At 64.7% G+C, this 55948-nt stretch carries 55 protein-coding genes and 1 other RNA gene (1 of these 56 cut by a window edge); 27 read left to right on the forward strand and 29 right to left on the reverse strand.

Going from position 1 to position 55948, the window contains the following annotated elements:
* Positions 1–548: 548 nt before the first annotated feature.
* Positions 549–1112 (forward strand): phosphoribosyltransferase family protein, encoded by a 564-nt coding sequence (locus ACTNBU_RS03960; RefSeq protein ID WP_441031195.1) that lies wholly within the window; start codon positions 549–551, stop codon positions 1110–1112.
* Between the two features lie 70 nt (positions 1113–1182).
* Here ACTNBU_RS03960 and ACTNBU_RS03965 read toward each other — a convergent pair whose 3' ends face one another.
* Positions 1183–1809, reverse strand: coding sequence for a flavin reductase (locus tag ACTNBU_RS03965; protein ID WP_441031011.1), 627 nt, complete (start codon positions 1807–1809; stop codon positions 1183–1185).
* A 244-nt stretch (positions 1810–2053) separates the two neighbouring features.
* Between ACTNBU_RS03965 and ade the strand changes: the two genes are divergently transcribed.
* The 3 genes from ade (at position 2054) to ACTNBU_RS03980 (ending at position 4519) form a co-directional block, all read left to right on the forward strand.
* Positions 2054–3775 (forward strand): adenine deaminase, encoded by a 1722-nt coding sequence (gene ade / locus ACTNBU_RS03970; RefSeq protein WP_441031014.1) that lies wholly within the window; start codon positions 2054–2056, stop codon positions 3773–3775.
* Between the two features lie 131 nt (positions 3776–3906).
* Entirely contained in the window at positions 3907–4206 is a 300-nt protein-coding gene (locus tag ACTNBU_RS03975) for a DUF2089 family protein (RefSeq protein ID WP_441031016.1), read from the forward strand.
* Between the two features lies 1 nt (position 4207).
* Positions 4208–4519, forward strand: coding sequence for a hypothetical protein (locus ACTNBU_RS03980; RefSeq protein ID WP_441031019.1), 312 nt, complete (start codon positions 4208–4210; stop codon positions 4517–4519).
* Positions 4520–4565: 46 nt separating this feature from the next.
* Here ACTNBU_RS03980 and ACTNBU_RS03985 read toward each other — a convergent pair whose 3' ends face one another.
* The 3 genes from ACTNBU_RS03985 to ACTNBU_RS03995 all read right to left on the reverse strand — a co-directional run bounded on the left by ACTNBU_RS03985 (position 4566) and on the right by ACTNBU_RS03995 (position 6938).
* On the reverse strand, positions 4566–5195 hold the full coding sequence (locus tag ACTNBU_RS03985) for a trimeric intracellular cation channel family protein (RefSeq protein ID WP_441031022.1): 630 nt from the start codon (positions 5193–5195) through the stop codon (positions 4566–4568).
* Positions 5196–5255: 60 nt separating this feature from the next.
* A complete protein-coding gene (locus ACTNBU_RS03990; protein ID WP_441031025.1) occupies positions 5256–6149 on the reverse strand; it encodes a LysR family transcriptional regulator in 894 nt (297 codons plus the stop codon).
* Positions 6150–6293: 144 nt separating this feature from the next.
* Entirely contained in the window at positions 6294–6938 is a 645-nt protein-coding gene (locus ACTNBU_RS03995) for a superoxide dismutase (protein ID WP_441031027.1), read from the reverse strand.
* A gap of 186 nt (positions 6939–7124) precedes the next feature.
* Here ACTNBU_RS03995 and ACTNBU_RS04000 point away from each other — a divergent pair, with 186 nt between their 5' ends.
* From ACTNBU_RS04000 to ACTNBU_RS04015, 4 genes are read left to right on the forward strand one after another with little or no spacing between them, the layout of a single operon-like run.
* Positions 7125–7640 carry an RNA polymerase sigma factor gene (locus tag ACTNBU_RS04000; RefSeq protein WP_441031030.1) on the forward strand — a complete coding sequence of 172 codons (516 nt, stop codon included), beginning with the start codon at positions 7125–7127 and terminating at the stop codon, positions 7638–7640.
* On the forward strand, positions 7637–8083 hold the full coding sequence (locus tag ACTNBU_RS04005; RefSeq protein WP_441031033.1) for a hypothetical protein: 447 nt from the start codon (positions 7637–7639) through the stop codon (positions 8081–8083). Before ACTNBU_RS04000 ends, ACTNBU_RS04005 begins: the two co-directional genes overlap by 4 nt.
* On the forward strand, positions 8080–8751 hold the full coding sequence (locus tag ACTNBU_RS04010) for a hypothetical protein (protein ID WP_441031036.1): 672 nt from the start codon (positions 8080–8082) through the stop codon (positions 8749–8751). The genes ACTNBU_RS04005 and ACTNBU_RS04010 overlap by 4 nt, the downstream gene beginning before the upstream one ends.
* On the forward strand, positions 8738–9049 hold the full coding sequence (locus tag ACTNBU_RS04015) for a hypothetical protein (protein WP_441031038.1): 312 nt from the start codon (positions 8738–8740) through the stop codon (positions 9047–9049). Before ACTNBU_RS04010 ends, ACTNBU_RS04015 begins: the two co-directional genes overlap by 14 nt.
* Before the next feature lie 204 nt (positions 9050–9253).
* On the opposite strand, the gene ACTNBU_RS04020 is transcribed toward ACTNBU_RS04015, so the two are convergent.
* The 10 genes from ACTNBU_RS04020 to ACTNBU_RS04065 form a co-directional block, all read right to left on the reverse strand.
* Entirely contained in the window at positions 9254–10981 is a 1728-nt protein-coding gene (locus tag ACTNBU_RS04020; protein WP_441031041.1) for a phospho-sugar mutase, read from the reverse strand.
* 94 nt (positions 10982–11075) lie between these two features.
* Positions 11076–11378 (reverse strand): hypothetical protein, encoded by a 303-nt coding sequence (locus ACTNBU_RS04025; RefSeq protein WP_441031043.1) that lies wholly within the window; start codon positions 11376–11378, stop codon positions 11076–11078.
* A gap of 13 nt (positions 11379–11391) precedes the next feature.
* Entirely contained in the window at positions 11392–11874 is a 483-nt protein-coding gene (rlmH, locus tag ACTNBU_RS04030) for a 23S rRNA (pseudouridine(1915)-N(3))-methyltransferase RlmH (RefSeq protein ID WP_441031046.1), read from the reverse strand.
* A gap of 203 nt (positions 11875–12077) precedes the next feature.
* Positions 12078–12851 carry an MBL fold metallo-hydrolase gene (locus tag ACTNBU_RS04035; protein WP_441031049.1) on the reverse strand — a complete coding sequence of 258 codons (774 nt, stop codon included), beginning with the start codon at positions 12849–12851 and terminating at the stop codon, positions 12078–12080.
* 473 nt (positions 12852–13324) lie between these two features.
* Positions 13325–14623 (reverse strand): UDP-N-acetylglucosamine 1-carboxyvinyltransferase, encoded by a 1299-nt coding sequence (locus tag ACTNBU_RS04040; protein ID WP_441031051.1) that lies wholly within the window; start codon positions 14621–14623, stop codon positions 13325–13327.
* Between the two features lie 330 nt (positions 14624–14953).
* A complete protein-coding gene (locus tag ACTNBU_RS04045; protein ID WP_441031054.1) occupies positions 14954–15748 on the reverse strand; it encodes a hypothetical protein in 795 nt (264 codons plus the stop codon).
* Between the two features lie 39 nt (positions 15749–15787).
* Positions 15788–17026: a hypothetical protein gene (locus tag ACTNBU_RS04050; protein ID WP_441031056.1), complete on the reverse strand. Its 1239-nt coding sequence runs from the start codon at positions 17024–17026 to the stop codon at positions 15788–15790.
* A gap of 42 nt (positions 17027–17068) precedes the next feature.
* On the reverse strand, positions 17069–18841 hold the full coding sequence (locus ACTNBU_RS04055) for an ATP-binding protein (RefSeq protein WP_441031058.1): 1773 nt from the start codon (positions 18839–18841) through the stop codon (positions 17069–17071).
* A gap of 767 nt (positions 18842–19608) precedes the next feature.
* A complete protein-coding gene (locus tag ACTNBU_RS04060; protein WP_441031061.1) occupies positions 19609–20310 on the reverse strand; it encodes a response regulator in 702 nt (233 codons plus the stop codon).
* A 27-nt stretch (positions 20311–20337) separates the two neighbouring features.
* Positions 20338–20886: an NUDIX domain-containing protein gene (locus tag ACTNBU_RS04065; RefSeq protein WP_441031063.1), complete on the reverse strand. Its 549-nt coding sequence runs from the start codon at positions 20884–20886 to the stop codon at positions 20338–20340.
* Positions 20887–21057: 171 nt separating this feature from the next.
* Between ACTNBU_RS04065 and smpB the strand changes: the two genes are divergently transcribed.
* From smpB to ssrA, 4 genes are all read left to right on the forward strand, one after another.
* Entirely contained in the window at positions 21058–21519 is a 462-nt protein-coding gene (smpB, locus tag ACTNBU_RS04070; protein ID WP_441031065.1) for an SsrA-binding protein SmpB, read from the forward strand.
* Positions 21519–22019, forward strand: coding sequence for a hypothetical protein (locus tag ACTNBU_RS04075; protein WP_441031068.1), 501 nt, complete (start codon positions 21519–21521; stop codon positions 22017–22019). The genes smpB and ACTNBU_RS04075 overlap by 1 nt, the downstream gene beginning before the upstream one ends.
* A 19-nt stretch (positions 22020–22038) precedes the next feature.
* Complete coding sequence (locus tag ACTNBU_RS04080) at positions 22039–22572, forward strand: peptidylprolyl isomerase (RefSeq protein WP_441031070.1); 534 nt, start codon at positions 22039–22041, stop codon at positions 22570–22572.
* Between the two features lie 713 nt (positions 22573–23285).
* Positions 23286–23650, forward strand: a transfer-messenger RNA (tmRNA) gene (ssrA, locus tag ACTNBU_RS04085).
* 54 nt (positions 23651–23704) lie between these two features.
* Here ssrA and ACTNBU_RS04090 read toward each other — a convergent pair.
* Complete coding sequence (locus tag ACTNBU_RS04090; protein WP_441031073.1) at positions 23705–24562, reverse strand: DegV family protein; 858 nt, start codon at positions 24560–24562, stop codon at positions 23705–23707.
* 168 nt (positions 24563–24730) lie between these two features.
* Here ACTNBU_RS04090 and ACTNBU_RS04095 point away from each other — a divergent pair, with 168 nt between their 5' ends.
* The gene (locus ACTNBU_RS04095) at positions 24731–25249 is read left to right on the forward strand and encodes a DUF1836 domain-containing protein (RefSeq protein WP_441031076.1); all 519 of its coding nucleotides are present in this window, start codon (positions 24731–24733) and stop codon (positions 25247–25249) included.
* A 142-nt stretch (positions 25250–25391) separates the two neighbouring features.
* On the opposite strand, the gene ACTNBU_RS04100 is transcribed toward ACTNBU_RS04095, so the two are convergent.
* A complete protein-coding gene (locus ACTNBU_RS04100) occupies positions 25392–26501 on the reverse strand; it encodes an SLC13 family permease (RefSeq protein ID WP_441031078.1) in 1110 nt (369 codons plus the stop codon).
* Positions 26502–26633: 132 nt separating this feature from the next.
* Here ACTNBU_RS04100 and ACTNBU_RS04105 point away from each other — a divergent pair, with 132 nt between their 5' ends.
* Positions 26634–26972 carry a hypothetical protein gene (locus ACTNBU_RS04105; RefSeq protein WP_441031081.1) on the forward strand — a complete coding sequence of 113 codons (339 nt, stop codon included), beginning with the start codon at positions 26634–26636 and terminating at the stop codon, positions 26970–26972.
* A 75-nt stretch (positions 26973–27047) separates the two neighbouring features.
* On the opposite strand, the gene trmD is transcribed toward ACTNBU_RS04105, so the two are convergent.
* The 5 genes from trmD to ACTNBU_RS04130 all read right to left on the reverse strand — a co-directional run bounded on the left by trmD (position 27048) and on the right by ACTNBU_RS04130 (position 31423).
* Complete coding sequence (trmD, locus tag ACTNBU_RS04110) at positions 27048–27833, reverse strand: tRNA (guanosine(37)-N1)-methyltransferase TrmD (protein ID WP_441031083.1); 786 nt, start codon at positions 27831–27833, stop codon at positions 27048–27050.
* On the reverse strand, positions 27823–28329 hold the full coding sequence (gene rimM, locus ACTNBU_RS04115; RefSeq protein ID WP_441031086.1) for a ribosome maturation factor RimM: 507 nt from the start codon (positions 28327–28329) through the stop codon (positions 27823–27825). The genes trmD and rimM overlap by 11 nt, the downstream gene beginning before the upstream one ends.
* A gap of 41 nt (positions 28330–28370) precedes the next feature.
* Complete coding sequence (locus ACTNBU_RS04120) at positions 28371–29066, reverse strand: DUF554 domain-containing protein (protein WP_441031088.1); 696 nt, start codon at positions 29064–29066, stop codon at positions 28371–28373.
* 3 nt (positions 29067–29069) lie between these two features.
* Positions 29070–29801: a tRNA threonylcarbamoyladenosine dehydratase gene (locus tag ACTNBU_RS04125; protein WP_441031091.1), complete on the reverse strand. Its 732-nt coding sequence runs from the start codon at positions 29799–29801 to the stop codon at positions 29070–29072.
* 68 nt (positions 29802–29869) lie between these two features.
* Complete coding sequence (locus ACTNBU_RS04130) at positions 29870–31423, reverse strand: peptidylprolyl isomerase (RefSeq protein WP_441031094.1); 1554 nt, start codon at positions 31421–31423, stop codon at positions 29870–29872.
* A gap of 246 nt (positions 31424–31669) precedes the next feature.
* On the opposite strand from ACTNBU_RS04130, the gene ACTNBU_RS04135 reads away from it, so the two are divergent.
* The 10 genes from ACTNBU_RS04135 (at position 31670) to ACTNBU_RS04180 (ending at position 42589) form a co-directional block, all read left to right on the forward strand.
* Positions 31670–32275 (forward strand): hypothetical protein, encoded by a 606-nt coding sequence (locus ACTNBU_RS04135; RefSeq protein WP_441031097.1) that lies wholly within the window; start codon positions 31670–31672, stop codon positions 32273–32275.
* Positions 32276–32600: 325 nt separating this feature from the next.
* Entirely contained in the window at positions 32601–32912 is a 312-nt protein-coding gene (locus ACTNBU_RS04140; protein ID WP_441031099.1) for a hypothetical protein, read from the forward strand.
* Between the two features lie 5 nt (positions 32913–32917).
* Positions 32918–34849, forward strand: a complete 1932-nt coding sequence (locus ACTNBU_RS04145) for a V-type ATP synthase subunit I (protein ID WP_441031101.1) — start codon at positions 32918–32920, stop codon at positions 34847–34849.
* A 13-nt stretch (positions 34850–34862) separates the two neighbouring features.
* Positions 34863–35348 (forward strand): V-type ATP synthase subunit K, encoded by a 486-nt coding sequence (locus tag ACTNBU_RS04150; protein WP_441031104.1) that lies wholly within the window; start codon positions 34863–34865, stop codon positions 35346–35348.
* 22 nt (positions 35349–35370) lie between these two features.
* Positions 35371–35967: a V-type ATP synthase subunit E gene (locus ACTNBU_RS04155; RefSeq protein WP_441031106.1), complete on the forward strand. Its 597-nt coding sequence runs from the start codon at positions 35371–35373 to the stop codon at positions 35965–35967.
* A 15-nt stretch (positions 35968–35982) separates the two neighbouring features.
* The gene (locus ACTNBU_RS04160; protein ID WP_441031109.1) at positions 35983–36987 is read left to right on the forward strand and encodes a V-type ATPase subunit; all 1005 of its coding nucleotides are present in this window, start codon (positions 35983–35985) and stop codon (positions 36985–36987) included.
* Positions 36988–36999: 12 nt separating this feature from the next.
* Positions 37000–37317, forward strand: coding sequence for a V-type ATP synthase subunit F (locus tag ACTNBU_RS04165; RefSeq protein ID WP_441031112.1), 318 nt, complete (start codon positions 37000–37002; stop codon positions 37315–37317).
* Positions 37318–38714: 1397 nt separating this feature from the next.
* A complete protein-coding gene (locus ACTNBU_RS04170) occupies positions 38715–40487 on the forward strand; it encodes a V-type ATP synthase subunit A (protein ID WP_441031114.1) in 1773 nt (590 codons plus the stop codon).
* Entirely contained in the window at positions 40487–41875 is a 1389-nt protein-coding gene (locus ACTNBU_RS04175) for a V-type ATP synthase subunit B (protein WP_441031117.1), read from the forward strand. Before ACTNBU_RS04170 ends, ACTNBU_RS04175 begins: the two co-directional genes overlap by 1 nt.
* Positions 41876–41890: 15 nt before the next feature.
* Positions 41891–42589 carry a V-type ATP synthase subunit D gene (locus ACTNBU_RS04180; protein ID WP_441031120.1) on the forward strand — a complete coding sequence of 233 codons (699 nt, stop codon included), beginning with the start codon at positions 41891–41893 and terminating at the stop codon, positions 42587–42589.
* Between the two features lie 149 nt (positions 42590–42738).
* On the opposite strand, the gene ACTNBU_RS04185 is transcribed toward ACTNBU_RS04180, so the two are convergent.
* The 3 genes from ACTNBU_RS04185 to ACTNBU_RS04195 form a co-directional block, all read right to left on the reverse strand.
* On the reverse strand, positions 42739–43566 hold the full coding sequence (locus ACTNBU_RS04185; protein ID WP_441031123.1) for a putative RNA methyltransferase: 828 nt from the start codon (positions 43564–43566) through the stop codon (positions 42739–42741).
* A complete protein-coding gene (locus ACTNBU_RS04190) occupies positions 43563–44951 on the reverse strand; it encodes an MATE family efflux transporter (RefSeq protein ID WP_441031126.1) in 1389 nt (462 codons plus the stop codon). Before ACTNBU_RS04190 ends, ACTNBU_RS04185 begins: the two co-directional genes overlap by 4 nt.
* 404 nt (positions 44952–45355) lie before the next feature.
* Positions 45356–46489: a cysteine desulfurase family protein gene (locus ACTNBU_RS04195; RefSeq protein ID WP_441031128.1), complete on the reverse strand. Its 1134-nt coding sequence runs from the start codon at positions 46487–46489 to the stop codon at positions 45356–45358.
* A gap of 199 nt (positions 46490–46688) precedes the next feature.
* Between ACTNBU_RS04195 and ACTNBU_RS04200 the strand changes: the two genes are divergently transcribed.
* The 3 genes from ACTNBU_RS04200 to yfbR are packed head-to-tail and all read left to right on the forward strand — an operon-like array spanning position 46689 to position 49072.
* Positions 46689–47174, forward strand: a complete 486-nt coding sequence (locus ACTNBU_RS04200; RefSeq protein ID WP_441031131.1) for a nucleotidyltransferase domain-containing protein — start codon at positions 46689–46691, stop codon at positions 47172–47174.
* 18 nt (positions 47175–47192) lie between these two features.
* Positions 47193–48500 carry a tRNA (N(6)-L-threonylcarbamoyladenosine(37)-C(2))-methylthiotransferase MtaB gene (gene mtaB, locus ACTNBU_RS04205; RefSeq protein ID WP_441031134.1) on the forward strand — a complete coding sequence of 436 codons (1308 nt, stop codon included), beginning with the start codon at positions 47193–47195 and terminating at the stop codon, positions 48498–48500.
* Positions 48497–49072, forward strand: coding sequence for a 5'-deoxynucleotidase (yfbR, locus tag ACTNBU_RS04210; protein WP_441031137.1), 576 nt, complete (start codon positions 48497–48499; stop codon positions 49070–49072). The genes mtaB and yfbR overlap by 4 nt, the downstream gene beginning before the upstream one ends.
* A 789-nt stretch (positions 49073–49861) precedes the next feature.
* Here yfbR and ACTNBU_RS04215 read toward each other — a convergent pair.
* The 5 genes from ACTNBU_RS04215 to ACTNBU_RS04235 form a co-directional block, all read right to left on the reverse strand.
* Positions 49862–51034 carry a YkvI family membrane protein gene (locus tag ACTNBU_RS04215; RefSeq protein WP_441031139.1) on the reverse strand — a complete coding sequence of 391 codons (1173 nt, stop codon included), beginning with the start codon at positions 51032–51034 and terminating at the stop codon, positions 49862–49864.
* 89 nt (positions 51035–51123) lie between these two features.
* Positions 51124–52542, reverse strand: coding sequence for an FAD-binding oxidoreductase (locus tag ACTNBU_RS04220; RefSeq protein ID WP_441031142.1), 1419 nt, complete (start codon positions 52540–52542; stop codon positions 51124–51126).
* Positions 52543–53745 (reverse strand): FAD-binding protein, encoded by a 1203-nt coding sequence (locus tag ACTNBU_RS04225; RefSeq protein WP_441031145.1) that lies wholly within the window; start codon positions 53743–53745, stop codon positions 52543–52545.
* Positions 53742–54548 (reverse strand): electron transfer flavoprotein subunit beta/FixA family protein, encoded by an 807-nt coding sequence (locus ACTNBU_RS04230; protein ID WP_441031148.1) that lies wholly within the window; start codon positions 54546–54548, stop codon positions 53742–53744. Before ACTNBU_RS04230 ends, ACTNBU_RS04225 begins: the two co-directional genes overlap by 4 nt.
* A gap of 218 nt (positions 54549–54766) precedes the next feature.
* On the reverse strand, positions 54767–55948 hold the 3' portion of the coding sequence (locus ACTNBU_RS04235; protein ID WP_441031150.1) for a phospholipase D-like domain-containing protein. 393 nt of this gene lie beyond the right edge of the window; only the last 1182 of its 1575 coding nucleotides appear in the window; the start codon falls outside the window, past its right edge; it ends in the stop codon at positions 54767–54769.

Consider the following 55948-nt stretch of genomic DNA (forward strand, 5'->3'; position numbering starts at 1 on the left):
GGCGTTGATGACGGGCTCCAGGGAGCTGAGGACTTCCTCAACAGTCTGCAGGAACTCGGGCTCGTTGGCGTTCTTGGCCTTGGTCTCAGCCAGAACTCTTTCCAGATAAGCGTTCATAATAATATCCTCCTCAACCAAATACATTTTGTTCATACTGAACAAGTTTTCCATTGCCTTGTTGTCTTCACTTTAGCATATCCCAATGATTCGTACAAGTGAAATTCTCGCATGTCAAACATTCCGTTTTGGTCCTGCAAAAATTGTCAGACCAAAAAGTGACGGGAATCCTGCACAAATAGAAAAATCGTGCAAGAAACGATTCGGAAAAGTGCGGGCTGGACGGGGTGTAAAAAAATGCTGTATAAAATTGTGCATAATGCAAAAATCCGCCGGAGGTGGAACATCGTCCGGCCATTGCGAAAATTCCGGCCGGAACGGGAGAAGAACGCCCCGTGATTGACATTTTTTCAGGAATTTGTATAATGGAAGAAAAGAGCATCACGGCGGTGATGCGTCATTCTGCGGCAAAAATCGAGGGAGGCAATCATATGCACACCTATTCCATGGATGTGGCGGGCCTGCGCCGGGAGCTGCCCATCTGCAAGATCACGGACGATCTGTACATCGGCGCGTTCATCATGTTCGGCGACGCGGAGCTGACCGTGGCCTGCGCCCGGGAGCTGCTGAAGCTGGTCCCGGCGGACAGCTACGACTACATGCTGACGGCGGAGGCCAAGAGCATCCCCCTGATCCATGAGATGGCCCGGCAGTCCGGGGCGGAGAAGTACTTCATCGCCCGGAAGGGCCCCAAGGCCTACATGCCGGACCCCCTCCACGTGGTGGACCAGTCCATCACCACCGCCGCCCAGCAGGAGCTGTATCTGGGCCGGGACGACGCGGAGCTGATCCGGGGCAAGCGCATCCTGCTGGTGGACGACGTCATCTCCACCGGCGGCTCCATGCACGCCATGGAGAGCCTGGTGGACCAGGCCGGGGGCATCATCGTGGGCCGTGCAGCTGTTCTGGCGGAGGGCGGCGCCGCTGACCGGAAGGACATCGTCTATCTGGAGAAGCTGCCGCTGTTCAACGCCGACGGCACGCTGAAGGGATAAACCGAAACCAAACATGGACAAGAAGGAAGCCCGTGCGTAACATACGCACGGGCTTCTCCTTTTATGACACTTACTTCTCGATCTTCTCGAATTTCTCCGCCGGAGCCTTGCACAGGGGGCAGCGGAAGTCCGCGGGCAGGGACTCGCCCTCGTAGACGTAGCCGCAGATGGAGCAGCGGTAGCCGTTGATCTCCACCGTGCGGTACACGGACGCTGCGGGCGGGGTGGCCTTGCCCCGGTTGGCGTAGGCCTTCAGGGTCAGCACGTCGCCGCCGGACAGCATCTCCGCCTCCGTGGCCTGGCCCACGTACAGCACGTACTTGCCGATCTCCATCCGGTCCACGATCTTGCAGGAGATGCGGGACACCATGTGCTCCGTCAGATAGGGGTTGCCGGCGCCGTCGGTCTGAACCTCCCGGCCCTCAAACTTGTCGCCCATCCGGCCGGACTTGTAGCCGAACTGGCTGACGATCTCCTGGGGGCAGTCGGCGTCCAGCAGGGTGACGGAGAAGCTGCCGGCGGTCTCCACCGCCTTGCAGGTCTCGTTGTCCCGGTTGACGGCCACCGTGAACAGGGGCGGATAGGAGGAAGTCACCTGATGGAAGGAGTTGACGATGCAGCCGTGACGCTTGCCGTCTGCCGCAGCGCTGAGGAGCGCGAGAGTGTAGTCCAGTTTGTCATAAGCCTTTTTGTTCATGGGGAAACCTCCTTAATGAGAATTGTTACTGTTAGTGTAAGTTCAGTATACACCGATTTGGTGCAAATGCAAGTGTTTTTTGCAACAATCTGGAAAATGAAAGAAAATTTTTTCCGCCGGGAAATTTCCCATGGACAACGGCGGAAAATCAGTGTATACTGCCATCAACCAGAAGTATAATCTGTGTTTATGATTAATATAAGTGAATCAAATAGCTATCAAGCTGCAAGAAGGAGTGGTACTGATGACTGAGAGCTATGCGGGAAAGATCAACCGGAAACTCATCAAGAAGCGCCGCATCATCGCCGCGGCGGCGGGCCGGGAGCCGGCGGACCTGGTGCTGAAGAACGCCACCTACGTCAACGTGTTCTCCGGCGAGCTGTGCACCGACGACATCGCCGTGGCCGAGGGCCTGATCGTGGGCATGGGAAAGTACCACGGCAAAACGGAGGCGGACATGACGGGGCGCATCGTCCTGCCCGGCTTCCTGGACGCCCACATCCATCTGGAGAGTTCCCTGGTGAGCCCCAAGGAATTCGTGAAGGCCGTCCTGCCCCACGGCACCACCACCGTGGTAACGGACCCCCATGAGATCGCCAACGTCATGGGCACCGACGGCATCGACTACATGCTCCAGGCCACGGAGGGCCTGCCGGTGGACGTGCGGTTCATGCTGTCCTCCTGCGTCCCCGCCACGCCCCTGGACGAGTCCGGCGCCAACCTGGACTACCGGGCCATCGACTCCTTCTACGACCACCCCAGAGTCCAGGGTCTGGCGGAGATGATGAACTACGTGGGCATCGTCAATGGCGACGACTCCGTGGTGGAGAAGATCGTGGCGGCCCAGGCCCACCACAAGAAGATCGACGGCCACGCCCCGGGCCTGTCCGGCAACGATCTCAACGCCTACATCGCCGCCGGCGTCTACTCCGACCACGAGTGCGCCGATCTGTCGGACGCCATGGCCAAGCTCCAGCGGGGCCAGTTCATCATGATCCGGGAGGGCACCGCCGCCCGGAATCTGGAGGCGCTGGTGCCCCTGCTGTGCAGCCAGTACGCCGACCGCTGCATGTTCTGCACCGACGACAAGCACCCCAGCGACCTGCTGGAAAAGGGCCACATCGACTACATCGTGAAAAAGGCCATCGCCCTGGGGGCGGACCCCATCACCACCATCAAGGTGGCCTGCCACAACGCCGCCCGGTACTTCCTGCTGAACAACCGGGGGGCCATCGCGCCGGGGTATCTGGCGGACTTCGTGGTCATCGACGACTTCAAGCGGTTCAACATCCAGGAGGTCTACAAGAAGGGCGTCCTGATGTACGACGGGGCGCTGCGGGACTTCCCGGAGCCGGTCATCGACCCCTATCTGGTGGAGCGGGCCCACAGCACCTTCCACGTGGCGGAGCTGACGGAGAAGGACTTCATGGAGGACCGTCCCCGGGGCGTCATCGGCCTGGTGCCCGGGGAGATCGTCTCCCGGGACGCGGGCTACGCCACCAAGATCGACCTGAAGAAGGACATTCTGAAGATCGCCGTCATCGAGCGCCACCGGGGCACCGGCCACATCGGCATCGGCTACATCCAGGGCTACGGCCTGAAGCACGGCGCCGTGGCCACCTCCGTGTCCCACGACTCCCACAACATCATCGTGGTGGGCGCCAGCGAAAAGGAGATGGCTGCCGCCGCCAACCGGGTGACGGAGCTGGACGGCGGCATCGTGGTCTGCCGGAAGGGCCAGGTGCTGGGAGAGGTGCGGCTGGAGATCGCCGGCATCATGAGCGAGGACTCCCTGGTGAACGTGAACCGGGATCTGGAGGCCGCCAAGGAGCAGGCCTTCGGCCTGGGCGTCTCCCGGGGTATCGACCCCTTCATGACCCTGAGCTTCATGTCCCTGCCCGTCATCCCCACCCTGCGGCTCACCACCCGGGGCGTCTTCGACGTGGGACAGCAGAAGTACGTGTGAACCATGCGCGAAAAGCGGTTTCCCCGGACCGAACGGTCCGGGGAATTCTTTTTTGTAAAATTACAGTTTCATATTGACTTTTATAAAATTAAATGATATCTTTAATTTTATAAAAGAAGGGGGGCGGCGGTATGGCTGTTGACGTAGTACCGGAGTGGATGGCGGAGCTGGACGACGAGGACGTGGCCTTCATCCGGAGATTCATTCTGGCCTCCGGGTCGCTGAAGGAGATGGCGAAGCAGTACGGCGTCACCTATCCCACGGTGCGCCTGCGGCTGGACCGGCTGATCCAGAAGATCCAACTGAGCCAGCAGGCGGCGGAGGAGCCGTATGTGGCGCTGATCAAGCGTCTGGCGGTGAACGACCGGCTGGACTTCGACACCGCCAAGCTGCTGATCACGGAATACCGGAAGACGAAAGGGGAGAATTGAGATGAGAAATGTGGCGATGCTGCTGGCGTTTCTGCTGGTGTTTGCGGTGGGGGGCGTCCTGCTCCAGATCTTTCTGTCCCGGCGGGAGAGCAAGTGGCCGGGGCTGGTGCTGCCGCTGCTGACGTTTCTGTACGCCCTGCTGATGGCGTGCAGCGCCGTGGCCTACAACGGCGGCTTCCCCTGGGGAGCGGTCCTAGCGTCGCTGGTGCTGGGGAACCTCCCCACGGCGGTGCTGCTGGCCATCTACTGCTCCTGCCGGGAGAGGCGGAAGCGCCGGGACGATGTGGAGAAGATGAATATTCAGGATTTATGAGAAACGAAACCGCCGCTCCTGGCCAGCAGGCCGGAGCGGCGGTTTTTCACTCATGGGCGTGGGGCAGGTTCCAGCGGAAGTGGGCGGACAGGCCCCGGATCAGGAACACGGCGGCGGTGCCGGCCAGCATGGACAGGCCCTCTCCGGCGTAGTGCCACAGCAGTCCGCAGATCACCGCCCCCACCAGGGAGGCGCAGGCGTAGATGTGCTTCACGAAGATGTAGGGCGTGTCTCCGGCCATGACGTCCCGCAGGACGCCGCCGCCCACGCCGGTGATGACGCCCACGAAGGCCAGCAGGAACAGCGTGGCCCGGGGTTCGTGGGCGTAGGCCACCCGGATGCCCACCACCGTGAAGATGCCCAGTCCCGCCGTGTCCATGAGGAACAGGCACAGGTCGTACAGCGCCGGGTCCCACATCAGCAGCCGCCGCACCCCGGGCAGGAACAGCACCAGGGAGGTGAGGATGGCCACCGTGGCGTAGATGGGGTCCTGAAAGGTGGCGGGGGGCGTGTTGCCCAGGATCAGGTCCCGGATGACGCCGCCGCCCACAGCGGTGGTGAGACCCAGAATGCACACGCCGAAGATGTCCATGTTCTTTTTGATGCCGGTCATGGCGCCGGAGGCGGCGAAGGCCATGGTGCCGATGAGTTCGACGATGAGAATGAAACGGTCCATAAGCGGGAAGGTCTCCTTTGTCGGTTACAGATCAGACGGACACGGAAACACGGAGGGGCGTCATGTCCGGGTGCCGTTCCGGACCATCTCCATGAAGGCCGCCGCCGCGGCGGTGGGGGACACGTCCCGGAGGGTGCACATGTCCACGCTGCGGGCGGGGATGCTGAAATCCGTCCGCAGCAATCGGATGTCCCCGGCGTGCAGGGCATCCTGGACGAACTCCAGCGTCACCCCCGCCACGCCCAGGCCGATCTTCGCCAGGGACACCAGCAGCGACCGGGAGGACAGCTCGATCTCCGGCGTCAGGGTGATGCCCCACCGTAGGAAGGTCTGCTCCAGGAAGACCCGGCTGCTGGCCTTCCGCTCCAGCAGGATCAGGGGGAACGCCGCGATCTCCCGGGCGGTGTACACGTGGTCGAAGTCGCAGTCGTAGCCGCTGCCCGCCACGAAGGCGGTGTGGGTCTGGAAGCAGGGCCAGTCCGTCAGGCTGGACTTGTCGGCGGGAGAGGAGGCGAAGGCGATGTCCACCACGCCGGATTTCAGCAGGGACAGCACCTTGGCGCTGCGTCCGCTGACGATCTTCAGCCGGATGCCGGGATGCTCCCGGTGGAACCGCTCCAGATAGGGCGTCAGGAACATGGCGGTCACGGTGTCGCTGGCGCCGATGGTCAGGGTGCCCAGCAGCAGCTGCTGGGCCTGGGACAGCTTGTCCTCTCCCGTGGACAGTAGGCTCAGGGCGCTGCGGACGTACTGGTACAGCATCTGGCCCTCCCCCGTCAGGGTGACGCCCCGGGGCGACCGGGCGAACAGACGGGCCTGCAAAGCCGTCTCCAGCTGCTTGATGGACTGGCTCACCGCCGACTGGGAGATATACAGATTCTTCGCCGCCACGGAGATATTGCCGGTCTCCGCCACCTCCCGGAACACCCGGTACAGCTCCAGCTTCACCGCCATGCCGCGGCCCCCTTTCGTTTCCGTTATCAATTCTGCTGCACAATGCCGTATTCAGTATAAGCACCGCTGTGGAAAAAAGCAACGGAAAATTTTGTGCCCCGGCGTCTCCTGGGCGGGAGACGCCGGGGCGTGTTGGGAAAAGGGTCACTGGCCGGGGTCCGGGATGCGGCGGGACATCCAGATCTCGTAGGCCCGGGAGATGCGGGGCCAGTCCGCCAGAAGCCACCAGGCGTCGAAGTAGTCCCCCCGGCGGTTCTGGTAGTCCAGATAGTAGGCGTGTTCCCACACGTCGCAGCACAGCAGGGGCTTCAGGGGCAGGGGCGTGTCCTGATTGGCGGTCTTTACCACCGACAGCGTCCCGTCGGGACCGGCGCAGAGACAGGCCCAGCCGGAGCCGAACTGGCCCAGAGCCGCCGTCTTCATGGCGGATTTCAGGCCCGGCAGGTCCCCGAAGTACCGGGCGATGGCCCCATCCAGAGGCGGGACCGGGGAGGACACCGGCGTGGGGTGCAGGTTGGCGAAGTAGAGGTCGTGGAGGTACACGCCGCCAGCGTTGTTCCGGACGCCCTGGCGGATGTCCTCCGGCAGCTGACACCAGTCCTGGCACAGCTGCTCCAGGGTCCAGGTCTGGTACTCCGGATGGCCCTTCAACAGGGCGTTGAGGTTGTCGATATAGGCGGCGAAGTGCTTGTCGTGGTGGAAGTGCATGGTCTTGGCGCTGAGCTCCGGCTCCAGGGCGTCGTAGGGGAAGGCCAGCGGCGGCAGGGTGTAGGGGTAGTGTTGATCCATAGGGCAGCATCCTCTCCTTTTTGTTCCGTGGTATCAGCAGGTCCACGATATCTGTGATAGAATATGTCCGGAAGGCGGCTTTCATACGGCGGGGCGGGACGGCGCCGGGCGGAAAAGTTTTTTCCGGGTTGAAGAAATCCGGCCCGCCGTCCCGTTTTATGAGACAGAAGAGAGGTGAGGCGTCCCGTGGACCGGCGGAGAGAACCATCCTTTGAGCGGCTGGTGGATCAGTACCAGCGGCTGGTATACACCGTCTGTTATCAGATGGTCCGGGACGTCCAGACGGCGGAGGACCTGACCCAGGAGACCTTCCTGTCCGCCTACCTCCATCTGGCGGACTGTCCGGCGGGCTACGAGCGCCAGTGGCTGGCCCGCATCGCCGTCAACAAGGCCAAGGACCATCTCCTCAGCGCCTACAGCCGCCGGACGGTGCTGCCGGGAGACGAGGAGATGCCCCCCGGCCCGCCGGAGCCGTCCACCGAGGAGACGGCCCTGAGCCGCTGCGGCGAGGCGGAGCTGCGGCGGCAGATCCTGGCCCTGCGGGAGCCATACGGCAGCGTCCTGCGGCTCCATCTGCTGGAGGAGTGGACACCGGAGGAGACGGCGCTGACCCTGGGCCGTCCGGTGAAGACGGTACATACCCAGATCGCCCGGGGAAAACGGCTCCTGCAGGAGCAGCTGAAAGGGGGAGCGAACCCATGAACGCCTTTGACAAACACGGACATCTGACGGAGGAGGCCCTCCGGGTCCTGACGGACGGCGGGCCCCTGACGGAACTGGAGCGGCTGGAGCTGGCGGAGCATCTCAGCTACTGCGACGGCTGTCTGGAGCGGTATGCCGCCCTGCTGGCGGAGACGCCGCTGATGGAGCCGCCGCCCCGGTGCAAAGAGAACATCCGGCGGCGCATCCGCCGCCGGGCGGCGGGGCTGCTGCTGAACCGCTGCACCGCGGCGGCGGCCGCCGTGGCGGTGGTGGTGACGGCGGTCTGGACGGCCCCGGCGGTCTCCGTGCCCCACAGCGGTGGGGAGCGCCCCGTCATCGGAGAGGTTTTGCGGTCCTGGCCGGAGCGGCTGGACCGGCGGCTGGAACAGATCACCGGCCTGTGGGCGGGCCGGGACAACATACAAGGAGGTCACACATCATGAGGAAAAATCGAATCCTGCTGTTCATCTGCGCCTGCATCCCCGGCTGCGGCCAGATGTACCTGGGCTATATGAAGCGGGGCATCTCCATGACGGCGGCGGTGTGTCTGGACATCGGCGCGGCGTCGTTCCTGAACTTCGGGGAGCTGGCCATCGTGCTGCCGGTGCTGTGGCTGTACGCCTTCTTCGACACCTGGAACCTGCGGGCCGGGCTGGACGGCGGCACCGCCCAGCCGGATGGGTATTTGTTCGGCCTGTCCGGCGCCGACGCGGAGCAGTTGACCAGACTGGCACAGCGGCGTCACAGCCTGGTGGGCTGGTGTCTGGTGGTCCTGGGCCTGTACGCCCTGTTGCAGTCCTGCGCTGGAGCGCTCCTGCGCTTCGACGGCTTCGTCTGGGAGATGTTCGGCTGGGTGTACTACTTCATCCGGGACGACCTGCCCAGACTGGCCGCCACCGTGGGCGTCATCGCCCTGGGCGTGTGGTTCATCCGGGGGCCGAAGACGGTGCCGCCGGAGGAGGGCTATCAGCCCTACGCCCCGCCCCGGGAGGACAGCTCCGCAGCGGCGGAGCCGGTGACGGCGTCCCCGGCGGAGAGCGGCGCGGCGTCCGGCGATTCCGGTCCGGAGGACGGAGCCGCGGAACAGGAGGACGGCCATGGAGCGGAGTGATCAGCGGCCCGTCCGCCGGGTGGGGACTTTCACCACCGGCGTGACCCTCATCGGGGCGGGCCTTGCCATGCTGGCCACGCTGTGGCTGCCCTGGGAGGACTTCCTGTGGGCCATGGGACTGTCGCCGCTGCTGCTGGTGAGCCTGGGCGTGGAGACGCTGCTGGCGGCCCGGAAGGACGGCCGCGTCCGGTACGACTGGGTGGGGATGCTCCTGTGCGTGCTGGTGACCCTGGCGGCACTGTGCCTCACCGCCGCCGCGTGGTGGCTGCGCCACGCCCCGGAGGGCTGGTGCCTTTGATCCCGGCGGTGATATGGGGAAGCATGACGGCCCTGCTGTTCTGGCTGGCGCGGCTGCTGTGGATGGCCCTCCCGGCCCTCCGTCTGCTGACGGAAGTCCTGGGCTGGTAACGGAAAACAGAACAGCCCCGCCGTGAGACCGTCGGGGCGAAGAAACAGAACAGCGCCGCCGGTTTCCCGGCGGCGCTGGTGCGTTTTGGGGGATTTACTTCTTCAGGCTGGCCACCCACTGGGCGTACTTCTCCAGATTGGCGTCGCAGTCGGCCTTGGTGTCGCCCTTGGTCAGGACGTAGACCTTGATCTTGGGCTCGGTGCCGGAGGGACGGACGATGACGGAGGTGCCGTCGGCCATCTCGAAGCGCAGCACGTTGGAGCCGGACAGCTCCATGGTGCTCTTCTCGCCGGTGGCCAGATCGGTGACGGAGCCGTCCTTGTAGTCCTTGAACTGGGCCACCTTCACGCCGGAGATCTCGGCGGGCGGGGTCTCCCGCAGGGACTTCATCAGCGCGGCCATGTCCTTCAGGCCGTCCAGGCCGGGCATCACTAGGTTGTGGGTCTTCTCGGCGTAGTAGCCGTACTTCTCGTACAGCTTCTCCAGGGCGTCGAACAGGGTCAGGCCCTGACCGGCGTACCAGGCGGCCATCTCCGTCAGCATCATGGAGGCGGTGACGGCGTCCTTGTCACGGACGTAGTCGCCCAGCATGTAGCCGTAGCTCTCCTCGTAGGAGAAGATGACCTTGCCCTCGCCGGAGTTCTCCAGCTTGTCCTTCTTCTCCGCCAGGAACTTGAAGCCGGTGAAGGTGTCGTAGCACTGGAGGCCGTTGACCTCGGCCACCTTCCGGGCCATCTCCGTGGTGACGATGGTCTTCAGGGCCACGGGCTTCTCCGGCATCTTGCCGGTGCGGCGCATGGCGCCGATGAGGTAGTCCAGCAGCAGCACGCCGGTCTGGTTGCCGGTGACGGGGCGGAACTCGCCGCTGTGATCCCGGACCATGATGCCCACGCGGTCGCTGTCAGGGTCGGTGCCCAGGATGAAGTCGATGTCGTTCGCCTTGGCCAGATCAACGGCCAGATAGAAGCCCTCGGGGTTCTCCGGGTTGGGGGAGACCACGGTGGGGAAGTCGCCGTCGATGACCATCTGCTTGGGCTCGCACAGCAGGTGCTTGATGCCCAGGGTCTTCAGGGCCTCGGGGACCAGCTTGTAGCCGCAGCCGTGGAAGGGGGTGTACACCAGCTTGAAGGTGTCGGCCACCTTCTCCACCGCCTCCTTGTCCAGGATCTGGGCGGTGACGTTGGCCATGAACTTCCGGTCCGTCTCATCGCCGATGACCTCGATGAGACCGGCCTTCACGCCCTCGTCATAGGGCATGGTCTTCACGCCGTCGAAGATGTCGATCTTGGACAGCTCCTCGGCGATGGCGTCGGCGTGATGGGGCGGCAGCTGGGCGCCGTCCTCCCAGTAGACCTTGTAGCCGTTGTACTCCTTGGGGTTGTGGGAGGCGGTGACGTTGATTCCCGCCTGGCAGTGGTACTCCCGGACGGTGAAGCTCAGCTCGGGAGTGGGACGCAGGGCGTCGAAGATGCGGACGTGGATACCGTTGGCGGCGCAGACCTCGGCGGCGGCCCGGGCGAACTCCAGGGAGTGGTTGCGGCAGTCATTGGCGATGGCCACGCCCCGCTTTTTGGACTCCTCGCCGCCCTCGGCGATGACCTTGCAGAAGCCCTGGGTGGCCCAGCGGATGACATGGATGTTCATATTGTGCAGGCCGGTGCACATGGTGCCCCGCAGACCGGCGGTGCCGAACTCCAGCGGGCCGTAGAACCGGCCCTCGATCTCCTTGGGGTCGTTCCGGATGGCCTCCAACTCCGCGTGCTCCTCGGCCGAGAGGGCGGGGCTTGCCAGCCACTTTTCATATTCCTTCATGAAATCCATATGTACTTCCTCCTATAACAAATTTGAGAATCTGCCTGTCAAAGGGTCCCGGCGCGCATCCAGCAAGACGCCCCGGGCCCATGGGGGACCACACTTATTCCGCTGTCTCCGGCTGCTGCTCCAGCAGGGCCCGGGCCTCCTCCGCACGGGAGGCGGGGACGCAGATGTCCACGCCCTGGGCTGCGAAGCCGCCCAGCACCTTGCCCAGCGTGCCGTTCTTGAAGGCGGGGATGCCGCAGCTCTCCAGCATGGACACGGTGATGTCCGCCATGCTGTCCAGCTCCCACTGGATGCCCAGGCTCACCGCCTGCTCCGGATGGCCCTCCGCGTCCTTGGGCCAGCGCTTCAGCAGATCGCGGTCTGCTCTGGCCCAGAAATCCTTGGCCGGTTCCGTCATACGCTCACGTCCTTTACTTGTGATATCGGGTGCCCGCGTTGATCTGGTACGCCCGGTAGATCTGCTCCAGCAGCATCACCCGGGCCAGATGGTGGGGAAATGTCATGGGGGACATGGACAGCCGCGCCCCGGCGGCGTCCTTGACGGAGGGGTGCAGGCCGAAGGACCCGCCGATGAGAAACACCAACTGCTTCTCTCCCCGGCTGGCCCAGTCCGCCATCTGGCGGGCCAACTCCTCGCTGGACCGCTCCTTCCCCTCGATGCACAGGGCGATGAGAAAGGCGGAGGGCGGCAGCTTGGCCCGGATGGCGGCTGCCTCCTTTGCCAGAGCCGCCTCGATCTGGGCGGGGGAGGGATTCTCCGGCAGACGCTCCTCCGGCAGCTCCGTGACGATCAGGTCACAGTACCGGCTCAGCCGCTTGACGTACTCCGCGGCGGCGTCGGCGTAGAATTTCTCCTTCAGCTTGCCCACGCAGAGCAAAGTCACCTTCTGCATACGGTCTCCTCCGAAGACGTCTGATCCTGATTCTTGATGAAAAAGTTTCATCAAGAATCCCGCGTGCTGCGCACGCTCGAATTGTGCAGGGGCACCATTCGGCGTCTGCTGTGCATCAGTTCGACGGGCCAAATCAGAGATTTGGAGTCTCACTGATCATCAAAACGGAACGCGCGACCCGCTATCAAACGGTTTGAACCATTTTAATCAGTTTTAGTATGATACCCCTGGCTCACCGTGTCCCTGGGGGCCACGGACAGGGGCACCGGGACGTCCAGCGTCTCCAGCGCCCGTCCCACGGCGTTCAGGGCCATGGCGGGGGTGTTGTTCTCCCGGCTGAGATGGGCCAGCACGATCTCCCGGGTCCCGGCCCGGGCGGAGACCAGGGCGAAGGCCGCGGCGTCCTCGTTGCTGAGATGGCCCTCCGGGCCGAGAATGCGCTGCTTGAGATAGTAGGGATAGGGGCCGGAGCGGAGGGCGTCCACGTCGTGGTTGGCCTCCAGTACCAGAAGGGGCACGCCGGTGAGGACCTCCGCCGCCTCCTCCGTCACGTAGCCGGAGTCCGTCAGCACGCCGGCGTCCCCGAACCGGTAGCCGCAGGCGCCGGGGGCGTCGTGGCAGGTGGGGAAGGGGGTGACGGTGAGGCCGTCCAGTGAGATGGTCTCCCCGTCGGCGAAGGGGCGGAGCAGCGGCTCAATACCGGCGATGCGGTAAGCCAGACCCGCGCAGGTGCGGCGGCTGGCGTAAACGGGAACGGCGTACTTCTTCACGAAGGTCTGAAGTCCGCCGATGTGATCGGTGTGGGTATGGGTGATGAACACGGCGGCCAGCTCCTCCGGCTCCACGCCCAGCGTCCGAAGGGCGACGACGATGCGGCGGCAGGAGATACCGGCGTCCAGCAGAACATGGACGCCGCAGCAGCTCACCAGGGCGGCGTTCCCGGAGGAGCCGCTGGCCAGGGTATGTATGGTGGTCAAGATGATAAACCTCGCAGAAGGAATGATACGTGAAAGCGTACAAAAAAGCAGAACACCGCCGGAGAGAACCTTGCCCGGGGGGCGACATCCTCCACGGCGGCGCGAACAATTAGGAATTAGGAGTTAGGAGTTAGGAATTAGGAATTAGGAATTAGAAGATAGGAGATATACGGCAGGAGTTCCGCCCTAAAACCGCCAGTCCGGGAAAGGGGGCCAGGGGGAACCGCACCAGTCCGGGAAAGGGGGCCAGGGGGAACCGCACCAGTCCGGGAAAGGGGGCCAGGGGGAAACCTACGGTTTCCCACGGTTCTTTTGCCCGCAGGGCAAAAGAAGTTGCCGTAATCATTTTTGCCGCGGCGTGTACGTGGCAAAAATACCGAGACCCCAGCCGCCGGGGGCGGCGTCACCAGTCCGCAGACTGGTGGTGGGGGATTCTCAAGGGGGAGCCTGCTCCCCCTTGAAGGCGCGGCGCGCTATCCGATATGCGCCTCCATCTCGTCATTCTCTCCGGGGACCTCCACGGCGCGGATGTCCGCGCCCAGGGCACGGAGCTTCTCCACCAGATTCTCATAGCCACGCTCGATATACTGCACGCAGCTGATCTCGCTGACGCCTTGAGCCGCCAGGGCCGCGATGACCAGCGCCGCTCCTGCCCGGAGATCGCAGGCCTGGATGGGCGCACCGGTGAGATGGTCCACGCCCTCCACCACGGCGGTCCGGTCATCCACCTGAATGGAGGCGCCCATGCGCTTCAGCTCGTCCACGTAGCGGTAGCGGTTGTTCCACACGCTCTCCGTCACCAGGGACGTGCCCTGGGCCAGAGACAGCACAGCGGTGATCTGGGGCTGCATATCCGTGGGGAAGCCGGGATAGGGCATGGTCTTCACATTGGTCTTCTGGAGAGGGCCTGTCCGGCGGACCAGCAGGGTGTCGTCCAGCTCCTCCACCTCCACGCCGCACTCCTGGAGCTTGGCGGTGATACAATCCATGTGTTTGGGAATAATGTTCTTCACCAGGATCTGTCCGCCGGTGGCGGCCACGGCGGCCATGTAGGTGCCCGCCTCGATCTGGTCGGGGATGATGGCGTAGGTGCCGCCGGTGAGATGGGTGACGCCCTTGATCTTGATGGTGTCCGTGCCAGCGCCCCGGATGGAGGCGCCCATGGAGTTCAGGAAGTTAGCCAGGTCCACGATGTGGGGCTCCTTGGCGGCGTTCTCGATGACGGTGTTGCCCTCCGCCAGAACGGCAGCCATCATGATGTTCATGGTGGCCCCCACGGACACCACGTCCAGATAGATGTTGGCGCCGTGGAGACGGCCCGTCTCCGCGGAGGCGTGGATGAAGCCGCCCTCCACCACCACCTTGGCGCCCATGGCGGTGAAGCCCTTCACGTGCTGGTCGATGGGCCGCACGCCGAAGTTGCAGCCGCCGGGCATGGCCACCTCCGCCTGCCCGAACCGGCCCAGCAGGGAGCCGATGAGGTAGTAGGAGGCCCGGATCTTCCGGGCCAGGTCATAGCTGGTGCGGGTGGAGCGGATGTGGGTGCAGTCGATCTCCACGGTGTGGGGATTGATGGACCGGACGCCCGCGCCCAGATTTTCCAGGATCCGGAGGCACAGCGTCACGTCAGAGATCTGGGGGATGTTCTCAATGCGGCAGACACCGTCCACCAGCAGGGCGGCGGGGATGATGGCCACGGCGGCGTTCTTGAAGCCGCTGATCTCTACCTCGCCGAAAAGCGGCTTGCCGCCGCGAATCACATAATTTGTCAATGTTGGACCCTCTCTCCAAAAGGCTCGTTATCGTCAGACAGCTTCCGAAGGTGTAAAAGATTCTCAGGAAGCCCGCGGCGGAACTGCCGCGGGAGCCGGAAACGGCTCCGATCAGTATCGCATCGTCAAAGCGGCACGCCCCGCGTGCCGGTATGGGGCCTGTCCATCCGGACAGTCTCCGGCGAACGCACGGATCGCGGGCCGGCAAGGACAGTTTGCCCCCGCCCACGCCGGTTCATACCAGAGTCTGCGGACAGACTTACACAGCAATAGCATAGCATATCCGGCAGGGAAAAGCAAACAGTTTCTTCCTGCCGTCCTGTACAGAAATCAGCTGCGGGTGACAGCCTCTGTCAAACAGTTTACATAATAATTTCCGGTGTCGGTGACGACACACCAGGCGGGCACCAGGGACATGGGGGCCGCGGCGGTGCTCTGGAGCTCGTAGCAGAGGTAGACCTCCGTCACGGCGGACACCACGGCGCCGCTGTCCCGGCGGGCGTTGAGGAACTTGGTCAGGGCCGTCACGGCGGACATGGAGCCGCCGGAGACGGAGGCAGAGGCGGTCTGGGGCAGATGGGCGCCGGAGACGGATACCAGACTGCCGCCGGAGACGGCGAAATCCACGGAGGCGTTGGACACGGGGTAGCCGTCGAAGTACTGCACCGCCGAGCCGGTGCCGCTGTCCGGGTCCAGGGTCAGGTCCTGATAGCCGAAGGCCTGGCAGAACTTCCGGCAGACGGCCTCAGCGTCCGACCGGGCCAGGGTGCCCGTTGCCTCGAAGACGCCGTTGGAGCGGAACAGGGCCTGTCCGGCGGAGCTGGTGAAAATGTAGATGCCGCCGCCCTCGTTGGACATGGTCAGGTCGTCGCCCAGCAGGGCGGCGGCCAGGGCGCGGTCCCCGTCCAGATCCCGGCTGAGGGTCACGCTGGCGGGGGGCAGGGAGGAGGGGATGCGGGCCTCCAGAGCGATGTCCTCGGAGGCGAACAGCTCCGTCAGCTCCCGGGCGGTGCGCTCCCGGGCGGAGCGCTCCTGGCCCCGGACGCTGGCCAGAGAGCACAGCAGCACCGCGTTCATCAGCAGCAGGATGAGCAGGATGATGTTTTTCAGACGGGTCCGGTCCATGGGCGGCACACCCCCCTTTCTGAATTAGGAATTAGGAATTTATTCGGCCAGCCAGCCGGCGGTGATGGTGCCTGCGCCGGTGTCGGTGTAGCAGATGTTCAGCTCCCGGCCCGCGTAGGTGCGGGCGATGGCCAGCGCCTGAGTCAGCGGCAGCAGGCGGGAGGTATCCGCCATGGGCAGGTACTGCCGGGGATGGAGGGTGAACCGGACGATCTGAAGCCCCTGGATCTCCACCACGGCGGCGGGCTCTCCGCCGCTGAGGCGGACGGGTACGCCGTTCACCTGATAGTCGAAGGTCAGGAGCCAGTCGTCTTCCGCTGCGGGCTCCACGCTCTGGAGGGCCAGGGCGCCGCCGCTGGACAGGAGCCGGTACAGGAATTGATAACTGCCCAGCACCGCCTCCCCGGCGGTGGCCGTCTGGCCCGCGGCGGAGATGGAGAGGGCCTCGTCGGCGCCGCCGTCGTAGTCCACGGTGCCGTCGGGCTGGATGCGGAGGGTCCGCTCGCCCTCGCCGATGACCTGGGTGCCGTTGGAGGCGGTGTACCGGTCCTTGGTGCTGGGGTTGAAGCCCACGGCGGACAGCAGCTCATCGGCGCTGCCTGCGGTGTCCTGGACGGAGAACTCCAGGTACTCCGGCAGATCCTCCGTGGGAAGGAGGGTATAGGGATCCAGGGCGGTCTCCCCCAGCTCAAAGGCAAAGGCGGCGCCGCCGGGCTGATAGCTGCCCACCAGGTCCTCCAGGGACGCCGGGGCCACCTTGGTGGCGAAGCGGTGATAGAGGGCGCCGTCGGTGAGATACAGCTCCACGCCGTCCTCCCCGATGGCCAGCACCAGCCGCCGGACGGCCAGTTCCGCGGGCGGCGCGTCGGCGCCCACCAGCTCCGCCGCCACGGACAGGGGCAGGACGTTTTCAAAGTCGTAATAGACGGACACCGCCGTCAGGGCGGAGCGGAAGTCCGACTCCCGGCAGTCCTGAAAACTGCCCGCGGAGCCCAGGGCCTCCCGGAGCAGGCTGCCCGGACCGGCGAAGTCCTCGTCGGTGGTGGTCAGGGCCAGATCACCGTACCGGCCGTAGGCGCCGGTGACGGCCAGCCGCAGGGGGGTGGGCACGGCGGTCAGCTCCGTCACGGTCTCGGGGATGGGGACGGTCTGACGGCGGCCCGCGCCGCTGTCGGCGGGACGCAGCAGCAGATACAGCTGCAAAAAGGCGGTGACGGTCAGCAGGACGATGAGGACGTTCTGCAAGATGTCCCGGCGCAGCTTGTTCGATGGCTCCATACCGTCGCCTCCTCTCCTGATGATGTGCCCGGACAGGGCCTGTTACGCCCCCGGCGGGGCGATGGGCAGCTCCAGCCGCACGGTGGTGCCGGGGCCGGGACGGTCCAACAGGAACAGCTTTCCGTGGTGGCGGATGACGATCTCCCTGGCGATGGACAATCCCAGACCGGTGCCGCCAGACTCCCGGGAGCGGGCCTTGTCCACCCGGTAGAAGCGGTCGAAGACCCGGTCCCGGTCCTTGGCGGGGATGCCGATGCCGTCGTCGGCCACCTCCATCCAGACATTCTCGCCCTGCGTCCCGGCGGTGACGCGGATGTGTCCGCCGTCGGGGGTGTATTTGATGGCGTTGCCAACCACGTTCATCATCACCTGCTCCAGCCGGGAGCGGTCGGCGGTGATGAGGGGCAGCTCTCCCAGCTGGCAGGTCAGCTGATGGCCGTGGCGCTGGGCGGCGATGGCGTTGGCCCGGCAGACGCTCTCAATGGCCTCCCGGAAGCTGAAGCGGATCAGGTTCAGCTCCGCGTTGCCGGCGTCCAGACGGGACAATGTCAGCAGGTCCTGGACGATGTTGGTCATCCGGTCCGTCTCGTTGATGATGATGTCCAGGAAGCCGTCGGCGGTGTCCCGGGGGATGTCGTCGCCGCCGTCCCGGAGGGTCTCGGCGTAGCTGCGGACGTTGGTCAGAGGCGTGCGCAGCTCATGGGACACGTTGGCCACGAATTCCTTCCGGCGCTCCTCGTTGCGGTGCTGCTCCGTCACGTCGTGGAGGACGATGAGCACGCCGCCCCGCTCCCGGTCGGAGAAGGGGGCCAGATACAGCTCCAGGGTCCGGTCCTCCACCTTCATCTCCGCCTCGGCGTAGTTGGGCCGCTGGATGGCCAGCATCTCCCGGAAGGGGTAGACGCCGCCGAACAGGTCCTCGTAGGTGCAGGTGCTGTCGATGGGCTGGCGGAGCATGGCCTGGGCGGCGGGATTGCTGTGGATGAGCTTCCCGTCGTGGCCAAAGGCCACCACGCCGTCGGTCATGTGGAGGAACAGGGTGTCCAGCTTGTTGCGCTCGTTCTCCACGGCGGCCAGGGTCTCCTGGAGGACGCCGGCCATCTCGTTGAAGGTGCCGGTGAGAATGCCGATCTCGTCGGTGGACTCCACCGGCAGAGGGCTGCCGAAGTCCCCGGCGGCCACCCGCTCCGCGCCGGTGGTCAGCTTCTCGATGGGACCCACCATGGCCTTGGACAGCAGGAAGCTCAGCAGCAGGGAGATGAGCAGGCCCACCAGCAGGGCCTGGACGATGATGAGGAACAGATGGGAGTTCAGCTGGGCCACGGTGGAGCGGCTGTCCAGAATGTAGACGATATTCAGCACCGTGACGCCGTCGCCGGGGTCGGTGACGGGGATGGCGAAGTCCATGTAGTCGGCGGTGATGTCGCTGGCGTCGCCCACCCGGCCGTTCTCCGCCGCCAGGATGTTGGCGGTGATCTCCAGATGGCGTCCGCTCTCCTCGTCGGAGCCGGAGAGGAAGACGCCGTTGCGGTCCAGGATATAGTAGTTCCGGGTGCGGTAGTCGATGCCCAGCAGGCCGGACTTGTACTCCAGCATCTCCCACAGCTTGGCGCCGCCGGACTGGGCGGCCTCCTGGCACAGGGAGGGATAGAACTCCGGATTCCCGGCGCCGAACACGTCGTCCATCTGCTGGTAGAACATATCGATATAGAAGCTGGACACGCTGGTGGTGAGGAACGCGCCCACCACCGCCATCAGGGAGGTGATGAGCAGCAGCAGGATCATGGTCAGCTTCATGTGCAGGCTGCGGAACATACCCCGGCACCTTCTTTCTTTCGCCCCTCCGGGGCGGGGTTTTTGCGGAGGTTTTCCCCCTTGCGGGGGACTGGGTTTTTGCGGGGTTTCCCTCGCGGGAGACTGGATGTGCGCCCCTACGGGGCGCGGGGAAGTGCGGTGAAGACCGCGGGCTTGCGGCTCCGCCGCGGGCAAAACCCCCTTTCTCTTTTCGGTTGCGCCGAAAAGAGAAAGCGCCTTTTGATGGTGTCAAGAGAAAAGACGCTGGCGGCGGCATTCCGGACTTCGTCCGGAACGCTCGCAGCGCCTGTTACGGGGGTTTTGGACTGGTAGTAACTTGCAGGCTTTTGCCTGTTCAACCACATATGGAAAACGAAAAAGCTGGGGGTATTTCCGGATACCCTCAGCTTCTCTTTTGCTGCCGCAATCTGGTGGGTATCGAAAGAACGGTGCCAGGGTCTCTGCGAATGCCAGGGTGCGGCAGCAAAACAGGAGCAGGGTGCATCCGGGACCACCCCCAGCTGACGGGACCGCCATACGCGGTTGAGTGGACGAAGCTGTCAAATCAGCACCCCAAAACCCCTCGTAACAGGCGGGAAAAGGCGTTTCAGGCGGAGCCTGAAATGCCGCCGCCAGAGCCTTTTTCTCTTACACCATCAAAAGGCGCATTCTCTTTTTCCTCTCCAGGAAAAAGAGAATGGGGGTTTTGAAGCCCGCGGCCTTCGCCGTACCATCCCGCGCCCCGAACGGGGCGCACCACCAGACTCCCGCGAGGGACCCAATCAAGATCAAACCTTAAAGTAGTATCCAGCTCCCCGCCGGGTAAGGATGTACACCGGATTCGCCGGATCGGCCTCGATCTTCTCCCGCAGCCGCCGGACGGTGACGTCCACGGTGCGGACGTCGTCGCCCACGTAGCCGTAGTTCCACACCTGCTCCATCAGCGCCACCCGGGAGTAGACCTTGTTGGGATGGCTGGCCAGGAAGGTCAGCAGCTCGTATTCCCGCTGGGTCAGATCCACGGCCTTTCCCGCCCGGCAGACCTGATGGCTGTCCGTGTCGATGGACAGGTCTCCCGCCACCGGCATGGCGCTGTCCGCCGCCGCGGAGGCGGACATGGAGGTGCGGCGGATGTTGGCCCCCACCCGGGCGATCAGCTCCCGCATGGAGAAGGGCTTGGTGATGTAGTCGTCGGCGCCGATCTCCAGACCCAGCACCTTGTCGGACTCCTCCTCCCGGGCGGTGAGGATGATGACGGGCACGTTGTCCCCCTGGGCCCGGATGGCCCGGCAGACGTCAAAACCGTTCATTTTGGGCAGCATCACGTCCAGCAGGATCAGGTCGGGATGCGCCTCCGTGGCCTTGGAGAGGCCGTCCTCTCCGTCGTAGGCCTCCAGGGTGTCGTATCCGGCCCGCTGGAGATTGAACCGCAGGATATCCACGATATTCTTCTCGTCCTCCACGATGAGGACGCTCTTTTTCGGCTCCAAAACAGAACCTCCTTCCAGCCGCCGGACTTACAGATCCAGCAGCAGCTTCGCCTTCAGTACGGCGGCCACGGTCTTGGCATCCTCGATCTCGCCGTTGAGGCAGCGGTGGACCATCTCGTCGAAGGGGATGCGTTCCTGGATCAGGAACTCGTCTTCGTCGGGCTGGGTCTCGCCCATCTGAAGCCCCCGGGCCAGGAACAGATACAGCACCTCGCCGTAGCAGCCGGGGGCGGGCAGGATATGGCCCATGGGGATGAACTGGTCCGGCACCGCGCCGGTCTCCTCCTTCAGCTCCCGCAGGGCGCCGGCGGCGGGGTCCTCGCCGGGTTCCAGCTTACCGGCGGGGATCTCCATCAGGACTCTGGAGAATACGTACCGGTACTGGCTCACCGTCAGCACGTTGTTCCGGTCGTCCAGGGCCAGAATGGCCACGCCGGGACAGTGGTCCGCCACTTCCCGGACGGCGGGCTTGCCGTTGGGCAGCGTGATCTGATCCACGTGGACGTCCAGAAAGCGGCCTTTATATTTGTCCTCCCGGGAGACGAAGGTCTCCGTCAGCTCCATGGGTTCATTCATGTACAAACACCTCGTTCAAAGTTTCGCGTGATCATTTGCAGCCATTATAGCATAGCGGAGGGCAAATGCCAATGTTTGTTTTCCTTGCGCCCTGGGGAAAATCATGGTATAGTAGGGAGCGGACGGTGCCTGCGCCGTCCATGGATCCATCGCAGAAGGGGGGGATTTCCAGTGGAAAAGAGCGGCGTGAAGATCGCGGCCCAGAACCGCAAGGCGTATCACGACTACTTCGTGGAGGAGAAATACGAGGCCGGCATTGAGCTGGCGGGCACGGAGGTGAAGTCCATCCGGGCCGGAACGCTGAACCTGAAGGACGCCTGGTGCTCCGTGAAGGACGGCGAGCTGTTCGTCAATCAGATGCACATCTCCCCCTATGACCACGGCAACATCTTCAACCGGGATCCCATGCGGACCCGTCGGCTGCTGATGCACCGGCGGGAGATCGCCAAGCTGGGCGCCCTGGTGCAGCGGGACGGCTTCGCCCTGGTGCCGCTGTCGGTGTACTTCCGCAACGGTCGGGTGAAGGTGGAAGTGGGCCTGTGCAAGGGCAAGAAGACCTACGACAAGCGGGATTCCATCGCCAAGCGGGACGCCCAGCGGGAGATGGACCGGGCCATGAAGGCCCGCCGCTGATGGGGCGGAAACGGAACACGGAGGAGGAACCCCTCCGGTCCGCTACGTACACGGTCTATGCGGACGGCAGCATGGTATTGGAGGGCGAGACGCTTCCGGCGCGGTTTGAGCTGCGGGAGCGGGGCTTTGTGAAGGTACTGGGCTGGGTCTGCCTGGTCTTCTTCTTGGCGCTGGAGGGCCTGGCGGCGGCGCAGGAGGACATGGGCGCGGGCTATCTGCTGGCAGGCGGGCTGCTGGTGCTGGCTTCGCTGTGGCTCCTGTCGGACGCCTATGTCCGGCGGATCTGCGTGGACGGAGAGGTGATCCGGTATACGACCTCCCTGGGCCGCAGGCGGGAATTCACGGTCAGCGACATTGGCTGGATGACCCTCAATCCCGCGGACAGCAGCCGGGTGTATGACCGGGAGGGGCGTCTTCTGCTGCGCTATGAGAGCAATATGCGCAACGCGCCCTATTTCATCTGGTTTTTAACGGAACACCATATTCCGATCAGAGGATAAACAGAAAGGAACGAACGACATGTCAAATCCCATTGTTACCATTGAGATGGAGAACGGCGCGGTGATGAAGGGCGAGCTGTACCCGGAGAAGGCCCCCAACACCGTGGCCAACTTCATCGCCCTGGCCAACGGCAAATTCTACGACGGCCTGATCTTCCACCGCTGCATCCCCGGCTTCATGATCCAGGGCGGCTGCCCCCTGGGCACCGGCACCGGCGGCCCGGGCTATTCCATCGCCGGCGAGTTCGCCAGCAACGGCTATCGGGAGAACGACCTGAAGCACACCCTGGGCGTGCTGTCCATGGCCCGGGCCATGCATCCGGACTCTGCCGGCAGCCAGTTCTTCATCATGGTGGACGCGGCGCCCCATCTGGACGGCGACTACGCGGCCTTCGGTCAGGTGACGGAGGGCGTTGAGGAGGCGGTGCGCATCTCCCAGGTGCCCACCAGCCGCTGGAACGACAAGCCGAAGACGCCGGTGGTGATCAAGTCTATCCGGGTGGACACCCAGGGCGAGGCGTATCCGGAACCGAAGAAGCTGTCGGAGCGGTAAAATTCCCCGCGGCAAATGTCACAGAAATGTAACACAATTTGCCGCGGAGATATGCTACAATGCAGACTGTCGGGTGGCCCCCATCCGGCAGTCTGCGGAAAGCGGAAAACGCGACCCCAAAGCGTGTCCCAAGGATCCGCGCAAAACCCAGCGATTGGGCAGCCGTCGGCGGCTCTGCCGCCATACGGATGCCGCATACCCCTTGTGGGTAAGTGGATTTGCGCGGAAGAGGAAAGCGGCGAAGCGCCGCCAGCGGCGGAAAAAGCGAGCCGGTTTCGAGGAAGCGGCGCCAGCGGCGGAAAAAGCGAGCCGGTTTCGAGGAAGCGGCGCGATTGGCGGACCCGAAGGGACCGGGAATCGCAATGCCGCGACGGTGTGCAAGGGGGCAACGGAGCGGCATGAGGGATGCCCACTCACGCAGGGCGTCCCGAATGAAAGCGGAGTTTGCCTAAAAACGCGTCCCGAGGATCCGCGCAAAACCCAACGAAGTGGATTTGCGCGGAAGAGGAGGGGCAACGGAGCGGAATGAGGGAAGCCCACCCCTGCAGGGCGTCCCGAATGAAAGCGGAGTTTGCCTAAAAACGCGTCCCAAGGATCCGCGCAAAACCCAACGAAGTGGATTTGCGCGGAAGAGGAGGGGCAACGGAGCGGCATGAGGGATGCCCACTCACGCAGGGCGTCCCGAATGAAAGCGGAGTTTGCCCCGACGACGGGGGGGTGTAATGGTTTCGACGGGGGTATGGAGGCAGGATTAGCGGGCGGATGCGCCTAACATCCTTAAAATGGGCAATTATAAATTAAAGAACAACAACACTGTTGCTGTTGCTGCCTAATTAAAGGCAGCCGTCCGACCTGGAAGGACCGCGAGCCAGGGAGGGCGTCGTTTAGCGGTAAATGTGAGTACGGTAAGCTTTGCCCGTGCCACACATCATGAAGCTCACCTGACCGGCCGGCGTGACGGCTTGCCGTCCGGAAGGGGAACAGGAGGGACAAGGCCCTCCGCAATAACCGTCTGCGCCCGGAGAAGGTCCTGTTAAAGTGCTTTCGGACGCGGGTTCGACTCCCGCCACCTCCACCAAAAAAAGACACGACAGCTGTCGTGTCTTTTTCATTCATATGCGCGTTCGTTCCCTCACCGTCCGGCAAAGCCCACGATGCCGAAGCAGCCCGGGCCGCCGTGGCAGGTGATCACGCAGCCCGTCTTCATCCAGACCACCCGCCGGAAGCCGTGGGTGGCGGCGCACTCCTCCGCCGTGCGCCTGCAATCGTCCTCCAGGCCGGGGGACCAGATGAAATACAGCAGGTCTTTCTCCAGCCGGTGCTTTTCCGCAAAGTCCCCGATGAGCTTGGGGATGAGCTTCACCAGCGCGCCACGGTACTTCTTCTTGGCCAGCAGCTTCCCGTCGATGATCTCGATGCAGGGGTGCAGGTTCAGCAGATTTCCCGTCAGCGCCACCACGTTGCTCACCCGGCCTCCGGCCCGCAGATAGTCCAGATTTTTCGGCACAAAGCACATCTGGACCCGGTCACAGATCTCCCGGACGGCCGCCGCGGCCTCCTCCGCGCCCATCTCCGGGTGGGCCCGCAGCAGCTTGGCGGCCTCCAGCACCACCGCCGCCTGCCCAACGGACACGTGCTTCGTGTCGATATGGGTCACGTAGTCCCGACCCTCCGCCGCCAGAACGGCGTTCTGGTAGGAGCAGGTGGTCACCGCCGAATAGGCCAGGTGCAGGATGTGCTTGTCCGGCCACCGCCGGTGGATCTCGTCCAGCACCGCCGTGAAATCGTTGGGCATGCTGGCGCTGGTCTGGGGGACTTTTCCCGTGGCGTCGTAGTAGGCGCACACATCCTCCGGCGGAAAGGCGCCGTCGTCCAGGGTTTTGTCTCCCATGGAGACGTGCATGGGCACCAGGAAGATGCCGTATTCCTCCGCCAGCTCCGGCGTGATGTCCGAGCCGGTCTCCGCCACCAAAACGATCTTCTGCTCCATCTGTACGCTTCCCGCGGCATACCGCGTATGTAAAAAATCCTGAAAGGCTTTTCAAAAGCCTTTTATCGGACAAACCATATCATGTTTTTAAAACTATGTCAAGGGTTTTTCAAAACCGTAAAATGGGGTGCTGTTGACATTCCATTCCGCGGAACCTATAATAGACCCATGGAAAAGAACATGCAGGACGCGCTGGCGTCGTCCGTCAGAGGCTTCCGGATGCCCCGGTACGGGGAGCTGCCCGACGTGGGGCTCTACCTGGAGCAGACAACCAAATACGTCAACTATGTGTTCCGCCCGCTGGCGGGCGTTGAGATCACCGGCTCCATGATCCGGAATTACGTGAAGATGGGGCTGGCGTCCAACCCTGTCAAAAAGCAGTACGGCGCCAACCAGATCGCCCATCTGCTGTGCGTCACCCTGCTGAAGCAGGGGATGCCCCTGGATCACATCAGCCAGCTGTTCGCCCGGCAGAAGGCGGTCTACGCGGACGCCGTGGCCTACGACTACTTCTGCACGGAGCTGGAGAACATCCTGTATTTCCGCTTCGGCCTGAAGGACACCGTGGACAGCGTGGGCGTCACCTCCTCGGTGGAGAAGGAGATGCTCCGCAGCGCCATCGTGGCCGTGTCCCACATCATCTACCTGAACGCCTGCTTTGAGCATCTGAAGAACGAGGAGGGCTGACCGCCCGCCGCGCAGGCAGAAAAGCGAGGCGTTGTGACGGCTGACGAAAAAGCCCGGGGCTTCTTTATAACAGACGTTCGATCGACTGAGACAGCCCTGACCTCTTTGGGAGGTCAGGGCTGTCCGTATGTCCGGATATGCGTCAGCGGAGGAGGGCGTACAGCCCCAGCAGCACCGCCAGAAAGAGGACGTTGGCGGCGGTGAACCACCGGAGATACCGGCCCCGGAGGGCCGGGGCGTTCCGGGCGATCTGCTTGTAGGAGATGAGGCTGGCCATGGAGGCGATGAGGGTACCGAGACCGCCCAGATTGGTGCCCGCCAGCAGGGCGGCGCCGTCCTCCGTGAAGCCGGAGAGCAGCAGGGCGGCGGGCACGTTGCTGATGATCTGGCTCAGCGCCACGGCGCACAGGGCCTCATGGCCCAGCAGGACGGACCGGAGGACCCGGCTCAATGCCTCCATCCGGCCCAGATTGCCCACGAAGATGAAGAACCCCGCGAAGGTCAGCAGCAGGGACCAGTCCACCCGCCGCAGCACGGCCCGGTCCGCCGCCAGCACGGCAATCAGCACCCCGCACACCAGCAGTCCCACCGGCAGACGCCGTCCCACGGCGCAGAGGCACCCGGCGAACAGCACGCCGTACAGCGCCAGCCGCCGCCGGTCCATGACCGGGGCGTCTCCCCGCCAGCGCACCGGCAGGGGCGCGGACTTCTCCAGCAGCAGGAAGGCCCCCAGCAGGGCGGCGGAGGCCAGGGTCAGGGGCAGCATGGTCCGGAGAAAGGAGGATGCGTCCAGCTCGTAGCGGGCGCAGAGGTACAGGTTCTGGGGATTGCCGATGGGCGTGGCCATGCTGCCCAGATTGGCGGCGATGGTCTGCATCACCACCACCGGCACCAGCCGGTCCTCCCGGTCCGCCAGGCGCAGCACCTCCAGGGCGAAGGGCACAAAGGTGATGAGGGCCACGTCGTTGGTGACGGCCATACTGGTGAAGAAGGGCAGGAAGATCAGCACCGCCTCCAGCTGCCGGGTGGAGCCGGTGCGGCGCAGCATGCCCTCCCCCAGGCGGCGGAACAGTCCCAGCCCCTGGAGTCCGGCCATGACGGCCATCAGGGAGAACAGCAGCCCCAGGGTCCGGAAGTCCATGTAATCCCGGTAGCCCCCGTCCGGCGGCACGAACACCATGGAGATCAGCGCCAGCAGCCACGCCGCCGCCAGCACCGTCTCCCGCTTCAGCCATTCCACGATCCGTCTCACGGTCCACTCCCCCTGTTCTGTCTCTGTCACAGAGGGACATCTTACCACAGCGCGGCGGGAATTGCAAATTTTCGGGGCATGTGGTAGGATGGAGTTGAAAAGAAAATCTGGCGCGATGGGGAGGTCGTTTCCATGGACGGAAGAAAGTATCCCGCCGGTCTGTTGATCGCCGGGTTTGTCATGAATGTGTTTCTCCGGTTTTTGTGGCTCCTGATCCCGGGGATCGTGCTGCTCATAGCGGGGATCTTTGTCAGGACCTGCGCGTACATCGGTCTGGCGCTTGTGCTGCTGGACGTGCTGCTGTCGCTTCTGACGCAGCTCCGCTACCGCAGCGTGACGCTCCGGGAGAGCGATGATCCGGAGTTCCGGAAGTTCCAGGAGGCGCTGTCAAAGGACGGAAACTGGCGGAACAACATTCAGGAGATGGTGGACGAAAAGATCCGGGAACACCACCGCTCCCAAAAGCCGTGATCCCGTACGGACCGCCCGCCCCCAAACAAAGAACACGCCCCGCGCCTGCACGGCGCGGGGCGTTTCGTATTCGGTTCACACTTCGGCGTCCGTCTCCGCCGTCTCGACGGCGAATTCCTCCTTCGCCTGCTGAAAGATCTTCCGCTCCGCCTTGGTGGTGAGCTTCGTCTCGTCGAACTGGGCGAACAGGTCCGGACGGCGGGCCATGGTGCGCTTGTAGCTCTCCTTCTTCCGCCAGGCGGCCACGTTGGCGTGGTGGCCGGACAGCAGCACCTCCGGCACCTTCCGGCCGTGCCACTCCTCCGGCCGGGAGTACTGGGGATACTCCAGCAGGCCGTCCCAGTGAGACTCCTCCGTGTAGCAGGACTCCTCCGGCAGCACGCCGGGCACCATGCGGCACACGGCGTCGCACACGGCCATGGCGGGGATCTCGCCGCCGGTGACCACGAAGTCGCCCATGGAGATCTCCTCGTCCACGCACTCGTCGATGAACCGCTGGTCGATGCCCTCGTAGTGGCCGCACACCAGGACGATGTGGTCGTAGCGTTCCTTCAGCTCCCGGGCCACGCTCTGGGTGAAGGTCCGGCCGCAGGGGGACATATAGATGGTGTGGGGATGCTCCTCGCCGGTGATCTCCCGGATGTGGTCCCAGCAGCGGTACAGGGGGTCCGCCTGCATGACGGCGCCCCGGCCGCCGCCGTAGGGATAGTCGTCCACCTGCATCTGCTTGTTGGTGGTGTAGTCCCGGATCTGGTGGGTCTGAATGGTGATATGGCCCCGCTCCTGGGCCCGGCCCAGAATGCTGACGTTCAGCATGGCGTCCACGGAGTCGGGGAACAGCGTCATGATATCAAATCTCATCGGTGGCCATCCCCTCCAGAATATGAACTTCCATCCGGTTGGCGTCCAGGTCCGCGGACCGGATGAACACCTCCGGCACGGCGGGGATGAGATACTCATGCTCGCCCCGGACGGTGTAGACCTTGTGGGCGGGATAGTCCTCCACCTTCACGATGCGGCCCAGCAGAGCGCCGGTGTCGGCGTTGTAGACCTCCATGTCCAGCAGCTCCTCGTCGAAGCACTCTCCGGGGCCCAGGGGCGCGTCCGCCCGGCGGATGGCCAGGGTCCGGCCCTTCAGGGCCAGGGCGGCGTCCATGTCGTCCACGCCGGGGAGCTTCATCAGCACCAGGGACTTGTGGACGTGGCAGGCGGTGGGGACGACGGGGACGCCGTCCAGCAGGAAGGTTTGGAAGCAGGTGAGGAATTGGGGGGTCTGGTTGATGGGCTGCACCCGGACCTCGCCCCGGATGCCGTGGGCGTTGACGATGCGGCCCACGACGATGGTGTCCAGTCGCATAGAGGGTCCTCCTTTGTTCGATCAGTGGGGGCTGCGGCGGTTCACAGGAACCTGCACAGCAGAATGGGCAGGAAAATGGCGGGGACGTAGTTCATCACCTTCAGCTTGGTGACGCCGATGAGGTTCAGGCTCAGTCCCAGGATCAGGACGGAGCCCACCACCACCATCTCCGGGATGACGGAGGCGGGCGTCTGGAGCAGGGGGGGCACCAGACTGGCCAGGCACGCGATGCCGCCCTGGATGACGAACACCGCCGCGGCGGCCATCAGCACGCCCACGCCCAGGGAGGAGGCGAAGACGATGGAGGATACGAAGTCCAGGGTGGCCTTGGTGAACAGCATCTGATGGTCGCCGGTGAGGCCGTCGTTGAGGGCGCCCACGATGGTCATGGCCCCCACGCAGAACACCAGGGAGGCGGTGACGAAGCCCTCCGCCAGGGAGGCCTTGCCGTTGCCGCCGGTCTTCCGGAACTTCCGCTCCAGGCCCTCGGCGAAGCGGTTGAGATGGCCGTCCAGGTCCAGCAGCTCGCCGATGACGGCGCCGATGGCCACGGAGATGATGGTGATGAGGGCGTTCTCCCCGCCCAGCATGCCGGTGATGCCGATGAACATGGTGCACAGGCCCAGGCCCTTCATGACGGTGTCCCGCAGGCGCTCCGGCAGGATGTTGCCCAGCAGCATGCCGATGAGAGAGCCGCAGATGACGGTGATGGTGTTGACGATGGTGCCGGTGAGCATGGCTTATTCACTCTCTCTTTCTTGGATCAGGTCCCGGACCACGGCGCTGCCCAGCAGCAGTCCGGCGCAGGCGGGGACCCAGGGGTTGCTGGCGGGGACGCTGCGCCGTCCCGGCGGCGGCGTCTCCAGGGGCAGGGGCCGCACCGGCTCCTCGGGACTGAACACCACCTTCTGGTGCTGGATGCCCCGGGCCCGCAGCTCCTTCCGCATGACCCGGGCCAGGGGACAGCCGTAGGTCTCGGAGATGTCGGCGATCCGCAGCAGGGCGGGGTCCAGCTTGTTCCCCGTCCCCAGGGCCATGATGAGGGGGATGTCCAGCCGCCGGGCGGTCTCCGCCAGGTCCAGCTTGCAGGACACCAGATCGATGGCGTCCACGATATAGTCGTAGCGGCAGCCCTCCGGGAAGAACTGATCCCGGTGGGCGGCGTCGTAGGTGCCGCGGATGGGATGGAGCCGCAGGTCCGGATTGATGTCCCGGAGGCGGCCGGCCACGGCGGCGGCCTTGTCCTGTCCCACGGTGGAGGACAGGGCCTCCAGCTGGCGGTTGCGGTTGGAGACGCTGACGGTGTCGCTGTCCACGATGGTCAGCTCTCCCACGCCGCTGCGGGCCAGACACTCGGCGGTGTAGCTGCCCACGCCGCCTAGTCCGAACAGGATCACATGGGCCTGCTCCAGCCGGGCCTGGGCCTCATGGCCCCACAGCATCTCATTGCGGAGAAACAGCTCGTTGTTCATGGCGGTACGCCCTCCGTATCAAGATAAGAGGCCGGCTTTCCAGCCGGCCTCTCGGGTCTTTCTCTTGTTTATCCCACGTACCGGATGCCGGAGGCGGTTTCGGAGGAGGCACCCTCCACGGCGTCGCTGTACCATTCGGCGGCGGCGTCATTCTTCAGGCTGTTGGTGGCCTGGTACTTCCAGTAGGGACCGGTCTCGCCGGAGAAGTACATGATGTGGTAGCCGTAGTCGCTCTCCACGATGCCGGTGTCGCCGGGCTGATGCTTCTCCAGGCACCAGTTCAGGAAGGGCTCCACGTAGTTGCTGTACTGGCTGACGCCGGCGATCAGGCCGCCGTTGGCGGCGGAGCCGGTGTCGGCGGAGTTCTCACGGGCCAGGGCGGCAAAAGCGTCCTCGGTGGCCTCGCCGGACTGGAACTGGGCCAGCAGCTCGTCGGCCTTGGCCTCGGCGTCGGCCTTCAACTGGGCCTGCTCGTCGTCATAGCCGTCCTCGCCCTGGGCGATGGTGCCGGCCTCGGGCTGGATCAGGATGTGACGCACGTCCACCACGGGGGAGTCGGGACGGAAGCGGCTGCTGAAGGACACCACGTAGTAAGCGGAGGCGTCCTCGTCGGCCAGCACAGCGGTGTCGCCGGACTTGCGGCCGTCGTCGAACAGCCAGTTCATCAGGACGCTGTCCGTGTAGGTGCCGTTCTCGCTGGAGGTGTAGGTGGCCTTGTCCTCGGCGTCGGCCAGGGACTCCAGGCTCTTGCCCTCCTGGAAGGAGGCCAGTATGGAATCCGCCAGAGCCTTGGCGTCGGCCATGGCCTGGGCGGTCTCGGCGTCGGTGGGCTCCACGTCGTTGCCGCTGGCGTCCTTGGTGGTCTCAGCGGAGCCGTCGATCTTCACGCTCTGGTAGCTCACCCGGTCGTAGTCCTCCCGGTCCGCCTGATAGGCGTTCTCCAGCTCGCTGTCGGTGTAGGTCAGGCTGTCCACATAGTCGTTGTAGTAGGCCTGGGCCAGAATGGTGACCTTCAGCTGCTCCTCATAGATCTTCTGGGTCATCATGCTGCCGTACATCAGCTTCAGATAGTCCTTCAGCTTGATGTTGGTGGAGCGGCTGGCGTTGTAGCTGTCCACCTGCTTCTGGAGGGCCTGCATGTCGGACTCAAAGGTGGCCTGCATATCGTCGTTCCAGGTGAAGCCCTCTGCCTGAGCCTTGTTGTACAGGGCGTAGATATCGGCCATCTGGTCCAGGGCCTGCTTGGCGAAGTAGTCGAACCAGGTGTCGCTGTCCTCACTGACGGTGCACTCCTGGTCCCGCAGGTCCTTGGAGGTGTCCACGCCCAGGTAGGACAGGTAGTTGCCGTAGCTGTTCAGGGTGCCGGTGTAGTAGTACTGCACCTCGGCGGCGGTGTACTTCTCCCCGTTGACCACGGCGGCGGTGGCGGTGCGCTGGACGATGCCGGACTTCCAGACCATGGTGACCACGGCGGCGGCCACGAACAGGATGGCGATGACGGCGTACAGAGCGTTGTTCCGGCGCTCCTCCTTCCGCTGCTGGGCCTCCCGGGCGGTCCTGGGATCGGTCCAGCCGGAGGCGGCCTGCTCCTGACGGGTTTTCTTTTCTTTCGATGCGCTCATTTGTTTCAGTCCTCTCAAATTTTAAAGGAAATGGGGTATATGACGCGGGGATCCTCCCGCAAAACACGCTCATCCATTATAGCGGATGTTCCGGGAATGTGCAAGAGCAAATTGCGTTTTCCCCGGTTCCATGAAATTACTTTTCCCCCAGACCCTTGCCAAGGGCCCGCTTTTATGGTAGGATACCCTAGATAAACAGGCAGATCGGGATGTCCCGGCCGGCTGAGAGAGGAAAGTGGTGGAACGATGGAGAGTCACACCTTTAAAAGCGTCACCTTCGGCGGATTCGACAAGCAGGACGTGGCGGAGTATATCGAGCGCACGTCCAGGGAGTTTGCGGAGCAGCAGACCCGTCTGGAGCAGGAGCGGGACAGCCTTCAGGCCCGGACGGAGGAGCTGGAGAAGCAGGTGGCCGCGCTGCGGCTCCAGGCGGAGGCCCAGTCCGACCGTCTGACGGAGCTGCAAAGCGCCCTGGCGGACGCGGAGCAGCGGGCGGACGGCGCACGGGACCAGCAGGCCCGTCTGGAGGAGCTGACCGCCCAGGTGGAATCGCTGCGTCCCGACGCGGAGAGCTACCGGCAGTTCCGCAACCGCATCGGGGACATCGAGTGCGAGGCCAGGAGCCGCGCCGCCGAGCTGGAGAACGCCACCCGCGCCCGTCTGCGGGAGGTGACGGACCGGTTCCGGGAGCAGTATCAGGCGCTGGCCGCCTCCTTCGACACCGCCTCGGCCTACGTCACCGGCGAGCTGCGGAAGGTGGAGGTCAATCTGACCCAGCTGCCCCGGGCGCTGGACCAGATCGGCGCGGAGCTGGAGCAGCTGGACGGCACCCTGTCGGACGGGGAACAGTGAGTACATATCCGCGTCCGGCTGCATTAATATCGAAAAATATGTCCGGCGGACATCGGGAGAGGGGCACGGCCCCTCTCTTTTTTTGTAAATTTTTCGTGACGGAGCAGGCGTTCCGGCGGCTCCGGGACGTATGGTTTCCGGAAATTTGGCAAAAACTGATGCGGCGGAAGGGCAAAACTCTGGCCATTCGGGCAAAATCCGGCTTTCAACGCATTTTTCCAAAATGCACAAATTTTAGACACGGAGTGAGGAATGTCACTTGCAATCCACCGGGGGATTTCGTATAATGAATTTCATGACGCCAAGGGAGAGAGAAGGTGAGTGAATGTCCCTGCAGGCCGTTGAGCAGGTCATGGAGACCGAACAGAAAAACCGGGAGCGCAGGACAGCCGCTGAGCAGCAGGCCAAGCAATTGGCCGCCGACGCCGAGCGGAATGGTCTTGCGCTCTTGAACAATGTGCGCGCACAGGCGGACGCGGAGGGAAAGGAACTTCTGCGGAAGGCCGAGGAGCGTGCGGAGCAGCGTTCCGGCGAGATCCGGGCGGAGGCGGAGCGGCGGGCCGGTGAACTCCGGGCCGCGGCGCAGACCCGTCTGGAACAGGCGGCGGAATTGATCGTAGGAAGGGTCGTGAGGTAAGAGAGATGGCCATCGTCAAAATGAAAAAGCTCCGGGTCATTGCCCTGGCCTCGGACCGCGACGCCCTGCTGCGGCAGCTGCTGCGGCTGGGCTGTGTGGAGATCAGCCAGCCGGACAGCCTGCTGGCGGACCCCCAGTGGTCGGCTCTGCTCCGCCGGGACACCGGCGGGCTGACGGAGGTCCGGACGGAGATGGCGGATGTGAACACCGCCCTGGAGGCCGTGAAGAGGTACGGCGGCCTGAAGGACGGGCTGTTCCTCCAGCGCCATCCCATCTCGGAGAAGGAGTTCCTGGGCAGCGGCACCGTGGACAATGCCCGCGCCGCCGCCGGGAAGATCAACGGACTGCTCCGGACGCTGACCCGCCTTCAGAACGAGGAGGGCCGCATGTCCGCCCAGCGGGCGGGCCTGGCGCCCTGGAGCGGGTTGGACGTGCCTCTGGAGCGGCAGGGCACGGAGCACGTTCTGTTCCGGCTGGGGGTGGTCCCCGGCGGGGCGGACGTGGGCATGATCCGCAACGAACTGGCCGCCGCGGACGCGGCGGCGGAGCTGCTGGAGGTCAGCGCGGACAAGCAGCAGCACTATCTGTTCCTCCTCTGCCACCGGGCGGACGAGGAGAAGGCCATGGAGGTCCTGCGGCCCCGGGGCTTCAGCGCAGTCACCTTCCCGGAGGTGTCCGGCACGGCGGCGGAGAACCTCCGGCGTCTGGACCGGGAGCTGGAGGCCAACCGCAAGCACCAGGCGGACACCGAGGCGGCCATCACCGGCTGCGCCGGTTCCCGGGACGCCCTGCGGCTGTACGCCGACCGCCTGACCGCCGAGGCGGCTCAGGAGGAGAACGCCGGACGGCTGATGACCGACGGCACCATCGTCTTCTTTGAGGGCTGGTGTCCGGCGGAGCGGCTGGACAAGGTGGAGAAGCTCCTGGAGGAGAAGGGCTGCGCCTGGGAGGCCGCCGACCCCACGGAGGAGGAGATCCCCGACGTGCCGGTGCAGCTGAAGAACAACTGGCTGACCCGTCCCCTGAACATGGTGACGGAGATGTACTCCCTCCCCCGGTACGACAACGTGGACCCCAACCCCCTGATGGCGCCGTTCTTCATCCTGTTTTACGGCATCATGATGGCGGACATGGGCTACGGCCTGCTGATGTTCCTGGCGGGCCTGCTGATCACGAGGAAGTACCGTCCCAAGGGCACCATGGGCCATATGTTCAGCCTGATGACCCTGTGCGGCGTCAGCACCTTCATCATGGGCGCGCTGACCGGCGGCTTCTTCGGCGACTTCCTGACCCAGATCGTAAAGCTGACCACCGGCGGCGACTTCGCCCTGCCGGCGCTGTTCACCCCCCTGAACGACACGCTGATGATCCTGGTGGGCGCCATGGCCCTGGGCCTGGTGCAGATCGTCACCGGCATGGCCATCAGCTTCATCCGCAAGATCAGGGCGGGCCGGTATCTGGACGCCCTGTTTGAGGAGGCCACCTGGTGGGTGGTGTTCGCCGGCATCGGCTGCATGGCCCTGGGCGTCACCAACCTGGTGCTGTACGCGGGCATCGCGCTGATCTTTGCCGGTCCCCTCATCACCGGAAAGGGCTTCGGCAAGATCATGGGCATCTTCGGCTCCCTGTATAACCACGTCACAGGCTATTTCGGCGATATCCTGTCCTATGCCCGTCTGATGGCCCTGATGCTGGCAGGCAGCGTCATCGCCCAGGTGTTCAACACCCTGGGCGCCATCCCCGGCAACGTGGTGATCTTCGTGATCATCTCCATGGCGGGCAACGCCCTGAACTTCGCGCTGAACCTGCTGGGCTGCTACGTCCACGACCTGCGGCTCCAGTGCCTGGAGTACTTCGGCAAGTTCTACGAGGACGGCGGAAAGCCCTTCCGTCCTCTGGCGATCAATACAAAATACGTGGATATTCAAAACAACTAAGGAGGAAAACATCATGGGATTCTTTGAAGCATTCGGCGGTTTGGCGCTGGCACTGCTGGGCGCGGGCCTGGCGGCCGTCCTTCCCGGCATCGGCTCCGCAAAGGGCACCGGCTGCGCCGGTGAGGCGGGCACGGGCCTTCTGTGCCAGGACCCCAGCAAGTTCGGTAAGGTCATGATCCTGCAGGTCATCCCCGGCACCCAGGGCCTGTACGGCCTGGTGGTGTGGTTCTTCGCCATCTTCTCCATGGGCCTGCTGGGCGGCTCCCTGCCCGACCTGACGGTGCAGCAGGGCCTTCAGTACTTCGCAGCCTGCATGCCCATGGCGCTGGGCGGCCTGTTCTCCGCCATCGCCCAGGGCCGCGTGGCCGCGGGCTCCATCAACATCCTGGCCAAGAAGCCGGACGACTGGTCCAAGGGCATGGTGCTGTGCATCACCGTGGAGTTCTACGCCATTCTGTCTCTGCTGGCTTCCATGCTGATGATCATCAACATCGCCTGATCCCACGGAAAGGGGATTCAACATGAACGGAATCGAAAAGATCACCCAGCGCATCGACGCCGAGACCCAGGCGGGCATCGACCGGCTGCTGGCCCAGGCCCGGGACGCCGCCGCCCAGACTGCGGCCCGCTATCAGGCCCAGGCGGACAAAGAGTCCGCCGACCGGAAGCAGCGGAACGAGAAAGCCGCCGCCGAGCGGGAGGAGCGTCTGGTGAGCGTGGCCCAGATGGAGGCCCGGAAGGTGAGTCTGGCCGCCAAGCAGGAGATGGTGGAGCAGGCGTTCCGCCTGGCCCTGGACAAGCTCTGCGCCATGCCGGAGGGGGACTACATCGCCGCGGCGGCGAAGCTGCTGGCGGAGGCCGCCCCCGACGGAAAGGGCGCCGCCGTGTTCTCGGAGCAGAACCGGAAGCGCATCGGCCAGAAGGCGGTGGACGCCGCCAACGCGCAGCTGGGGGAGAAGGGAAAGCTGACCCTCTCCCAGGAGACCCGGGACATCCGGGGCGGCTTCATTCTGGTGAACGGCAGCGTGGAGGTCAACTGCACCTTCGAGACACTGGTCCGCCTCCAGAAGGGGGCCATGTCCGGCGAGGTGGCGAAGCTGCTGTTCCCCGAGGCGTAAAGGGGGAGACGAGACTTGGCCAAAAAAATCAAGGATACGGATTATCTGGTGATCTCGGCCCGGGTCAAGGCCATGGAGGCCGGGCTCCTCACCGCCGAGCGGATGGAGCAGCTCCTGACCGCCCACAGCGGCGAGGAGGTCTCCCGCATCCTCCAGGAGTGCGGCTATCCCGCCTTTGATCCGGAGGATCAGGGGGCCATGGACGCCGCCCTGACCGCCGCCCGGGAGGACACCCTGGCGGATCTGGGCGCCGGCGCGCCGGACCCCCGGTATCTGGATATCTTCAAGGTAAAATACGACTATCACAACGCCAAGGCCGTTTTAAAGGCCGCGGCCATGGACACGGCGCCGGACTCCATGCTGATGGATCTGGGCCGCATCCCGGCGGCGGAGCTGGCGGAGGCCATCCGGGAGGGCGACGGCGGCGAGCTGCCGGGCCTTCTGGCGGACGCGGCGGCGGAGGCGAAAGCGGTGCTGGACACCACCCGGGACCCCCAGCTCAGCGACATGGTGCTGGACCGCTGGTGCTACCGGGACCAGCTGGCGGTGGCGGAGGCCACCGGCAGCGGCTTCCTGAAGGGCTACGTCCAGGCCCAGATCGACGCCGCCAACCTGCGGGCCCTGGTGCGGGCCCTCCGCATGGGCAAGCGCGCGGACTTCCTGCAGGGCGTCCTGTTCGAGGGCGGCGCCATCCCCACGGACGCGGTGCTGTCCGTGGCGGCGGCGGACGGCGGCGGGCTCATGGAGCTGTACGGCGCCACGGAGCTGGAGACGGCGGCGGAGGCCGGTGAGGCGGCCCTGTCCGGCGGGCCCCTGACGGAATTTGAGAAGCTGTGCGACGACGCGGTCAGCGAATATCTGGCCGGGGCCCAGATGGTGCCCTTCGGCGAGGCGCCGCTGGTGGGCTATCTGGCCGCCCGGGAGACGGAGTACACCAACCTCCGCATCCTGCTGCTGGGCCGGAAGGCCGGGCTGGCGCCGGAGATCATCCGCTCCCGCCTGCGGGCCGGCTATGTGTAAGGAGGTGTGCTGATGGCAGCAGCGTATTCCATCGCCGTGGTGGGCGACTGGCAGTCCGTCATGGGCTTCCGTGCCCTGGGGCTGGACACCTATCCGGTGACGGCGCCGGAGGAGGCCCGGGAGATCATCCACCGGCTGGCCAAAGAGGACTGCGCGGTGATCTATCTCACCGAGCAGTTGGCGGCCAAGCTGGGGGACGTCATCGCCCGGTACAAGGACGAGCTGAAGCCCGCCATCATCCTGATCCCCGGCCGGGAGGGCTCTCTCGGCATCGGGAAGGAGACGCTTCAGAGCTCGATCGAGAGAGCTGTCGGAGCGGATATTCTGTAAGTTTCCCCCTTCGCGGGGTGCGGTGTTTTTCCCCCCTTCGCGGGGACTGGCGGTGCGCCCCGTCCCGGGGCGCGGGGATGGTGCGGCGAAGGCCGCGGGCTTGCGGCTCCGCCGCGGGGCAAAACCCCCTTTCGTCGTCGGGTCAAACTGCGCTGTATTCGGGACGCCCTGCGGGGGAGGGCATCCCTCATACCGCTTCGTTGCCCCCTTGCACACCGTCGCGGCATTGCGATTCCCGGCCCCTTCGGGTCCGCCAATCGCGCCGCTTCCTCGAAACCGGCTCGCTTTTTCCGCCGCTGGCGGCGCTTCGCCGGTTTCCTCTTCCCCACAAAACCCGCTTCGCTGGGCTTTTGTGGGGGGCCCCTCTCCGTGGAAAAAGAGAATGCGCCTTTTGATGGTGTAAGAGAAAAAGGCTTGGGCGGCGGCATTTCAGGCTCCGCCTGAAACGCCTTGTTCCGCCCTGTTTACGGGGGTTTTGGCCCGGCAGTTGCCTGGGCTTTGCCTCCTGTATCAGCCCTTGACACCAACGAAAGTCCGGGACGCTCCCGGATGCCCTGCTGTCCTCTTTTGCTGCCGCACCCCGGCAGTTGCGGAAGACCGGAGGTGTGGACGCTCCCGGATGCCCCGCCTTCCTCTTTTGCTGCCGCACCCCGGCAGTTTGAGAGGGCCTGTCGCCGTTCTTTCGATACCCACCGGACTGCGTCAGCAAAACAGAAGCAGGGTGCATCCGGAACCACCCACAGCACCAAGCTCCTGCGACCGCCAAGGTGCGGCAGCAAAAGAAGAGCAGAAGTGCATCCGGAACCACCCCTTCTACCAATCTCCCGCAACTGCCGATGTGCGGCAGCAAAAGAGGAGCAGGGTGCATCCCAAAACACCCCCAGCTTTTGCAATAGCCATATGCGGTTGAGTGGTCTGAGCCACCGGCCATTACCAGACCAAAACCCCCGTAACAGGCGCTGCGAGCGTTCCGGACGAAGTCCGGAATGCCGCCGCCCGAGCCTTTTTCTCTTACACCATCAAAAGGCGCATTCTCTTTTTCCTCAGGAAAAAGAGAATGGGGGTTTTGAAGCCGCCGGGCTTCCCCGGCACCCCCGTCCTGACGGGAAAAGGTTTTGAAGCCGCCGGGCTTCCCCGGCACCCCCGTCCAACGGGGAAAAGGTTTTGAAGCCGCCGGGCTTCCCCGGCACCCCCGTCCTGACGGGAAAAGGTTTTGAAGCCGCCGGGCTTCCCCGGCACCCCCGTCCTGACGGGAAAAGGTTTTGAAGCCGCCGGGCTTCCCCGGCACCCCCGTCCAACGGGGAAAAGGCTTTGAAGCCGCCGGGCTTCCCCGGCACCCCCGCGCCCGGGACGGGCGCAAACCAAAGCGAATCTACCCGGAAAGAAGGTATATATTCTTGAGCGGTAAAGTTTTGAAAGTCTCCGGCCCGCTGGTGGTCGCCACCGGCCTGTCGGACGCCAACATGTCCGACGTGGTCCGTGTGGGACCCCAGCGGCTCATCGGCGAGATCCTGACCATGAAGGGCGACTCCGCCTCCATCCAGGTCTATGAGGAGACCTCCGGCCTGGGCCCCGGCGCCGAGGTGGTCACCACTGGCGGCCCCCTGAGCGTGGAGCTGGGCCCCGGCATGATCGAGGGCATCTACGACGGCATCCAGCGCCCGCTGGAGAAGATCGTGGAGAAGGTGGGCGCCAACATCACCCGCGGCGTGGAGGTCCCCGCCCTGGACCATGAGAAGAAGTGGGACTTCACCCCCACCGCCAAGGTGGGCGACAAAGTCACCGGCGGCGACGTGCTGGGCACCGTGCCCGAGACCGCCGTGGTGCTCCACAAGATCATGGTGCCCCCCAAGATGAGCGGCACCATCACCAAAATCGCCCCCCAGGGCCAGTACACCGTCCTGGAGCCCATCGTCACCCTGAAGACCGACGACGGCAAGACGGTGGAGCTGCCCATGATGCAGAAGTGGCCCGTCCGCGTGGGCCGTCCCTATCAGCACAAGTATCCCCCCAAGAAGCCCCTGTGCTCCGGCCAGCGGATCATCGACACCATGTTCCCCATCGCCAAGGGCGGCACCGCCGCCGTCCCCGGCCCCTTCGGCTCCGGCAAGACGGTGGTGCAGCATCAGCTGGCCAAGTGGTCCGACGTGGACATCGTGGTCTACATCGGCTGCGGCGAGCGCGGCAACGAGATGACCGACGTGCTCCGGGAGTTCCCGGAACTGAAGGACCCCCGCACCGGCGAGTCCCTGATGAAGCGGACGGTGCTGATCGCCAACACCTCCGATATGCCCGTGGCCGCCCGTGAGGCCAGCGTGTACACCGGCATCACCATCGCCGAGTATTTCCGCGACATGGGCTACGACGTGGCCGTCATCGCCGACTCCACCTCCCGCTGGGCCGAGGCCCTCCGTGAGATGTCCGGCCGTCTGGAGGAGATGCCCGGCGAGGAGGGCTACCCCGCCTACCTGGCCTCCCGTCTGGCCCAGTTCTACGAGCGGGCCGGCAGCGTGGAGTGCATCGGCTCCGACCAGCGCCGGGGCAGCCTCACCGCCGTGGGCGCCGTGTCGCCTCCCGGCGGCGACCTCAGTGAGCCCGTGTCCCAGGCCACCATGCGCATCGTCAAGGTGTTCTGGGCGCTGGACGCGTCCCTGGCCTACAAGCGCCACTTCCCGGCCATCAACTGGCTGAATTCCTACTCGCTGTATCTGGACTCCCTGAAGCCCTGGTTCGACGAGAATTTGGGCCCCGACTTCATGAAGAACCGGGCCCAGGCCATGGCCATCCTGCAAAGCGAGGCCAGCCTGAACGAGATCGTCCAGCTGGTGGGCAAGGACGCCCTGTCCCCCGCCGACCAGCTGACCCTGGAGGTGGCCCGGATGATCCGGGAGGACTTCCTCCAGCAGAACGCCTTCATGGACGTGGACAGCTTCTCCAGCTACGACCGTCAGGAGAAGCTGCTGGGCATGATCCTGGAGTACGACCGGCTGTGCCGGGACGCCATCACCAAGGGCGCCCCCGTCATGAAGCTGTTCGACATTCCCGCCCGTGAGAAGATCGGCCGCGCCAAGAGCGTGGAGGCCGACGTGTACGAGAAGGCCTACGAGGACATCCGCACCGGCATGGCCGCGGAGATCCAGGCCGTGGCGGAACAGGGAGGGGAAGACTGATGATCAAGGAATACCGCACTGTAGAAGAAATCGTCAGCCCGCTGATGATGGTCCGCCAGGTGGAGGGCGTCACCTACGACGAGCTGGTGGAAGTCCAGCTCCACGACGGCTCCATCCGCCGGGGCAAGGTGCTGGAGGTCAACGGCGACACCGCCGTGGTCCAGCTGTTCGAATCCGCCGCCGGAATCAATCTGGCGGATGCCAAGGTCCGCTTCCTGGGCCACCCCTTACAGCTGGGCGTGTCCACGGACATGCTGGGCCGGGTGTTCAACGGCATGGGCGAGCCCATCGACGGCGGCCCGGAGATCATCCCGGAGGAGTACCGGGACATCAACGGCCTGCCTATGAACCCCGCCGCCCGGGACTACCCCAACGAGTTCATCCAGACCGGCGTCTCCACCATCGACGGCCTGAACACCCTGGTCCGGGGCCAGAAGCTGCCCATTTTCTCCGGCTCCGGCCTGCCCCACGCCAACCTGGCGGCCCAGATCGCCCGTCAGGCCAAGGTGCTGGGGGATGACGGCTCCAACTTCGCCGTGGTGTTCGCCGCCATCGGCATCACCTTCGAGGAGTCCGAGTTCTTCGTCAGCGAGTTCAAGCGCACCGGCGCCATTGACCGCACCGTGCTGTTCTCCAACCTGGCCAACGACCCGGCCGTCGAGCGCATCAGCACGCCCCGTATGGCCCTCACCGCCGCCGAGTATCTGGCCTTCGAGAAGGACATGCACGTGCTGGTCATCATGACCGACATCACCAACTACGCCGAGGCCCTGCGTGAGGTCTCCGCCGCCAAGAAGGAGGTCCCGGGCCGCCGCGGCTTCCCCGGCTACCTGTACACCGACCTTGCCACCATGTACGAGCGGGCGGGCCGTCAGCTGGGCAAGAAGGGCTCCATCACCCTGATCCCCATTCTGACCATGCCCGAGGATGACAAGACCCACCCCATCCCCGACCTGACGGGCTATATCACCGAGGGCCAGATCATCCTGTCCCGGGAGCTGTACCGCAAGGGCATCCATCCCCCGGTGGACGTGCTGCCCAGCCTGTCCCGTCTGAAGGACAAGGGCATCGGCGCGGGCAAGACCCGGGAGGACCACTCCAACACCATGAACCAGCTGTTCGCCGCCTACTCCACCGGCAAGGACAACAAGGAGCTGATGTCCATTCTGGGCGAGGCGGCCCTGACGCCCACGGACCTGCTGTACGCCAAGTTCGCCGACGAGTTCGAGAAGCGCTACGTCAACCAGGGCTACGAGGAGAACCGCTCCATCGAGGAGACCCTGGACCTGGGCTGGGAGCTGCTGAGCATCCTGCCCAAGGCGGAACTGAAGCGCATCAAGCCGGAGTATATCGAGAAGTACTGGCCCAAGAAGGACGACCAGCAGTAAAGGAGGGGGTCCCCCATGGCAAATATCACGGTAAACCCCACCCGCATGGAGCTGACCCGTCTGAAGGGGAAGCTGCGCACCGCCCAGCGGGGCCACAAGCTGCTGAAGGACAAGCGGGACGAGCTGATGAAGCAGTTCCTGGACACCGTCCGGGAGGTGAAGGCCCTCCGGGCGGAGGTGGAGGCGGAGCTGATGACCGTCCACGGGTCCTTCACCGTGGCCTCCGCCCTGATGAGCGACCAGGCCATGGAGCAGGCGCTGCTGTATCCCAAGCAGAGCGTGGAGCTGACCATGACCACCCAGAACATCATGTCCGTCAACGTGCCGGTGTACCACTTCCAGACCAAGACGAAGTCGGACAGCGACATCTATCCCTACGGCTTCGCCGCCACCTCCGGCGAGCTGGACACGGCGGTGGAGGCGCTGGGCAAGGTGTTCCAGAAGATGCTGAAGCTGGCCCAGATCGAGAAGTCCGCCCAGCTGATGGCGGAGGAGATCGAGAAGACCCGCCGCCGGGTCAACGCCCTGGAGTACGTCATGATCCCCAACACCCAGGAGGCCATCCGGTATATCACCATGAAGCTGGATGAGAACGACCGCGCCACCACCACCCGATTGATGAAGGTGAAGGACATGCTGCTGAAAGAGGCCATCGAGGAGCAGCGCGCCCGGGACGAGGCCGCCGCAAGACGGTTCGCCGAAGTGGAGAGCTGACGGAAACCCTGCGCCATATACCGCATCAAAACAACATCCCCCGCCTGTTGTCAGGCGGGGGATGGTTTCGCAAGAACCGCGCCCCGGAACGGACTATCCGCTCCGGGGCGCGCTGTTTTCATTTTGCCGCTTACAGGCCGCTCCGCCCGTCACCCCTCCCGGCGGAACACATGGACCCGGAAGGCAATGCGGGTGGTGAGGGTGTCCAGCGATGCCAGACGCTCCGCGCCGGATCTCGGCGTCTTCCAGTAGTAGGGCGTCATCTGGAACAGGTTCTGGATGTCCTCCCGGCAGGCCAGGGCGATGGTGTCCTCCACCGGCAGGATGGATTCATAGGCGAAGCCCTCGTAGGGCGTCTCCTTCTCCTCGTTGGGGTAGGGCCGGTCGTACAGCACCTGCTTCAGCTCCCACAGATGGTCCGCCGCCGGCACCACGTACAGGAACGTGCCGCCGGGCCGCAGCACCCTCCGGAACTCCTCCAGCGCCAGGGGGGAGAAGCAGTCCAGCAGCAGGTCGATGCTGCCGTCCGCCAGCGGCAGGCGATAGGACGACGCCACGGCGAACTCCACCCGCTTCTCCCGTTTGGCGGCGGAGCGGAGGATGAACTTGGAGATGTCGATGCCCGCCATCCGGGGCGATTTCCCGGCGTCCAGCAGGGCGCGATACACCCCGGCGGTGTACCAGCCCTCGCCGCAGCCGGCGTCCAGCACTGACGGCGCGGGGCCGGTGTGGCTGACGGAGAGATGACAGAGGGTATTCAGCAGCGGGGCATAATACCCCTTGGACAGGAAATCCCACCGGGCCCGGGCCATGCCCTGGTCGTCGCCGGGGGCCAGGGAGTGCTTTTTGTTCACCGGCAGCAGGTAGGTATGGCCCTCTTTGGCGATGTCGTAGCTGTGACCGGAGGGGCAGCGGTAGGCGTGTTCCTCCCGGGTCAGGGCCGCGCCGCACAGGGGACAGCAAAAGAGACTGTTCATGCTCCCCGCCCCCTTGTCACGTCATGGATCCACTTTCCGCCGCCGATGCGCCAGATGCACAGCGGCATCTTCACCACGCACTCCGTCTGGATGGCGGCGGCGATGGGCCAGCAGCCGGTTTTCAACAACAGCGCCGTCAGGGCCGTCAGCGGCAGGCACACCAGCCATTGGGGGGCCAGATCCAGGACGGTGGCCCAGCCTACGTCGCCCCCGGCCCGGAGCACGCCGGTGACGGCGGAGATAGCGTAGGCGTGGAGGGGGATGGAGAGGAAGCCCATCACCGCCAGGGCGGTGGCGATGGCCGCGGACTCGCCGGACAGCTTGAACATGGGGAAGATCACCGGCACGAACAGCAGCGGCACCAGCAGCAGGGCCGTCAGACCCACCGCTGCGCCCACGGCGAAGGCGAACCACAGCAGCGTCTGGCTCAGGGACATGACCGTCTCCCGGCTCTGTCCCTCGCCGATGGCCTTGCCCACCATGACGGCGGTGGCGGCGCCCAGGCCGAAGCACACCACCAGGAACAGCCGGTTCAGATTCCCGGTGACGGCGTTGGCCGCCAGCATTTCCACGGAGTTGGCGGTGTAGCCCAGGATCACCGTCTGCATGGAGGTGCCCAGTCCCCAGACGGTCTCGTTCAGCACCACCGGGGAGGCGTATTTCAAAAAGCGGCCCGCCATCTCCCCGCCGGGGCGCAGGAAGCAGCCCAGATCCAGGGGGATGACCTTGCTGCGGACGGCGCAGACCAGGCAGATGAGGCATTCGCTCATCCGGGCCAGCAGGGTGGCGACGGCGGCGCCCCGGACGCCCAGGGCGGGCAGTCCCCCGTGGCCGAAGATCAGCAGATAGTTCAGTCCGGTGTTCAGCAGGGTGGAGAAGCCGAACAGCAGCATACCGAAATTGGGCCGTTCCACGCTGCGCTGGGCGCTGGCGTAGATGGACGAGAGCATGTTGAACACATAGGAGAAGCCGATGACCTGGAGGTAGGGCGCGCCCAGCAGACTCAGGTCATGGCGGTTGGACAGCAGGTCCATGACCTGGACGGGGAACAGGGCCATCACCAGCGCCAGGACGACGGTGATGCCCGTGCCGATGAAGCAGGCCACGCCCATGGCCCGGTTGATGCTTTTCAGATCCCCCTTGCCCCAGTACTGGCTCACCAGGATCCCCAGTCCGCTCTGTACGCCGAAGACGATGCTGATGAGCAGAAACACCGGCACGTTGGCGGAGGAGACGGCGGCCATCTCCTCATTGCCCAGCTGGCTGACCATAAAGGTGTCGATCAGCCCCAGGGAGTAAGTAATGAGATTTTGCAGAATGACCGGCAGGGACAGCTTCCAAAGCCGTTTATAAAAGCCGGGAGACCGGCGAAGATAGTGAAACACTTCAGAAACACCTTTTTCAATTAGGAATTAGGAATTAGGAATGAGGAATTAGGAATGAGGGTCGCGGCGCAACCTCCTGCAACCGCCAGGATGCGGCACACAAAGGAAAGGGGCACGGGGGAAACCTGCGGTTTCCCCCAATTTCCTGGGACGCGGAAGCCATCAGACGCGGCGCCCATCCCCAGCGACTACCAAGGTTCGGCGCATAAAAAGGGAGGGGCCAGGGAACCGCAGGTTCCCGGTTGCTCTGCCCAACGGGCAGAGCAATCCGCCGGAATCATTTTTCCGGCGACATGCGCGGCGGAAAAATACCGAGCCCCGGGCCCCCCGGGGGCGCACACACCAGTGACCGACGTCACTGGTGGTGGGGGATTCTCAAGGGGGAGCCTGCTCCCCCTTGAAGCTCACAACATTGGCATGCGCGTATCGTGATGTCTAAGCAGCGCCTCGGCGCAGGCGTCGATGTCCGCCGCCGTGGTCTCCGGGCCGAAGCTGAGCCGGATGACGCCGCCCGCCGTCTTCTTGGGCAGATGCAGCGCCGCCACCACATGGCTGGGCTTGCCCCGGTGGCAGGCGGACCCGGCGGAGATGCAGATGCCCTGACTGCCCAGGTCGCTGACCATGTTCTGGCTGGGCCAGCCCACCAAGGACGCCGACAGGATGTGGGGGGCCGTGCCGTCGCCGATGAGCTGGCAGTCCGGAATGGCCGACAGCTTCTCCGCGGCGTAGCGCTTGATGTCCGCCATATGGGCCAGCTTGTCCGTCAGGCCGTCGCACCGCAGCTCCACGGCCTTGGCGAAGCCCGCGATCTGGGCCGTGGCCTCGGTGCCAGAGCGGAGACCGCCCTCCTGACCGCCCCCCGCCAGCAGGGGCCGGGGATTCCGCACCCGGGGGCCGATGTACATGGCCCCGATGCCCTTGGGCCCGCCGATCTTGTGGGCGGAGACGGAGATAAAGTCCGCCCCCAGACGGCCGGCCTGGAAGGGGATCTTCAGAAAGCCCTGCACTGCGTCGGTGTGGAGGAGGGTCTTCGGGTTTTTGGCCGCCAGACCCTTGGCGATGTCCGCGATGGGGTACACGTTCCCCAGCTCGTTGTTCACCATCATGACGGACACCACCGCCGTGTCGGGCCGGACGGCGTCCAGCACCTGCTCCGCCGTGATGTCGCCGTTCTTGTCCGGGACCAGATACGTCACCTCACAGCCCTGCTGCTCCAGCCAGCGGCAGCACTCCAGCACGGCGCTGTGCTCCACCGCCGTGGTGACGATGTGCCGTCCCAGATGGCGGTTCTGCCACACGGCGGCGGTGATGGCCCAGTTGTCCCCCTCGGTGCCGCAGGAGGTGAAGTACAGCTGCTTTGCGTCGCAGCCCATGGCCGCCGCCACCGTCTGCCGCCAGCTCTCCACCCGCTTCTTCATGTCCAGCCCCAGACCGTACTGGGCGCTGGGATTGCCGAACTGATCCGTCAGCACCTGATACATGGCGTCCGCCACTTCCTGCGGCACAGGGGTGGTGGCCGCGTGATCCAGATAGATCATTTGTGAAAACCTCCGTGAAACCCCGCGGGAGTCTTGCCCCGTGGGGAAAATGTCTGTATAATAACATAGAGTTTGTCCGCGATCTCCGTCCCAAAGGGCGGGGAAACGGGGAAAACGCCCGTAATATTCTATTATATCGGCCCCCGGAGGAAATAGCAAGAGGAACCGCCGTCCGGCGGAGGAAAAAGGAGAGACAGCCATGGAGGACATTCGGCACAAGCTGCGGGTGCTGACCCGCATCGCCGATGCATTGGACGGCAGGGGCGTGACCTGGGCGGTGGGGGCGTCGGCCATGCTGTACCTCCGTGGCCTGACGGACAGCTTCCACGACATCGACCTGATGACGGCGGAGGAGGACGCGGACGCGGCGGCGGAGACGCTGTCCGCCATGGGGGAGCGGCTGGTTTCGGAGCCGTCCACCCAATACCGGTCCCGGCGGTTTGATCAGTTCCGGGTGGAGGGCGTGGACATCGACCTCATCGCCGGCTTCACCGTTCTGGACGGCGATACGCCCCACTGTTTTCCGCTGGACCGGGACGACGCTCTGGACCACGCCGCGCTGGACGGCCAAGCCATCCCCCTCCAGTCCCTGGAGACGTGGCGGGCCTGCTATGCCCTCATGGGCAGGCCGGACCGGGTGCGGCTCATCGACGACTATCTCGCCGGAGAAAACGGCGAAGTATGATATGACAGGAGAAGACCAATGAGAGTTGCCATCTACACCCTCGGGTGCAAAGTGAATCAGTACGAGACCCAGGCCATGGAGCAGGAGCTGCGCCGCCGGGGCCACACGGTGGTGGAGTTTTCGGAGGAGGCGGACGCCTACGTGGTGAACACTTGCTCCGTCACCGCCGTCAGCGACCAGAAATCCCGGCAGATGGTCCACAAGATCCAGCGGGAGCGGCCCGGGGCCGTGGTGGCGGTGTGCGGCTGCTACGCCCAGACCCACGTGGAGGACGTGCGGAAGCTGGGGGTGGATCTCATCGCCGGTACCGGCGACCGGGGGAAGTTCGTGGACCGGCTGGAGCAGGCCGCGGCGGAGAAGGCGCCCCTGGAGTTCGTGGACGAGTCCCTGAAGCGGCGGCAGTTCGAGGTGCTGCCCGCCGGGGGCCTCACCACCCGCACCCGGGCCATGCTGAAGGTGGAGGACGGCTGCGTCAACTTCTGCACCTACTGCATCATCCCCTACGCCCGTGGGCCGGTGCGGTCGGAGCCGCTGGAGGACGCCGTGGCCCAGACGAAGCAGCTGGCCGCCGAGGGCTACCGGGAGATCGTGCTGACAGGCATTGAGATCTCCTCCTGGGGCCGGGACCTGAAGACCGGACAGACCCTCATCGATCTGGTGGAGGCCCTGTCCGCCGCCGCGCCGGGCGTCCGTCTGCGGCTGGGCAGTCTGGAGCCCCGGACCATCACCGAGGACTTCTGCCGCCGGGCGGCGGCGCTGCCCAACCTGTGCCCCCAGTTCCACCTGTCCATGCAGAGCGGCTGCGACGAGACCCTGAAGCGCATGAACCGGAAGTACGACACCGCCCGGTTCTATGAATCCGTAGAATTGCTGAACCGGTTCTTCCACCGCCCCGCCGTCACCACGGACCTCATCACCGGATTCCCCGGCGAGACGGAGGAGGAGTTCGGCCGGACGCTGGACTTCATCCGGAAGTGCGGCTTCGCCCAGATGCACATTTTCCCCTACTCCATCCGTCCCGGCACCCCGGCGGCGAAGATGGAGCAGGTGCCCAAGGCCGTGAAGGAGGAGCGGGCCCGCCGTGCCGCAGCGGTGGCGGCGGAGCTGCACCGGGCCTATCTCACCGGCTGCGTGGGGGAGACGTACCCGGTCCTCTTTGAGCAGCCCCGGGACGGCAGGTTCTCCGGCCACGCCCCCAACTACATGGAGGTGCTGGCGGAGGGAGAAAATCTCCACAATATTGTCCGGAATGTACAAATTACCGGCCTTTCCGGGGATGCCCTCACCGGCGTCCTTCTGGAGGACGGAGAGGAGGACGCAACATGAGAAGCCATTTCTTCGCCTATATCTCCCGGATGCGGTTCATCCAGCGCTGGGCGCTGATGCGGAACACGGCGCCGGAGAACGTCCAGGAGCACAGCCATCAGGCGGCGGTGCTGGCCCACGCCCTGGCGGTGATCCGCAACGAGAAGTTCGGCGGCCATGTGGACCCGGGCCGGGTGGCGGTGGCGGCGCTGTACCACGACGCGTCGGAGATCCTCACCGGCGACATGCCCACGCCGGTGAAGTACGGCAACCCCACCATCCGGGACGCCTACAAGCAGGTGGAGGCGGTGGCCAACGAGCGGCTGGTGTCCATGCTGCCGGAGGAACTGCAAGCCACCTACCGGGACGCCCTGAACGAGTACGATGACGAGACCCGGGCGCTGGTGAAGGCGGCGGACAAGCTGTCGGCCTACATCAAGTGCGTGGAGGAGGTCAAGGCGGGCAACGGCGAGTTCCGGGAGGCGGCGGCCCAGACGCGGAAGGCGCTGGAGGCGTATGATCTGCCGGAGGTGGGGTACTTCCTGGACACCTTTATGGACAGCTTTGCACTGACGCTGGACGAGCTGAAATAATTCGCCCGAATGCAAGCATTCGGGCGAGAAACCTTCGGCAAAGTGCAAGCACTTTGCCGAAGGGGGATTGCCGGGAACCTCCGCGCTCGTCAGGGCAAGCTGCGCTCCATTCAGAAGGCCCTGCGTGAGAGGGCCTTTTGAACGCCGCTCCGCTGCCCTTCCTCTCCCCACCGCAACCACTTCGTTGGGTTGCGGCGGGGGACCCCGAAAGGCGTCGCCCTCTGGGCGGCGGAGGGTGCTTCGACACTCCGGGGACCTAAGAGGTATTTTTCCGACGCCGCAGCGTAAAGAAAACATGCCGGCGGCATGTTTTTAGCGTAGGCCGCAGCGGCTATGCCGCGAGGAGAGGCACTAGGTGCCGCCGGAAAAAATGATTCCTTCCGTTTCGCCGCCGCCGGGGGGCGCAACCAAAGGGGGCTGGAGCCCCCTTTGGATGCCCCTGGACGCCTGCACTTCGCTGGGCGTGTGGACGGGGGATGCGGGGGGTGACGACGCCCCCGGGCGGCGGGGACGCGGAAAGGCCGGAACAGTCCTCCGGACCGCCGTCCCCACCCAAATTCCTAATTCCTAATTCCTCATTCCTAATTTCGACAGAAAAGAGCATCCCCCACAATCGAACGGGGGATGCTCTTTTTCTGTCGGGACAGCGGCTTATACTAGAATCCATTAAAAATAAGACATTTGTCTTATTTTTATAGCGCCAACGGCGCGTTGGATTCTTATGAGACGCGCCGACGCGCGAAGCGCGGCGGCTCCCATTAAAATATCTATTTTAATGGGAGAATAGTATTACTTCCGCTTGCCGCACACGGCGCTGATGACGAAGGGGATGAACACGGAGATGAAGGCGGCGTAGCCCAGATAGGCGTAGCCCTTCTTCACCACGGCCATCAGACCGAACTGGGCGATGGAGAAGGCGATGGCGGTGAACAGCAGGGAGAAGATGACGTTCCGGGTCATGTGGCCGGAGGCACGCTTGGCGGGATCGTCCATGCGGCGCTCGATGGCGTTGACGCAGCGGGTGACGATGCCGGAGATCATGTTCACGCCGGTGGACACGGCGCCCAGAATGATGAGGATGGAGATAATGGGGGTCAGCAGGGCGGCGCCCACGCCGTTCTGCACCAGCACCAGCATGGGGACGGAGGCGGTGGCCAGATCGCCGACGAAGGCCACGGCCAGCAGACCCACGATGCTCAGCAGCATGGCGAAGATGTTGACGATGAAGATGTACACGGCGGCCCGGTTCACCTGCTTCTCACTGGTCAGGGGCTCCATGTGCTGGTACATGACGGACACGGAGGGCAGCTGGAACAGGAAGTACAGGAAGGCGCTCCACAGGGCGGGGCCGAAGCTGCCGGTCTCGCCGGAGGAGACGCACATCTCACCGGCGGACATCCGGGCGATGGAATCGGTGATGTTGCCCCACTGGGCGATGATGTTGGGCACCAGCACGATCACCAGGCCCACGATGATCAGCACGGACAGGGTGGAGGCCACTTTGCGGACCATGTTGGTGCCGTACAGCACGATCAGGAAGATGAACACGCCCACCAGCAGGGTGCACAGCCAGTAGGGGATGCCGAACAGGGTGTTGATGGTGGAGCCGCCGGTGGCGAAGGCCGCGGCGGAGGCGGTGCCGATCATGATGAGGTAGGTGATCTCAAACAGGTTGGAGAACACCGGGCGGTACTTGCCGTAGAAGTGGTCGGAGAAGGCCCGGTAGTCGTACAGCTTGTTGCGGTAGGCGTAGCGCATGCCGTACCAGAAGAACAGGGCGTACAGGAACTGGGTGAAGATGGGCAGCGCCAGGCACCACACGCCGTAGTTGATGAAGTAGGAGTAGATCTGGGCGCCGGAGGCGAAGCCGCCGCCGAACTGGGTGGTGAAGGCCACGAAGGCCACGCCGACGGCCAGAGGCATCCGGCTCTTGTCGACCAGCAGGGATTTCTTTTCACTCATGATATTTCTCTCTCTCCTTTTTTGGTTTGCGCGGCGCCGCCCACACACAGGCGGGGCCGCCGGGATCAGAACCGGCCGCTGCCGGGAGATCAACGGTTGAACTCAATGACCTTGCCGGGATTCAGCACCAGATTGGGGTCGAAGGCCAGCTTGATGGACTTGAACAGATCGATCATGCGGCTGCCCAGGAAGTCCTCCAGGAAGTCGATGCGGCCGTTGCCGATGCCGTGCTCGCCGGACAGCTGGCCTCCCAGCTCCTTGGACAGGGCGTACAGCTCCGTGAGACAGGCGTGGGTGGCGGACTTCCACTCCTCGTCGGTCATGCCCGGATCCCGCAGCAGCTCCGTGTGGATGTTGCCGTCGCCGGCGTGGCCGCAGGGCTCCACCCGGACGCCGTGGGACAGGCCGATGCGCTTGGCCTCCTTCACGTACCGGGCGATCTCGCTGCGGGGCACCACCACGTCGCACTCCTCCTGGGCCACGGAGTCGCCCTTCATGCCCTCCAGAATGCCGCCGCGGACGCCCCAGACGGACCCGCTGCGCTCCGGCGTGTCGGCGATGAAGCAGTCGATGGCCCCGGCGGCCAATGCCGCCTCGCAGGCGGCGGCGCAGGCGCCGTCCAGCTCCTCACGGCTGGATGCGTCGTACATGACGATGAGCACCGCGCCGCCCTCCTGTACCGGGAAGGGCTTGTTCAGCGCCCGCTTCACGATGTCCAGCAGCTCCCGCTCCAGGAATTCGATGGCGGTGGGGGTGAAGGGCAGGTCCAGCACTTTGGGCACCATGTCGGCGCAGTCCTCCAGGGTGGGGAAGGGGAGAACCAGGGTGCAGGAGCACTTGGGGGCGGGCAGCAGCTTCAGCGTCACCTGGGTCAGGATGCACAGCGTGCCCTCGGAGCCGATGACCAGGTCCTTCACGTCGTAGCCGGTGGTGTTCTTCACCACGTTGGAGGAGAAGTGGACGATGGAGCCGTCGGGCAGCACCGCCTCCATGCACCGGACGAAGTCCCGGGTCAGGCCGTAGCGCACGGCCTTCATGCCGCCGGCGTTGGTGATGACGTTGCCGCCGATGGTGGCGGTCTTCTCGCCGGGGTCCGGGGGATAGAACAGCCCCTCCGCCGCGGCGGCGGCCTGGACGTCCAGCAGCAGGGCACCGGGCTCGCAGGTGATGGTCTGGTTCTTCCGGTCCACGGGGAAGATGCGGTTCATCCGCATGATGGACAGCATGATGCCGCCGTATTTGCAGGTGGAGCCTCCGGCCAAGCCGGTGCCCGCGCCCCGGACCACCACGGGGATGTTGTGGTCGTTGCCGTACTTCATGACGGCGGAGACCTCCTGGGTATTGACGGCCTCCACGTACAGGTCCGGCGGATAGACGCCGTACTCCGGCATCTCGTCGTGATGGTACTCCGGCAGGATCTCCGCGCCCACCTTCACGCGCTCCGGCGCGGTGACGGAGCGGATGTAGTCGATGCCCGCCTGATCAATTTTGTTATAGGGATACGGCATTTACTCCCCCTCCTTTTCCGCGGCGGACAGCCGCTCCAGCAGCGCCGGGACGACGGTAAACAGGTCGTCCACGATGCAGTAGCTGGCGATGTTGAAGATCAGGGCCTCCGGGTCCGTGTTGATGGCCACGATGCAGTCGCTGCCGTTCATACCGGCGGCGAACTGGATGGCGCCGGAGACGCCGCAGGTGATGATGAGCTTGGGCCGCACCGTCCGGCCGGACAGGCCGATCTGATGGGACGGGTCGCCCAGGCCGCTCTCCGCCATGGGGCGGGTGAAGCACAGCTGGCCGCCCAGCGCCTCCGCCAGACGGCGGCACAGGGCCACGCCCTCCTCGTTCTTGGCGCCGCGTCCGGCCACCACCAGGATGTCCTCCTCCTCGATGGACTTCTCCCGTACCAGCTGGCGCAGCTCCAGCACCTCAATGCCGGAGCGGGCCATGGCGTCGGTGACGGGCATGCGGGTGACTTTGCCGGTGGGATCGGGCACCTTCGCCGCCCGGTCCATGACCCGGTAGCGGACGGTGGCGAACTGGGGCCGTGCGTCGGTGATCAGGATCTGGGCCATGACGTTGCCGCCGAAGGCGGGCCGGATCTGGACCAGATCGGTGCTGGGCCGCATGTCCAGCTTGGTGCAGTCGGCGGTGAGGCCGGTATGGAACCGGACGGACAGCCGGGGGGCCAGGGACCGGCCCAGGGCTGTGGCGCCGATGAGCACCACGGAGGGGCGCAGCTGGGAGATGCAGTCCGCCATGGCGTCGGCGTAGCAGTCGGCCTTGAAGCCGGTGAAGCCGGGATGCTCATAGACGAACACCTCTTTCACGCCGTAGGGCAGCAGCTTTTCAGCGTTTGCCGCGGTGCCCTCGCCGCCCACCAGGACGGCGTACACGTCGTAGCCCACCTTCGCCGCCAGACGCCGGGCCTCGCCGATGAGTTCAAAGGTGACGGGATGCAGCGCCCCGGCCTCCTGCTCGGCGTAGACCAGGATGCCCTTCCACTGGTCCTTCACCGCGCCGTCCCGGCTGGGGGTCTGCTCGAAGGTGATGGCCCGGTGGGGGCAGGTCTTGACGCACACGCCGCACATGCGGCACTTCTCATTGATGCTCATGCCCTCCGCCCCGATGGACAGGGCGCCGAAGGGGCACTTCTCCACGCACTGCTGGCACAGGTCGCAGGCGGCGGAATTGAACCGGATGGATGTCATGCCCGCACCTCCGTTTCCAGCAGCTTCTTCTCACGCAGGATGGCCACCAGGGCGCCGGCCTCCTGCTCCGGTCCGCCCTCCAGATGGACGTTTTTCGCCTTGGCGGCGGGGGGGAACATCTTCTCCACCCGGGTGGGGGAGCCCACCAGACCGCACAGGGACAGGTTCCGCTCCGGCAGCTCGTCGAAGCCCACGATGCGGATGGGACGGTCCGCCGTCTCCCGCTTCAGCCGGTAGGACGGCAGCCGGGGCACCACGCTGTTCAGCTCCACCGTCAGCAGACAGGGCCAGTTCAGCCGGGACCGCTGCTCCACCGACGCCAGATTCTGCACCACCTCGATGCCGGTCTCGTCGGCGGAAGTGATCTCGCTGACCCAGGCGGCGTGGGGGATGCCCAGATGCTCCGCCAGGGCCGGGCCGATCTGGGCGGTGTCGCCGTCGGTGGTCTGGCGGCCGCAGAGGATCAGGTCCGCGCCGCCCAGCAGCCGCACGCCCTGGGACAGGGTGTAGGACGTGGCCAGCACGTCGGACCCGGCGAACTTCCGGTCGGAGAGGATCACGGCGTCGTCGGCGCCCATCATGTAGGCGTCCCGCATCATGGACTCCGCCTGGGCGGGGCCCATGGTCAGCACCGTCACGGTGCCTCCCAGCTGTTCCCGGAGGCGCAGAGCCGTCTCCAGGGCGCTGAGGTCGTATGGATTCGTCCTGGTGTCCGTGCCAAGACGCTTCAGGGAGCCGGTCTCAGGGTCCACTTCCACCTGGGAGGTGGCCGGGACCTGCTTCATACAGACCAGTATTTTCATCTGTATCCATCAGCCTTTCTCTCATTCTCTCATTCAGATACGCTCTTTAAAGTGTTAAACTTTAAAACGATAAAATATTAGCACAGATCGGTCAGATTGTCCAGCGTTTTACATGGAAAATTTGTGTAGTTTCCCCTGGAGTCACAACCGTTTCCCGGAGAAATACAAAGCAAACCGCCCATGATTTCCAATCATGGGCGGTTTGGAAAACGATGCAGTCACATCAGCGGCGCGATGGCCTTCAGCACGGGCCCCGCCAGACGGCGGAGCAGCGGCTCCTGCCGCAGGGTCTGGAGGGAGGCCCGGCGGCATTGGGCCAGGGTGGCCTGGAAGTCCGCCTCGATGTCCGGGACGCAGGGGACGCCGCACAGGTAGGCGGCGCACTCGAAGTGGTGGTACAGGCTGCGGTAGTCCAGATTGATGGTGCCCACCACCGCCTCGTGATCGTCGCTTACGAAGACCTTGGCGTGGACGAAGCCGGGGGTGTACTCGTAGATCTTCACGCCGGATTCCAGCAGGGAGGGATAGTGGGTCTTGGCCAGGGCGTAGGGGGCGGCCTTGTCGGGGATGCCCGGCAGGATCAGCGTCACGTCCACGCCCCGCTCCGCCGCGAATTTCAGGGCGGTCTCCATCTCCCCGTCCAGGATCAGATAGGGGGTCATGATGTGGACGTACCGCTGCGCCCGGTTCAGCAGGTCCATGTAGACCCGCTCCCCCACCTTGTCCCGGTCCAGGGGACAGTCGCCGTAGGGGATGACGAAGCCCGCCGGTTCCGCCGGAGCGCCGGCGGGGCAGGAGAGGAACCGGTCAAACTCCGGCTGCTTCTCCCCGATGCTCCACATCTGCAAGAACATGAGGGTGAAGCTGGGGACGGCGTCGCCCTTCAGCATGACGGCGGTGTCCTTCCAGTGGCCGAACCGCTCCCGGCGGTTGATGTACTCGTCCGCCAGATTGACGCCGCCGGTGAAGGCGGTATGGCCGTCGATGACGAGAATTTTCCGGTGATCCCGGTAGTTGTAGTGGGTGGAGAGGAAGGGCGTCACCGGGGAGAAGATCCTGCACCGGATACCCAGCTGCCGCAGCCGCTCCGGATAGTCGTGGGGCAGGGTGGAGAACTCGCAGGTGCCGTCGTACATCACCCGGACGTCCACGCCCGATTTGGCCTTCCGGGCCAGGATCTCCAGCACCCGGCCCCACATGACGCCCTCGTCCACGATGAAGTACTCCAGGAAGATGAACCGCTCCGCCTGCTCCAGCTGCCGCAGCAGCTCCTCCCACTTGGCCTCGCCGGAGGGGAAGTAGGTGACGCCGGTGTGTCCGCACACCGGATAGCCGCCGGTGCGGCGGAGATACCGGGCCAGGGCCGCCGGACCGGGGTCCGTCCGCTCCAGCCGCTCCAG

The sequence above is a fragment of the Dysosmobacter sp. HCP28S3_G4 genome (assembly GCF_052065175.1).
In the GTDB taxonomy this organism is placed as follows: Bacteria; Bacillota; Clostridia; order Oscillospirales; family Oscillospiraceae; genus Oscillibacter.

Coding starts and splice junctions, on each gene's coding strand:
- ACTNBU_RS03960 (WP_441031195.1), top strand. CDS start 549: ATGCACACCTATTCCATGGATGTGGCGGGCCTGCGCCGGGAGCTGCCC.
- ACTNBU_RS03965 (WP_441031011.1), bottom strand. CDS start 1,809: ATGAACAAAAAGGCTTATGACAAACTGGACTACACTCTCGCGCTCCTC.
- ade (WP_441031014.1), top strand. CDS start 2,054: ATGACTGAGAGCTATGCGGGAAAGATCAACCGGAAACTCATCAAGAAG.
- ACTNBU_RS03975 (WP_441031016.1), top strand. CDS start 3,907: ATGGCTGTTGACGTAGTACCGGAGTGGATGGCGGAGCTGGACGACGAG.
- ACTNBU_RS03980 (WP_441031019.1), top strand. CDS start 4,208: ATGAGAAATGTGGCGATGCTGCTGGCGTTTCTGCTGGTGTTTGCGGTG.
- ACTNBU_RS03985 (WP_441031022.1), bottom strand. CDS start 5,195: ATGGACCGTTTCATTCTCATCGTCGAACTCATCGGCACCATGGCCTTC.
- ACTNBU_RS03990 (WP_441031025.1), bottom strand. CDS start 6,149: ATGGCGGTGAAGCTGGAGCTGTACCGGGTGTTCCGGGAGGTGGCGGAG.
- ACTNBU_RS03995 (WP_441031027.1), bottom strand. CDS start 6,938: ATGGATCAACACTACCCCTACACCCTGCCGCCGCTGGCCTTCCCCTAC.
- ACTNBU_RS04005 (WP_441031033.1), top strand. CDS start 7,637: ATGAACGCCTTTGACAAACACGGACATCTGACGGAGGAGGCCCTCCGG.
- ACTNBU_RS04010 (WP_441031036.1), top strand. CDS start 8,080: ATGAGGAAAAATCGAATCCTGCTGTTCATCTGCGCCTGCATCCCCGGC.
- ACTNBU_RS04015 (WP_441031038.1), top strand. CDS start 8,738: ATGGAGCGGAGTGATCAGCGGCCCGTCCGCCGGGTGGGGACTTTCACC.
- ACTNBU_RS04020 (WP_441031041.1), bottom strand. CDS start 10,981: ATGGATTTCATGAAGGAATATGAAAAGTGGCTGGCAAGCCCCGCCCTC.
- ACTNBU_RS04025 (WP_441031043.1), bottom strand. CDS start 11,378: ATGACGGAACCGGCCAAGGATTTCTGGGCCAGAGCAGACCGCGATCTG.
- rlmH (WP_441031046.1), bottom strand. CDS start 11,874: ATGCAGAAGGTGACTTTGCTCTGCGTGGGCAAGCTGAAGGAGAAATTC.
- ACTNBU_RS04045 (WP_441031054.1), bottom strand. CDS start 15,748: ATGGACCGGACCCGTCTGAAAAACATCATCCTGCTCATCCTGCTGCTG.
- ACTNBU_RS04050 (WP_441031056.1), bottom strand. CDS start 17,026: ATGGAGCCATCGAACAAGCTGCGCCGGGACATCTTGCAGAACGTCCTC.
- ACTNBU_RS04055 (WP_441031058.1), bottom strand. CDS start 18,841: ATGTTCCGCAGCCTGCACATGAAGCTGACCATGATCCTGCTGCTGCTC.
- ACTNBU_RS04065 (WP_441031063.1), bottom strand. CDS start 20,886: ATGAATGAACCCATGGAGCTGACGGAGACCTTCGTCTCCCGGGAGGAC.
- ACTNBU_RS04075 (WP_441031068.1), top strand. CDS start 21,519: ATGGGGCGGAAACGGAACACGGAGGAGGAACCCCTCCGGTCCGCTACG.
- ACTNBU_RS04080 (WP_441031070.1), top strand. CDS start 22,039: ATGTCAAATCCCATTGTTACCATTGAGATGGAGAACGGCGCGGTGATG.
- ACTNBU_RS04090 (WP_441031073.1), bottom strand. CDS start 24,562: ATGGAGCAGAAGATCGTTTTGGTGGCGGAGACCGGCTCGGACATCACG.
- ACTNBU_RS04095 (WP_441031076.1), top strand. CDS start 24,731: ATGGAAAAGAACATGCAGGACGCGCTGGCGTCGTCCGTCAGAGGCTTC.
- ACTNBU_RS04105 (WP_441031081.1), top strand. CDS start 26,634: ATGGACGGAAGAAAGTATCCCGCCGGTCTGTTGATCGCCGGGTTTGTC.
- trmD (WP_441031083.1), bottom strand. CDS start 27,833: ATGAGATTTGATATCATGACGCTGTTCCCCGACTCCGTGGACGCCATG.
- rimM (WP_441031086.1), bottom strand. CDS start 28,329: ATGCGACTGGACACCATCGTCGTGGGCCGCATCGTCAACGCCCACGGC.
- ACTNBU_RS04120 (WP_441031088.1), bottom strand. CDS start 29,066: ATGCTCACCGGCACCATCGTCAACACCATCACCGTCATCTGCGGCTCT.
- ACTNBU_RS04125 (WP_441031091.1), bottom strand. CDS start 29,801: ATGAACAACGAGCTGTTTCTCCGCAATGAGATGCTGTGGGGCCATGAG.
- ACTNBU_RS04130 (WP_441031094.1), bottom strand. CDS start 31,423: ATGAGCGCATCGAAAGAAAAGAAAACCCGTCAGGAGCAGGCCGCCTCC.
- ACTNBU_RS04135 (WP_441031097.1), top strand. CDS start 31,670: ATGGAGAGTCACACCTTTAAAAGCGTCACCTTCGGCGGATTCGACAAG.
- ACTNBU_RS04140 (WP_441031099.1), top strand. CDS start 32,601: ATGTCCCTGCAGGCCGTTGAGCAGGTCATGGAGACCGAACAGAAAAAC.
- ACTNBU_RS04145 (WP_441031101.1), top strand. CDS start 32,918: ATGGCCATCGTCAAAATGAAAAAGCTCCGGGTCATTGCCCTGGCCTCG.
- ACTNBU_RS04150 (WP_441031104.1), top strand. CDS start 34,863: ATGGGATTCTTTGAAGCATTCGGCGGTTTGGCGCTGGCACTGCTGGGC.
- ACTNBU_RS04155 (WP_441031106.1), top strand. CDS start 35,371: ATGAACGGAATCGAAAAGATCACCCAGCGCATCGACGCCGAGACCCAG.
- ACTNBU_RS04165 (WP_441031112.1), top strand. CDS start 37,000: ATGGCAGCAGCGTATTCCATCGCCGTGGTGGGCGACTGGCAGTCCGTC.
- ACTNBU_RS04175 (WP_441031117.1), top strand. CDS start 40,487: ATGATCAAGGAATACCGCACTGTAGAAGAAATCGTCAGCCCGCTGATG.
- ACTNBU_RS04180 (WP_441031120.1), top strand. CDS start 41,891: ATGGCAAATATCACGGTAAACCCCACCCGCATGGAGCTGACCCGTCTG.
- ACTNBU_RS04185 (WP_441031123.1), bottom strand. CDS start 43,566: ATGAACAGTCTCTTTTGCTGTCCCCTGTGCGGCGCGGCCCTGACCCGG.
- ACTNBU_RS04195 (WP_441031128.1), bottom strand. CDS start 46,489: ATGATCTATCTGGATCACGCGGCCACCACCCCTGTGCCGCAGGAAGTG.
- ACTNBU_RS04200 (WP_441031131.1), top strand. CDS start 46,689: ATGGAGGACATTCGGCACAAGCTGCGGGTGCTGACCCGCATCGCCGAT.
- mtaB (WP_441031134.1), top strand. CDS start 47,193: ATGAGAGTTGCCATCTACACCCTCGGGTGCAAAGTGAATCAGTACGAG.
- yfbR (WP_441031137.1), top strand. CDS start 48,497: ATGAGAAGCCATTTCTTCGCCTATATCTCCCGGATGCGGTTCATCCAG.
- ACTNBU_RS04215 (WP_441031139.1), bottom strand. CDS start 51,034: ATGAGTGAAAAGAAATCCCTGCTGGTCGACAAGAGCCGGATGCCTCTG.
- ACTNBU_RS04220 (WP_441031142.1), bottom strand. CDS start 52,542: ATGCCGTATCCCTATAACAAAATTGATCAGGCGGGCATCGACTACATC.
- ACTNBU_RS04225 (WP_441031145.1), bottom strand. CDS start 53,745: ATGACATCCATCCGGTTCAATTCCGCCGCCTGCGACCTGTGCCAGCAG.
- ACTNBU_RS04230 (WP_441031148.1), bottom strand. CDS start 54,548: ATGAAAATACTGGTCTGTATGAAGCAGGTCCCGGCCACCTCCCAGGTG.